Consider the following 52,155-nt stretch of genomic DNA (forward strand, 5'->3'; position numbering starts at 1 on the left):
CGGTGAGTTCCTAGACAGCTCCCACCACACCGGAGGTCTTCGCCATGTTCAAGACCAGACCAGTGTCAACAACGCTCGTGATCAATACACCTAGGACCTGTCCGGTCGGTGCGCGACCTCCCGTCGGGCCGGACGCGCGGTCGCGTGTCCCAGCCGGCCCGCCGCGCTGTCGAGGAGCATGTCCAGGGCCGCCGGATACGCGCTGTGGTTCATCCGCGCGGCCAGCAGGCCGGCCGTGGCCGCGATGTTCGGGTGCGAGGCGGCCGACAGCCCGGCGTACGTCGACTCCCACATGTGCTCGTCGGCCTCGCGGGCGGCCGAGGGCAGGGCGAGCGAGGCCGCGTCCAGGGCGGCGAAGGCGAGGCTCTGGTCGATGAAGACGTGGTAGATCCGCACCGCGTCCGGATCGGGGAAACCCGCGCTCCGCAGCACCGCCAGGATCGCCTCGTCCACGGCCGTCTCCTGCTCCCGCCCGGTGACGCGGCTCGCGGTGAGCACCGCCGCCTGCGGGTGGGCGAGGTAGGCGCCGTAGATGCGCAGGCCCAGCCGGCGCAGGTCGGCGCGCCAGTCGCCGGTGGGCCGCCAGCCGTCCAGCGCCCGCCCGACGAGCTCCGCACCGATCGCCCGCGTCAGCTCGTCCATACCGGAGAAGTAGCGGTAGAGCGTGCTGGGATCGGCACCCAGCGCCAGTCCGAGACGCCGGGCCGTGAGGCCCTGGCCGCCGTGCTCGGCCAGCATCCGCAGCGCCGTCTCCACGATCAGCCGCTCCGAGAGGACCGCGCCGTTCTTCGTCGGACGCCGCCGTCTGCGCGCCGACTCCGGCACGACCTGCTTGCCCATGACGAGGCTCCTTCCCGCCGACCCGGGCACCTTATGCCAACGCCATAGACGTTATCGAGGCCAGGAGGGTTTCATCGCCTGCACCAGAGGTCACAGCCTCAGGGGAAGCCTCAGGCGCACCTCAGGTGGAGCCTCGGACGTGCCGGGAAACACCCCAGGCACACCTCGGGCCCACCTCGGACACACCTCGGGCAACCGTCTCGGAGAGGGAGATTCCTGTCATGCGTGTACTGCTCGTCGGCGCCGGTGGCGTGGGCACCGCGATCACCCGGATCGCCGCCCGCCGTTCGTTCTTCGACCACGTCGTCGTCGCCGACCACGACCTCGCCCGCGCCGAGGCGGCCGTCGCCGCGCTGGACGACGACAGCAGGTTCAGCGCCTGTCGCGCGGACGCCTCCGACGAGGAGGCCGTCGCGGCGCTCCTCCGGGAGCAGCGCTGCGACGTCCTCCTCAACGCCACCGACCCGCGCTTCGTCCTGCCGCTGTTCGAGGCCGCCGCGGCGGCCGGCGCGCACTACCTGGACATGGCGATGTCGCTGTCGCGCCCGCACCCCGAGCACCCGTACGAGCAGTGCGGGGTCAAGCTGGGCGACGCCCAGTTCGCGCGGGCCGAGGAGTGGGAGAAGGCCGGGCGGCTCGCCCTCGTCGGCATGGGCGTCGAGCCCGGCCTCTCCGACGTCTTCGCCCGGTACGCCGCGGACGAGCTCTTCGACGAGATCGAGGAGATCGGCATCCGCGACGGGGCGAACCTCACGGTCGAGGGCTACGACTTCGCCCCCTCGTTCAACATCTGGACGACCATCGAGGAGTGCCTCAACCCTCCGGTGGTCTACGAGGCCGGCCGTGGCTGGTTCACCACCGAGCCGTTCAGCGAGCCCGAGGTCTTCGACTTCCCGGAGGGCATCGGCCCGGTCGAGTGCGTGAACGTCGAGCACGAGGAGGTCCTGCTCGTACCGCGCTGGGTCGACGCGAAGCGCGTCACGTTCAAGTACGGCCTCGGCGAGGACTTCATCGGCAAGCTGAGGACCCTGCACGCCCTCGGCCTCGACAGCACCGCGCCCGTCACCGTGGCGACGAGCCGCGGCCCGGCCGAGGTCTCGCCCCGCGACATCGTGGCGGCCGTCCTCCCGGACCCGGCGACCCTGGGCGACCGGATGACCGGCAAGACCTGCGCCGGCACGTGGGTCAAGGGCGTCAAGGACGGGGCGCCGCGCGAGGTGTACCTCTACCACGTGGTCGACAACGAGTGGTCGATGCGGGAGTACGGCAGCCAGGCCGTCGTCTGGCAGACCGCGATCAACCCGGTCGTCGCCCTGGAGCTGCTCGCCGACGGCACCTGGTCCGGCTCGGGCGTCCTCGGCCCCGAGGCCTTCGCCCCGCGGCCCTTCCTCGACCTGCTCAGCGCCTACGGTTCCCCCTGGGGCCTGCGCGAGCAGTGAGCCGGCCGCCGCGTCAGCGGGTGCGGCCGGAGCTCTCGCCGGCCGTGTCCGTGATGCCGCGGGAGTGGACGGCGGTGGTGGCGGTGACCTGGCCGACCTTGCCCCACGGCGTGTCCTCGACCATGACGCCCCGCTCGCCGAGGAACTCCAGGCTCTTCCTGTCGAAGATCCATTCGGTACGGATGCCGGCGTGGACCCGGGCGACGGCGACCCCGTGCCGCCCGGCCGCGTCCACGGTGTCCTCCACGACCGTGACGCCCGGGATGCGGGCCGCCGCCTTGTACAGGGCGGCACTGACCTTCGGCGGAGCGATCTGCTCGCGCAGCAGGTCGCCGATCGTCACGAACGCCTCCTGGTCCGGCCCCGGCCCCTGCCCCTCCGTCTCGTCGTAGATCTTCTTCAGGAGAACGGCGGGGTCGGTGGGCAGCGACTCCAGATAGCGGTACGTCGGACTGTTCAGCGTGGGGTCGGGGACGCCGACCGGGTCGACGGGCTTCCCGTCCTTGTCCAGCGCGCCCGCCAGCGGGATCTCCTCGCCGCGCTCGCGGAGCAGTCCGGGCTTGCTCCCGTCGACCGAGAGCCAGACCTCGCGGCTGTGCGGGGTGTCCAGGCGCATGACGGGGTCGGCGTCGCTCTGGCTGGACCAGGCGACCGTGCTGGAGATGTGGATGTACTGGTCGTCGCGGACGGTACGGGCCGGCTTGGCGGCGGCGACGGTCGCGATCCGGTCCAGCAGTACCGTCGCCGACGTCGCCGCCGGGGCCTCGGTGCCCTGGGCCGGGGCCACGGCGGCGTTCCGCTCGGCGCCGGGCGTGGGCTCGACCTGGCCGTTCGTCGCCAGCGTGACGGCCAGCGCGCCCGCCGTCAGGGGGACGGCGACGTACGCCAGCCGGCGCACTCCGGACCGCGGCCTGGCGGCGGGAGCCGTGTCCTGCCGGAACTCGCGCAGCAGCTGGTCCTTGAGGGCCTGGTGGTGGCGGCCGGGCCGGTCACGATCGGCCGGGACGGGCAACAACCGGGCGATCTCCTCGCGTTCGGCCGGGGTGGGCCGGGACGGGGTGGTGCTCATCGGGCTTCCTCCTGGATGGGCCGGACCGCGGAAGCGCGGTCACCATCTATCTGTCCGCGGCCCGGCTCCGAGTTCCCGTTCCGCGGCGGGAGGTCGGTTCCGGCGTACTTGTGGAGCTTCTTGCGGGCGCGCGACAGGCGGGAGCGGACCGTTCCCACCGGGACGCCCAGCGCCTGGGCGGCGGCCGCGTAGTCCAGACCCGACCAGACGCAGAGGGCTACCACCTCGCGCTCGGGGCGCCGCAGGCGGGAGAGCGCCGCCTGGAGCGCCGCGACACGCTCCGCGTCGTCGATCCGGCCGATCAGTTCGTCGGCGAAGTCGGGGAACACCTCCTCGCGCGGCAGCCGGTTCAGGGCCGCCTCGTGACGCCGGGCCGCCCTGCGGGTGTTCCGTACGACGTTGGTCGCGATCCCGAGCAGCCAGGGCCGCAGGGAACCGCCGTCCGCATCCACCGACGCCCGCAGCCGCCAGGCCTCCAGGAACGTCAGCGACAACACGTCCTCGGCCGCGGACCAGTCCCCGGTCAGCCGGAAGGCGTGGTTGTGCACCGCCCTGGCGTAGTCGTCGAAGAGGGACCCGAACGCATCGGAGTCCCCCGCTCGTATTCGGGCACGCACACTCGTCTCCATATCAGCGAACTGTCCGGCCGGCCCGAACGGGTTCCCGGAACGTGACGCACGCCACACGGGCCCCGAGGGGTGCGCGGCCGGCCGGACGCGCCGAGCCCGGGTCGGGTCCCCGAGGCTGTCGGCGAGGCTCCCGGTCAGGTCCCGAGTCCGCCCGACGGGCCTCCGGGTCAGGTCCGGCCCTCACCTGAATCCGCTCGCCACGGGCGGTCGCGGGCTGGCACGCTACCGGCCATGGAACAACCGGAAGTACTCGTCATCGGAGGGCGCGCCGGCGTCGGCAAGACGACCGTGGGGTGGGAGGTCTCGGCCACGCTGCGGGCCGCGTCGATCGGGCACGCGGTCCTTGAGGGCGACTACCTGGGGCAGATCCACCCCGCCCCGGAGGGCGACCCGAACCGCTGGGACATCGCCGAGAGCAATCTGACGGCCGTCTGGGACAACTACGCCCGGGTGGGCTGCCGTCGGCTGGTCTACACGCACACCGTGAGCGTGCTGCCGGAGGTGGGGGACATGTTCGCGCGGGTGATGGGGGAGGGCGTACGGATCGTCCGCGTGCTGCTCACGGCCTCCGACACCGTCACGGGCGAGCGTCTGACCGGCCGGGAGCTCGGCTCCGAACTGGAGCAGGAGATCGCGGGCAGCGCCCGCAAGGCGCGGCTCCTGGACGAGCGGGCCCCCGCCGACACGGTGCGGGTGACGACCGACGGACGGACGGTCCCGGACATCGCGCGCGAGGTGGTCGCGGCCACCGGCTGGACCGGACCGTGACGCCCGGCGGAACGGGACCGACCGGCTGACCCGATCCCCTCGCGTGTTACTTGCCGGTAAGCAATGATGGTGTCCATCCACGGGGCAGCCCGTGGGACATCCATCCACAGGGCCGGGGGCTGAGGTAACGGTGACGACTTTCGACGGACGGACCACGGTGCACGCCTTCCGGGACGACGCGCTGGGGGAACACGACGCCGTCGGGCTCGCCGACGCGATCCGGAAGGGCGAGGTCGGCGCCGCGGAGGTCGCCCGGGACGCCGTCGAGCGGGTCCGGGAGGTCGACGCACGGCTCCACGCGGTCCAGGCGCACGTCTCCACACCGGATCCCGCGGTCTGGGCGAGCGGCGCCTTCGCCGGGGTGCCGACCTTCGTCAAGGACAACACCGACTACGTGGGACTGCCCACCGGTCACGGCAGCGCGGCCTTCACCCCGCGGGCGGCACGGCGGCACTCGCCGTTCACCCGGCAGTTCCTGAGCAGCGGCGTCACCGTGCTGGGCAAGACCCGGCTGCCCGAGTTCGGCTTCAGTCCGACCACCGAGTTCGAGGACGCCGAACCGGTCCGCAACCCGTGGAACACCGGCTACTCCGCGGGCGGTTCGTCGGGCGGCAGCGCGGCGCTCGTCGCCGCCGGAGCCGTACCGATCGCGCACGCCAACGACGGCGGCGGTTCGATCCGCATACCCGCCGCCTGCTGCGGCCTCGTCGGCCTCAAGCCGACGCGCGGCCGGGTCGTCGCGCACGACATGAGCCGTCAACTCCCCCTGGACATCGTCGCCGACGGCATCGTGAGCCGCTCCGTGCGGGACACCGCCGCGTTCCTCGCCGACGCCGAGCTGTCCTGGCGCAACCCCAAGCTGCCGCCCGTCGGTCTGGTCGAGGGCCCCTCGGGGCGGCGGCTGCGCATCGGGTACCTGAAGGACTCGCCGAGCGGGGTCCACTCCGACGCCGCCACCCGGCAGGCCGTCACGGAGACCGCGGCGAGGCTCGAACGGCTCGGACACACCGTCCAGCCGGTCGAGTTGGACATCGACCCGCGCTTCACCGACGACTTCCTCACCTACTGGGGCATGCTGTCGTTCCTCATCGGCGCCACCGGCCGCACCTTCGGCCGGGACTTCGACCGGAACCGTATGGACGGCCTCAGCCGCGGGCTGCGCGAGCAGTACCTGAAGAGCTGGCGGGGCACACCGGGCGTGGTGCGGCGGCTGAAGCGGACGAAGGAGGCGTACGCGGCGGGATTCCGCGGACTCGACCTCGTCCTCTCCCCGGTGCTCGCCCACACGACGCCCCCGATCGGCCACCTCGGCCCGGCCGTTCCCTACGCGACCCTGATCGAACGGATCCTCGCGTACGTCGCCTTCACCCCCGTCGACAACGTCGTCGGTACGCCGTCGATCTCGCTGCCGTCCGCCGGCGCGACGGAGGACGGCCTGCCCATCGGTGTCATGTTCGCCGGCCGCCCCGGAAGCGAACGGACGTTGCTGGAGGTCGCGTTCGCCCTGGAGGCGGACCGCCCCTTCCGGCGCATCCAGGACGCCTGACACCCGCGGCGGAGTCCGCGCGCCACCCGTGGACCCGTCGCCCACGGCCCGGACGGACCCGGACCGGCGACCGTGCGTTCTCCTGCCGGAACCGCCGATTCACGCAATCTCTTCCCCGCCGGAGGCTGTTACCTGAGATTTCTTCCTGCGGTCTTCGACGGGGTGTCGCGCCTCAGAGGCTGGCCTTGATCGGTGCGAGCAGTCAGGATTGGCTCGATCGCGTCGAGACACGGAGGACCGAACGCGTCCCACGGGCCTCGCGGATCCGAACCGACCGCACCGTCCCCGTACATAAGGACCCGTCCTCATGGCCCACCCCGTCACTGCTTCCTCCTCCGCGCTGCTCGTCAGCCATGTGGAGCTGTTCGTCACCGACGCCCGTGCCGCAGCCGAGGCGTTCACCGGCGGTTACGGCTTCCAGGTGTTCGCCACCGCCGAGCGCACCGGCGCCGCGGGCGCGAGCCGGTCGCTCGCCCTGCGGCAGGGCGGCATCGTCCTCGTGGTCACCCAGGCCCTCGACGCCACCCACCCGGCTGCCGCCTACACGGCCGTCCACGGCGACGGCATAGCCGACATCGCCCTGACCACCACCGACGCGCGCGCCGCCCTCGCCGAGCTCACCGCCCGCGGAGCGGCCTCCGGGGCCGGGCCCGTCGAGCACCCCGGCGGCTGGGTCACCGCACGCGTGGCCGCCGGATTCGACGACGTCCACCACACCCTCGTCCAGCGTCCGGCCACCGGAGCCGAGGCGCACGGCACGCCGCTGCCGCTCCCCGGATTCGCACCGGTCGCCGAACTCGCCCCGCAGGAAGCCGAGTCGCCCGCGCTGACCGTCCTCGACCACGTCGCCGTCACCGTGAGGACCGGCGAACTCGCCTCCTCCACCGGCTACTACGAGCGGGTCTTCGGCTACGAGGCCGTCTACGAGGAGCTGATGGTGCAGGGCCGGGAGGCCATGGACTCCAAGGCCGTCCGCAGCCCCGCGGGCGACCTGACCTTCACCGTCCTCGCCCCGAGCCCCGACCACCAGGCGGGCCACATAGGCGACTTCCTCGCCCGGCACGGCAGCGGAGGCGTCCATCACCTCGCCTTCGCCACGGAGAACATCGTCGAGACCGTCGCCCGCCTCGACAAGCGCGGCATCGTCTTCCTCTCCACCCCCGACGCCTACTACGAGGCACTCGCCGCCCGCCTCGACCTCAGCCGCCACTCCGTCGAGGAGCTGCGCGAGCCCGGCATCCTCGCCGACGAGGACCACGCGGGCCAGCTCTTCCAGATCTTCACCCGCACCGTCCACCCCCAGCGCACCCTCTTCTACGAGATCATCGAACGCATCGGCGCCGACACCTTCGGCGGCGGCAACGTCCGCGCGCTCTACGAGGCCGTGCAGGCCGAGAAGGCCGAACACGAGGGCGGCACCGGCGCGGAGAACGCCCGGTGACCGCCGACGCACTCGACGGCATGGTCACCCCCGCCGACGCGGAGGCCCTCGTCGCGGGCGTCCTGCCCACCGGCGTGGAGCGCTTCGTCAACGGCGGCGCCGGCGACGAACTCACCCTCGCCGCCAACCGAGCCGCCTTCGACCGGCTCCACCTCGTCCCGCGCGTCCTCGCCGACGTCTCCGCGACCGGCACCGCCACCACCCTCCTCGGCGACCCCGCCGCCCTGCCGCTGGCCGTCGCCCCCATGGCCTACCAGCGCGCCGTCCACCCCGAGGGCGAACTCGCCGCGGCCCAGGCGGCCTTCGCCGCAGGCATCCCCTTCACCGCCTGCACGTTCAGCAGCACACCGGTCGAGGACATCGCCGCGACCGGCGCCACCGTCTGGTTCCAGCTGTACTGGCTCCGCGACCGGGGCCTCACCAAGGAGCTGCTCGCCCGCGCCGAGGCCGCCGGCGCCCGCGCCCTGATGCTGACCGTCGACACCCCCTACATGGGCCGCCGACAGGCCGACATGCGAGGCGCGTTCACCCTCCCCGAGGGCGTCTCGGCCGTCCACTTCGAGCGCGGCAGCGACGGAGTCCCGCGCGGCGCCCGCGACGGCGTCAGCGCCATCGCCGCCCAGACCGCCGGCCTGGTCGACCCCTCCCTGTCCTGGAACGACCTCGACTGGCTGCGCGAGCACACCCGGCTCCCGCTCGTCCTCAAGGGCATCCTCGACCCCGCCGACGCCGAGCGCGCCGCCGCCCACGGCGCCGACGGCATCGTCGTCTCCAACCACGGAGGCCGCCAGCTCGACGGCGCCCAGCCGGCCCTCGAAGCGCTCCCCGCCGTCGTCGACGCCGTCGCCGGCCGCAGCGGGATCCTCCTCGACAGCGGCGTCCGCAGCGGCACCGACGTCCTCAAGGCCCTCGCCCTGGGCGCCTCCGGCGTCCTCGTCGGCCGGCCCGTGCTGTGGGGGCTCGCCGCCGGGGGAGAGGCGGGCGTCACCAAGGTCCTCACCCTGCTCCGCGAGGAACTGCACAACGCCCTCGCCCTGGCCGGCTGCCCCGACCCCGCTACCGCCGCACGGCTCCGCGCCGTACGCGCCGCGGGCGGTGACCTCCGATGATCACCTCCGAGGCGCTCCACCCCGCCGTCGGCGACCCGCTGCTCTCCTCGATGAACTTCCTCAACGAGGTCGCAGGCCGCCACCCCGACGCCCTCTCCCTCGCGGTCGGCATCCCGCACGAGGGCTTCTACGACGTCGAGGACATCCACCGCGCCCTGCGCGTCTACAGCGACCACCTGCGCACCGCGACCGGACGCACCGAGGAGCAGGTCCGCCGCACCCTCCTCCCGTACGGCCGGACGAAAGGCATCATCCACGAACTGATCGCCCGTCAACTCGCACGCCCTAGACCGGGCGGTCCATGGCCGGACGGCCCGTGGCCGAGGCGAAGCCGAGCCAGGTGTGGCGGTTGCCCCACCAGCACCAGCCGACCTTGGGGGCGTCGCGTCGCTCGCGGCCGTCCCGCCCCGTGCCGTTGCTGATCCAGATCGCCGGGGTACGGGCGTCCAGGGTGCCGTTCGCCTTGCGCAGCCGGGAGCCGATGGTCATGAAGCAGAGGTTGCGTTCGAGGGCGGCGGGCTGCTGGAGCACCCAGTGGATGCCCTCGGTGAGCACGAGAGGGGTGCGCTCGTCCTCCGTCAGGGCCGGCAGCGCCTCCTCCGGGCTCCAGTTGGACATGCGGTCCCCGCGGTCGACGCCGGTGACCAGGTAGAACGGCGCGTCGGGGAGCTCGATCCCGGACGGGGCGAAGTCGTCGACGTCGGGCATGTCGACCACGACGAAGCCGGGCTTGTCGGCGCGCCGGAGGAGCGGGGCGAGCGCCGAGGCGGGGGCGCGGTCCGGATGGACGGCGAGCAGCGCGCCGGCCTCGGCCCCGTCGGTCGTTTCGGCGGCGAAGCTCCGCAGCGCGTCGGCGGAGACCCCGGCGAGTTCGTGCACCCCGAGTTCGATCAGGCGCTCGGCCTGCGCGGCGAGCGAGGGGAGCGGGGGCAGGGCGGCGGTGGGCGCGGTGACGGGCAAGGGACTCCTTGATACGGGTGGGCTGGGGCTGGGGCTGGGGCTGGGGCTGGGGCTGGGGCTGGGGGTTCGGGGGTTCGGGGCGGGTCCTGGTGCGGGCCGCCGGGCTCGGGCTCAACGGGCCGGCCTGCGGGAAGGTTCCCGACCGTGCCACCGGCGCCGTCCGCGCTCACTCGATCGGTTCGACCGCCTCGCCGCGCCGCCGCCGCTCCGGCAGGGTGGAGCCCGTGGTGACGACGGATCCGGGACGAGCCCCGGCGGACCGGGGACCGGCCCCGGCCGGCCCGGGATGAGCCCCGCGCCGCCCCTGGACCCGGCGGTCTTCGACGGTGCCGTCGCCGCCGTCGCGCTGCTCGCGGGCCCCGAGGGCCGACTCCTCTACACCAATGCCGCCTTCACGAGGATGTTCGGCGCCCGGCAGGTCGGCCTGCCCGCCCGCAAGGCCTTCCCGGACCCCGACGGCTGGCGCTTCCTGTCGGTCCTCGACGAGGTGCGGGCCACGGGGCGGGCCCGCCAGGTCACCGGCGCGCGGGAGCCCGACCCGGACGCACCCGGGCAGTCGCGCTACTTCGTGTACTCGTGCAGCCCCGTGACCACCACGGAGGGCGAGGGGATCCTCGTGGTGGCGATGGACACCACCACCGAGACCTTCGCCCTCCAGCGGTACCGGGCCCTGGTCTCCGCCGTGTCGGTGATGGTCTGGGTCAGGCACGCCGACGGGGCCATGGAGGAGATCGTCCCCGGCTGGGAGCGGCTCACCGGCGTCCCCTGGCACCCGCGCGCCGACGCGGGCTGGTACGAGCACGTCCACCCCCGCGACCGCGACAAACTCGGCGCGGACTGGCACGACGCCGCGACACGCGGGGCCGGCGGCACCTTCCAGTGCACCTTCCGGGTGCGCGCCGCCGACGGCTCGTACCGTCATCTGTCCACGCGCGGCGTCCCCGTCCTGCGCGAGGGCCGGGTCGCCGAATGGATCGCCGCCACCGTCGACATCGAGGACACCTGGCGCGCCCAGCTGCGGGAACGGCTCCTCGCCCGGGTCGCGACCGCCACCGGGCAGAGCCTGGGGGAGGCCTTCGGCGAGGTGGTGAACGTCGTCGTGCCCGAACTGACCGACGCCTGCCTCATCCTGCTGCTCTCCCACGAGGAGTGGCCGCTGCCCGCACATGCCCCGATCACGGCCCGCAGGGTGGCCTCCGCCGCCCGGTCCGGACTGCCGGCACCGCCGGCCCTGCTCGGACAGAGCGTCACCGTCACCCGTACGGTCCGCGAGGTCCTGGAGTCCCGCGTCCCCCGCACCTTCGGCATCCCCTCCGGAGGCCCCGTGCCGGCCGAGCTCCTGCCGGCCGTCACGGAACGGTGGCTCACCGCCTCGGGGGCCACGAGCGTCACCCTCGTCCCGCTGGTCGTCGACGACACCGTCCTCGGCTACGCGGCCACCAGCACCAACGGCGACAGCCCGGCCCTCGGCCCGAGCGAGACCGAACTGCTGCGGGAAGTCCTCCATCACGCCCAGCAGCCGATCCGCAAGGCCCTCGCCCTCCAGCGCGCCCGCCGCACCGCCCTCGCCCTCCAGCGCGCCCAGCTCACCCGGCCGCCCGCCGTCCTCGGGGCGAGCCTGGCGGCCTCCTACCAGCCGGCCAGCTCCGCCAACGAGATCGGCGGCGACTGGTACGACGCCTTCGTGCTGCCCGACGGCACACTCGTCCTCGACGTGGGAGACGTCGTGGGCCATGACCTCGCCGCCGCCACCGCGATGACCCAGATGCGCAACATGCTCCGCGCCCTGGCCTACAGCCGGGCGCCCATCGACACCCCCGCGGATGTGCTCGGCCGCTTCGACGAGGCGGCCGAGGGGCTGGGCGCGGCGTCCTTCGCGACGGCCGTCCTCACCCAGCTGCGGCGACTGCCCGACCGCCGGTGGCGCCTGAGCTGGTCCAACGCCGGTCACCCGCCGCCCCTGCTGATCCCGGAACACGGCGACCCGCTCTTCCTCGACGGTACGCAGGAGGACCTGCCGCTCTGTGTCGACCTCAGCGTCCCCCGCAGCACCCACACCCGCGTCCTCGGCGCGGGGGACACCCTCCTGCTGTACACGGACGGGCTCGTCGAGACCCCCGCGGTCACGCTCGCCGACGGCCAGCGGCGACTCGCCCGCGCGGCGGCCCGCCACCGACGGGCGCCGCTGGCCGAGCTGCTGCACTGCCTCCAGGACCTCTCCGACCACCGCGACGACACCGCGATGATCGCCTTCCGCGCGGACCCGGCCGAGTCGCCGTGAGACCGCAAACCGCAGATACTGCCCGAAACGGTCAAGATCGACCCTTCGGGGCGAGGGTCGAGGCCGAGGCGGAGACCGAGACGGAAACCGACGCGGAGACGGAGACGGTGATGGTGACGGCGACGGACGACTACCCCCTGCTCGACCTCTTCTGGACCATGCTCTGGTTCTTCCTGTGGATCATGTGGCTGTTCCTGCTGTTCAAGATCATCACGGACATCTTCCGGGACGACGAGCTCAGCGGCTGGGGCAAGGCGGGCTGGCTCATCCTCTGCCTCCTGCTCCCCTTCCTCGGAGTCCTCGTCTACGTCATCGTGCGCGGCACCGGGATGACACAGCGGGAGATGGCCCGGGCCAGGGAGTCGGAAGCGGCCTTCCAGGACTACATCCGCACCTCCGCGTCGACCTCCCCGGGCGGCGGCAGCGCAGCCGAACTCTCACGGCTCGCCGAGCTGAAGAAGAGGGGGGCGCTCACCGAGGAGGAGTTCCAGCAGGCGAAGGCGAAGCTCCTGGCCTGAAAGCGACCGACCCGTACGAGCGGGGTGAGCGGACAGGCAGGGGCAGGAGACGGCATGGAGTGGAAGCTGCGGTTCGAGCGGCTGCGCGCGGGCGCCGAGCGACGCTTCCCCGTCCTCACCGAACTCACGAGCCGGCTGCTGTCCGGCAACCTCCTGGACGCGGGGACCAGGCTCGCCGCGCAGGCCTTCCTGGCCGCCGTCCCCCTCCTCTTCGCCTTCGCGGCCTTCGCCCCGCTCGGCGTCCGCGACCAGCTGAGCGACTCACTCGGCGCCATGTTCGGCCTGAGCGGGGATTCCGAGAAGCAGCTCCAGCAGGTCCTGTACCCCACGTCCGACGAGGAGGTCCGTGAGACGACCGGCGCGGTCGGCGTGATGGTCGCCCTGGTGTCGGCGACGAGCTTCAGCCGGGCCATGTCCCGGGTGTGCGAGCGGGCGTGGCGGCTGCCCAGGGCCAAGACCCGGATCGCGGCCTGGCGCTGGGTGGTGTGGCTCCTGGTCCTGGTGCTCGTGGTCGTGTTCCAGGCTCCGATCAGGAACGGCTTCGGCCTCGGCGCCGTCGTGGGCGTCGTCCTCACCTTCCTGCTGGCCACCGGCGTCTGGCTGTGGACCCAGCACCTGCTCCTGGCCAAGCGCGTCGCGTGGCGGGCCCTGCTGCCCGGTGCGCTGCTCGCCGGCACCGCCACCACCGCGCTCGGTCTGACCGCCCGGATCTACGTGCCCGGCGCGGTCGACAGGGCCGTGGCCGCCTACGGTGCCTTCGGTCTCGTCCTGGTCATGCTGTCGTGGCTGATCGTGGTGTGCGGCGCGGTCACCTTCGCGGTCACCATCGGAGCCGTACTCGCGGAGGAACCTCCCCTGAACCGCTATGTGATGCGGGACGGCAAAGACAAGGAGCCTCCGGAGGACGAAGAGGAAGGGGAAGGCGAAGAGGGGGAGGAGGACAAGGCCGGGTGACGCCGGTGCGCGCCGCCCGCCGCGACCACGCCGTCCGTTCCGTTCCTCCGGCCGCGACCGACGTCACCCCACAGGCGCGATGTCCGCCCACAGTGCGCTCGCGTCGGGGGAGAGGGGTACGACCGCTCCGGCCGGCGCGGGCGCGTCCTCGTCCCACCACACGCCCTGGCCGGGCGTCAGGACGCGGCCGTCCGGCCCCGCCTGCCACTGTCCCGCGAGGACGTGGAGGACCCCGGCGTGACCGGCGGGCGGCGCGACCGGGCCGGTGACCCGGTCCACCCGGGCCGTCGCGCGGCCGCGTCGCACCATGATGTTCAGGACCCGGCAGCCGCCGCCAGGCAGTTCGGCGGCGAGGGTGAGGTCGCCGGAGAAGGCGAACGGCTCGCCCGCGCGCTGCAGGAGGCGGTCGAACACCCCCGGGCAGCTGAGCCGCACACCGTCGCCGGCCAGCAGGGTGAGCGTCCGGTCGATGCCGGGGAACGCCGAGAACGGCCCGTCCCGGTCGATGTCGGCGACGCTCGCGCGCCACGCGAACTCCTCCTCGCCCGCGGGCCGCGAGGCGATCTGCCGGGTCGTGCCCCCGCCGTTGCGCCACCGGCCCGCCGTCAGCGTCTCGACGTCGAAGTGGTGCATGGGAGGGCTCCTGACCTGCGTCCTGTGCGAGGTGTGGATCATACGGCGCGGCCGGCGGAAGGGCCGGGGCGGTGAGGACGGTTGACGAAAGGTCTGGACCAACCTACGGTCTGCTGGAGCGCGCGCCATGCCCAGGACCATCCCCCCACGTCCCCAGGAGCACGCATGCCAGGCCCTCGGATCCCCCGTGTCCTCGGAGCGGGTCTCGTCACCCTCCTCGCAGCCGCCGCCCTCGCCGCCCCCGGCGCCACCGCCAGCGCCGACGACGCGCGGCCCGCACGAACCACCCTCGCCGCACCCGCGGCCGTGCCCGCAACGGCGGACGCCGCCGCGGACACCTGTGCCCTCAAGCCGAAACCCGCCGGGAAGGTGCTCCAGGGGTACTGGGAGAACTGGGACGGCGCGGCCAACGGCGTCCACCCGCCCTTCGGCTGGGCGCCCATCGACGACCCGCGCTTCGCCGCCCACGGCTACAACGTCATCAACGCTGCCTTCCCCGTGATCCGTTCGGACGGCACCGTGCTGTGGGAGGACGGCATGGACAGCACCGTCCGCGTGGCCACCCCGGCGGAGATGTGCCGCGCCAAGGCGGCGGGCGCGACCATCCTCATGTCGATCGGCGGAGCCGCGGCCGGTATCGACCTCAGCTCGCGCGCCGTCGCCGACCGCTTCATCGCCACGATCGTGCCCATCCTGCAGAAGTACAACTTCGACGGGATCGACATCGACATCGAGACCGGCCTGGTCGGCAGCGGCTCCATCGGCACCCTCTCCGCCTCGCAGGCCAACCTCGTGCACATCATCGACGGCGTCCTCGCCCGCATGCCCGCCGGCTTCGGCCTGACCATGGCCCCGGAGACCGCGTACGTCACCGGAGGCAGCGTCGCCTACGGCTCGATCTGGGGCGCGTACCTGCCCATCGTCAAGAAGTACGCCGACAACGGGCGCCTGTGGTGGCTCAACATGCAGTACTACAACGGCAGCATGTACGGCTGCTCGGGCGACTCCTACTCCGCCGGAACTGTCGCCGGGTTCGTCGCCCAGACCGACTGCCTGAACCGGGGCCTCGTCATCCAGGGCACCACCATCCGCGTGCCGTACGACAAGCAGGTCCCCGGCCTCCCCGCCCAGCCCGGCGCGGGCGGCGGCCACATGGCCCCGTCGACCGTGGCCCAGGCGTGGAACCACTACCGAGGGGCGCTCAAGGGCCTGATGACCTGGTCGGCGAACTGGGACGGGTCGAGAAACTGGACCTTCGGCGACAACGTGAAGGCCCTCCAAGGCCGCTAGGGCATGTATCGGAAGTGGATCTCATCAGGTGTCGAGCGGAAGTTCCAGCAGTTCCTCTGGAGGCTGGAAACAGGAGCGTCGATACAGAGGGGTGCTGCGCTCTGACGGCCATACGATCAAGCCCTCAAGGCCGGCGCTGCGTGAGTGCTGCTTCAGCGCCTCCAGGAGTGCCGAGCCGGCTCCTTTGTTCCGTTGTGACGGCATGACGAAGAAGTTCGTGACATAGCCGAACGGGTTGTTGTCGCCATAGGGCTCCGGCATCCTCTCCACCAGACAGAGGAAGACGTGTCCGCAGATTTCACCCTCGGTCTCCGCGACCCAGGCCAACCAGTGGCCTTCGCTGAGCCGGGTGCGGATCCACTGCTCGGCCTCTTCCAGGAGCCGAGCAGGAGCCGGCGGTTGCCCTTCGTGGTCCTCCTGCTTGAACGTCCAACGTAGTTCGGCCAAGGTCCGCGAATCGGCGGGCCGGGCCGGACGCACGATGAGGTCTGCCGTCATGGGACGAGCTTCAGTCCTGCAGCACGGTGAGGCAACCGATTTCCGCGCCGGTCACAGCCACTCGTTGATGGCCGCAACGAGGACGGTCGCCTCATAGGGGACCGCGAGTTTGTCGTATCTCGTGGCCACCGCCCGGTTCCTCTTGAGGCGGTTGATGCCGCACTCGACTGCGTGGCGCTCCTTGTAGTCCTCCGAGTCGAACTTCGGCGGTCGGCCGCCGTGTGAGCCGCGCTTCTTGCGGTTGCGGGCCTGGTCAGCCTTGTCCGGGATCGTGCAGCGGATGCCACGTCGCCGCAGATAGGCGCGGTTCTTGCGGGAAGCGTAGGCCTTGTCGGCCCGTACCCGGCGGGGACGAACGCGCGGTCTGCCCGGCCCCAGCCGCGCGACCCGGATGCGTCCCAGAACGACCTCGAACTGCGGGGAATCGCCGCACTGCCCAGCCGTGATCACGATCGACATGGGCTTCTGGCCCTGCTCGACAGCGAGGTGCAGCTTGGTGGTCAGGCCGCCGCGCGAGCGTCCGAGCCCGTGGTCAGCCGGTTCGCTGGCAACACCGCCGGGCGGCTCCTTCTGTAGATCCCCCTTTTCCGTGCCCCGGCGGCGTGCCGGTGGGCCCGGCACACCGTGGAGTCGACGTTGATGTCCCAGGTGATCAGGTCCTTCGCGTCCGCGCGGGCCTGAAGTGCGGCGAAGATCCACTGCCACGTGCCATCGCGCTGCCAACGCCGGAACAAGTCGTACACCCTGCCCCACGGCCCGTACTCGGCAGGTACATCCCGCCAGGGGATGCCGGTGCGGACCCGAAACCGTATGCCGTCGATCAGCTGCCGCCGGGTCCATAGCGGCGGTCGGCCGGGCTTGGCACCCTTCGGCAGCAACGCCTCCAGCACCGTCCACTGCTCGTCCGTCAGGTCTCCACGCGCCACAAACCAAGATCATCCCATGCTCGAGATCCACTTCCGATACACGCCCTAGGGCCTGTCCGGCGGATCACGGCCGGGGTCGCGACGCCTGGCACGGCACCTCGCCGCGTTGCCGAAACGCCCGAATAGCTCCGCTATTAGGGCGCTCCGGCGCCTTGCGATGCACCGCACCAGACGCCGCGACCTGTCCGACCTTGATCCGCCGGACAGGCCCTAGTCGCAAACAGCCGTCGGGCCGGACCGTCCTCAGGACGGTCCGGCCCGACGGGTCAGGCGGCTCTACGAGATGACGGTCGGGTTCTCCCCCGGAAAGTCCGGCGGAAGGCCGTCAGGCTCCACCGTGCCTGTCACCAGCCCGGTGAGGTACTCGGTGAGCGTGCCGTCGTACGTCCCCCAGTACCCGTTCCGCGTCTCCACGACGACGGTCCAGGAGTCGGGGCCGTCAGGCCCGGTGCGCCAGTAGAAGTTGTCGCCCTCGGCCGAGTCTCCCCAGGGGATCAGCCCCCCGGGCTCCGGGTACGGGACGTACCCCTCGGTCATCTCCTCCTCATGCAGTTCGGCGAGCGACCGCAATGTCTCCTTCATCCCTCGCACGAAACCGACTTCCTCCCCGGGGTCGGGGAGATGGACGCTCAGAAAGTCGGCCATGATGAACGCCGGGTACCGCTCGGAAAGCTCCACGAAGTCCTGGGGAAGACCGGTTCCGAGTTCAGCCGAAACAACACCCCAGTTCAACGTCCTCGGCTGCGCGGCCTTGATGGGACCGAGCGCCGGAACGACTTCTTCGAGTCTGTGGATCTTCAACACGTCACCTGCGGGGTCGGGATGTTCTTGATATTCACTGAGAACAGTCTCGAATTCTTCTGCGTGAAGGCGTCCATCTGTATCGCTGTGGGGATGTTTTCGCGGCCGTTCCCATACTCCAGCTTACCGAAATAGAGGACCGGTTCAGACGTGAGGGCCTTCGCCATCCGATTCTCGCATCTCCTCATGTCGGGGGTGTTCATCTGCTGGAAGCCCGTGAAGATGTTCTCCTTGATCCAGTCCCCGTGGAACCTGTCACCGAGTATGTGACTGCGATTGAAAGCGTACTTCTTGCCCCCCCGTTCCTGTTCGGAGACGAACCCCGGGGGCTCCCAGGTCCCCTTGCGGGGGCCGCGTGAGTTCTTGGGCTTCAGGTCACCGGGGCAGATGAGTGCGGCCACACCCGTCGGCGTCTCCCGGTCCGCCCCCTCGATGGTCCTCGCCGTGACCGTGGGCATGTAACGGAAGCGCTCGGACCTGTCCCGGTCGCACGGGTTCTGGCCGCCGTTGGGCGCGCTGACCCCCGCGTCCGGGTTGTTGTACATCTCGGCGGCCTGTTCGGGGGTGAATCCGAACGTCAGCATCATCTCCTGGAAGTCCTCCTGGGAGAACTGCTTCATGTACCCCGCGTCGAGCGTCCAGCGGGAGTCGCCGGTGCCCCAGTCGAACTCGGGTTGCCGTGCCGGAGCCGGGTTGTTCGGGTTCTGAGCGATGATCTTGACGATGTTGACCACGGTCTTGCCGAGGGCACCACCACCAGGCCCACGGCCCTTGCCGGGTCCACGACCAGGACCAGGACCGGGACCCGGGCCGGGGCCACGGCCACCACCGCAGTTCCGGGTGCACGCTCCCGAGGCCGCGTTGCTGCTGTACGCCCAACTGCCCACACTGCTCTGGGTGCCGATGTAGGGGCCTTGGTAGACGCCTGTCAACGCCCAGCTGCCGGCCGAGGTGGCCGCCGCGTTCATCGCCTGGTTTCGCCGGTACTGGTCCACGACCAGCCCGGTGCCCGTGACGGCCGTGGCCCCGGCGACCCACCAGAGCGCGGTTTCCGCGCTGATGCCACCCGCGAACGCCAGGACGGCGAGACAGGGCGGGCAGTGACCGGTCGGGTCGGTCTCGTTGAGGGGGTCGGCGTTGCCGTACGTGTAGCGGTTGGCCTGGACGGACGGACTGGGGTCGATCTGCCAGGTGTCGCGGCTGGTGAAGCTTCCGATGCCGGGCTGGTACCAGCGGGAGGCCATGTTGACCTCGCCCGTGGAGGCGTCGGTCCAGCCGGACTGGTACCCCACGGCCGGGTTCGCGCCACTGGTGGCGGTCACCTTGCCGAAGGGGTCGTAGGCCCGGGAGGACGAGACCTGGGTGCCGTCCGCCGTGAGGCCGGCGACGAGGTCGGTGTGCTGGTCCGTGACCGCCAGGCGGGCCGAACCGGCTGTTCCCGTCGTCGCGCTGGCGAGCAGCGTGCCGCCGGGGGTGCGGTTGTAGCTGGTCGTACCGTCCATGACGAGGTCGTTGGTGGCGCCGTCGTAGGCGAAGGTCGCGCCTCCGTGGCTCAGGACCCGGTCGAGGGAGTCGTAGGTGAAGGTGCTGGTGCCGTTGGTGATCGTGCGCTCGAAGGCGTCCGTGGCGATCTGGCGGCTGCTGCCGCCCTCGGTCACGGTCTTCTCGGTGCCGCGGGCGCTGTAGCTGATGCTCTGGCCGCCCCACGTCTCCAGCCGGTTGCGGGAGTCGTAGGTGGCGGTGATGTCACCTCTCCTGGTCAGGTTGCCGGCCTTGTCCCACTCGAAGGCCGTCGTCGTGCCACCGACCGTCTCGGAGGTCATGCGACCCGCGAGGTCGTAGCCGTAGGTCTCGACGGCCGCCCCTGCCGTGCCGGTGGCGCTCCTCTTGACCAGCCGGTCGTCGAGGTCGTACTCGTATGCCTGACCGAGGACCTTTCCGCCCGTACCCAGCTTCGCGACACTGTCGTCCACGAGTCGGCCCAGGGCGTCGTACGTGTACGAGCGCTTCGCGCCGATGGTCCACGTGCCGCCGCCGGCGGGGCGTGCGTACTCCTCCGCGGTCGGTCGCCCGGCCGCGTCGTAGCCGCTGCGCAGCTGCGTGCCGGTGAGCGGATCGGTCGTGGTGCTGAGGCGTCCGGCCTGGTCGTAGGTGAAGCCCGTCGTGCCCGCGGCGTCGGTACGGGAGGTCAGCAGGCCGTCCGCGTCGTACCCGTAGGACGACGTGCCGGAGGGGCCGTCGGTGTTCAGGAGCTGACCGCGGTCGTTGTAGGTGTAGGTGTTGCCCGCGAGGACTCCGTCGCCGCCGAGGCCCGTGACACGGTCGGCGAGGTCGTACGACAGGCTGCGCGGCCGGGTGGCCACGGCGGTTCCGGAGCCGGTCTCACCGGTGAGGCGGCCCAGGGCGTCGTACGTCTTCTGGCGCTTGACGTTGCCCGGCAGCAGCTCGGTGAGGAGCTGTCCCGCCGCGTCGTAGACGTTCGTCCAGGTGCGGACGTCCGGGTTCCAGTGCTGCGAGGTGGCCGGTTCGATCGTGGACTCGGGCAGGCCCCACGTGTTGAACGTGTAGTACGTGGCCTTGCCGCGGCCGTCGGTCAGGCGCGTGCGGTTGCCCGCCGCGTCGTAGCCGAAGGTCGTGGTGATGGAGTCGGTGCCGGTGACCGGTTCGACCTGCTTGGTCATCCGGCCGAGGGCGTCGTAGGTGTAGGTCCGCCGGGCGCCGCCGGCGGAGACCGACGCGGTGACGTTTCCTTCGGCGTCGTACTCGGAGGACACCGAGCGCAGGACCGTCGTTCCGGTGCCGAAGTCCGACACCGTCAACGGGCTGCCGAGGACGTCGTACGCCGTGACGGTCCTGCGACCGGTGGCGTCCGTGGACTCGGTCTTGCGGCCGAGGCCGTCGTAGGCGGACCGGGTGATGCCGCCGAGCGGGTCGGTGACGGTCAGCGCCTCACCCGCGGTGTTGTACGTCGTCGCCGTCCGGCGGCCGCCCGGGGTCGTCCACTCGGCCAGGTTGCCCGCGTCGTCGAGGACATAGCGGGTGACCAGGTGTTGCAGCGTCGGCTTGCGTTCGATCGTGGTGGCGGTGAGCTTGCGGCCCAGTTCGTCGTAGGTGGACTCGGTACGCGCTCCCGTCGGGTCGGTCTCGGAGAGCCGCAGACCGGTCGGGGTCGAGGTGTAGGTGGTGACGCCTCCGCCGGACAGCGCCGTGGCGGTACCGCCGAAGGTGGTGGCGCCGGGAGCCTGGAGCCCCTGGGCACCGGCGGTCGCCGGGTCCGTCCTGCTGACGAGGTTGCCCAACTGGTCGTAGGCGTACGACGTCGTACGTCCGAGCGGGTCGGTGGTGGAAGCAGGCTTCCCGAGCCTGTCGTACGTCGTGCGCCGGACAGCGGTGATCGGCGTGGCCGCGCCCGGCGCGGTGTAGTCGGGCAGCGTGACGGCGACGGGGCGGCCGAGCCTGTCGGTCTCCGTGCGGGTCACCAGGCCGCGTGCGTCACGGGTCTCGGTGACCTCGCCGAAGGTGTTGTAGCCGGACAAGGTGGTGGGCGAAGCCGCGGTGGCGGCAGCGCCGTTCTCCTCGACCTGCACCTGCGGCGCCGTCGCCTCGACCAGGCGGCCGAGCGCGTCGTAGCGGCTGGTGGCCGTGTTGCCGCGGGGGCTGACCTGCGTGACAGCCAGTCCCCTCTGGTCGAACGTGCCCGAGGTGACCCGGGTCCGGGTGCCGTCGGTGACGGTCGCCTTCCTGGTGTTGCCCGCCTCGTCGTACTCGGTCGTGGAGGTGAGCTTCCTGCCGGAGCCGTCGATCGACTGCGTCTGCTCCGTGACCCTGTTGTCACCGTCGTAGGCGAACGTCGTCACGCGGTTGAGGCCGTTCGGGTCGAAGACGCTCCGCGTCGTCCGTCCGGTGGCGTCGACCGTGTCGACCGTCGTACGGCCGCCGCTCTCGGTCCGGGAGACCGCGTTGCCCGCGCCGTCGTACACCGTCGACTCCAGGACGATGTCCTTCGTGGAGCCGTTCGCCTGGGTGACCCGCCTCGCCGTCCTTGAGGCCTGTAGACCGTCGTCGTAATAGGTGAAGGCGGTCGTGGCACCCATCGCGTCGGTCGTCGAGGCCAGCCGGCCCGCCGGGTCGTACGCGTGGGAGACCAGGACCAGGTCACGGGACTGGCCGGACGGATCGCCCGTCCAGTCCTTCAGGACCGACTCGGCCGGCAGCCCGCGCTGGGTGAACGCGTGCGTGATCACGTTGCCCGCGGGATCCGTCTCACGGATCACCCGGCCCAGCGCGTCATGGACGAAGACCGACTCGTTGCCCGCCGCGTCCGTGACGCTCTCGTTCAGGCCGAGGGCGTTGTAGCGGTACGTGGTGGTGCGGGTGGCGTCGCCGCCGGTGGTGTCCTCCGTCGACTCGGTGAGCAGCTGCCCGTCGGCGTCGTACGTGCGGGAGACCTTCGCGGTGTGCGTGACACCCGTGATCTCGTTCTTGACCCCGGGGCCCGTCTCCGAGGAGACACGCGACATGGCGTCATGGGTGAAGGTACGGGTGACACCCGCCGGGTGGGCGTCGGAGACCTCGGTCTCTGTCAGCTTCCGGCCGATGGCGTCGTACGTGTACGACGTGACCAGCCCGCCGGGCGCCGTCGACTTCGCCACGTCACCGCTCGCGAAGTACGCGTAGGAGGTGGTGGCCCCGCCAGGGGTCTTCTGGGTGGCGACCAGCCCTCGCGGGGTGGTGCCGCCGCCCACGGCCGGCTCGCTGCCGGTCGTGTAGGTGGTGACGACCGCGCGGCCGTCCGCCAGCGTCACCGCGTCGGTCAGACCGAGCGTGGTGTACGAGGTGGTGGTCCGGTAGCGGTTGTCGCCCGGGCCGGTGGACCGACCGTCACGGACGGCCACCTGCTTGCCGTTGCGCGGGTCCAGCGGGTCGGAGGCGTTGTGGTAGTACTCCGCGAACGAGGTCCAGCAGGAGTTCGCGTCCCGGCAGGTCGTGGTCGAGACGGTGTTTCCGCGCTCGTCGTGACCGGTGACGGTCGCGTGACCGTTGGGGTCGGTGACCGTGTGGAGGAAGCCGCCGACGTCGTACGAGAAGGTCGTGACCCCGCCGTCCGCGTCCGTGGACGCCGTCGGGCGCTGGCCGCGGACCGCGTCGAAGGTGCTGCTGGTCTTCGCGCCCGTCGGGTCGGTGACCGTGACGGTCGAGGTCAGCGAGGAACCCGAGGCGTGGGTACGCGCGCTGTGGTGCCGGGCGACCTGGTCACCGCTGAGGGTGCGCGGGTAGACGGCGACCTCGTCGATGCGACCGGTGAAGTACTGCACTCCGTCGCCCGGGGACGCGGGCCACCACTTGGTGTGGCCGGCGCCGATGTACGTGCGCTGGTTGGTCTCGTGGGTGACCGGAACGGTGGTGGTCTGGGCGACCTGCGCACCGTCGAGGTACAGCGTGTGGGTGGGCCCTTGCGCCGTCACGACGGCGTGGTGCCACTCGTTGTCCGTGACGGTGTTCGGCGACGTGTTGGTCGCGCCCACACCTCGGGTGAAGTACTGGCCGTGGAGTTTGTTGTCCGAGCCGACGTAGAGTACCGGCGCGTAGGAGAGGGCATCCGGGAGCGGCTTCTCCTGGTCGCTGAAGAGCACACCCGGCTTGGTGGTCCTGAACCACAGCTCGACCGACAGGTCGGTGTTCGGCAGGTGGCCGCCCACGAGTTCGGCGTACCCGTCGCCCGAGAACTCCGCCGCGGAACCGTCGCCGGGCCCGAAGGCCCCGGTGGCCCCGGGAGTCGCCTTGGTGTAGGTGCCGTGGGCACCGGCCGCGGCGACCTTGTTCAGGACGGTCGTGCCGCCGGGCTCGTTCAGCTGCCAGTAGCCGGAGGGGGCGTCCGCCATGACGGCACCCTGGTACTGGTCCCCGCTGCCGGTGACGAGACGGTTGCGCGCCTTGTAGTGGTCCGCGACGGTCTGGGCGTCCAGTTCCTTCGTGTAGAAGGCGGCTTCGTCGAGCCGGCCGTTGAAGTAGCGGGTGGCACGGGCCTGCCCGTCCCACTCCTCACTGGAGTAGCCGCCGCCGAGGTAGGCGTGCGCGAGGGTCTCCGGCTTGACGACACCGGCCTTGGAACCGATCTTGGCGCCGTCGAGGTACAGCGACTGACCGGTCGGCCCGCCGGTGATGACCACGTGGTGCCACGCGTTGTCGGCGACCTTCACACCACCCATGACCGGCCAGCCCGCGGACGGGCCGTCCCACAGGTGGCCGCGGAGCTTGCCCTCCCCGTCGACGAGGAGACTCGCGTTCCACATCGTCGGGGTGGTCCCGAGTTCGGCGTTCTGCAGGCCGAGCAGGACACCGTTGGGCTTGTCCGTCTTGAACCACAGTTCGACGGAGAGCGAGGAGGCACCACCGATCGACTCGGCCGGTACGGAGATCGCGCCCTTGGACCCGTCGAGGGTCACCGCGCCGTCGTCGCCGTCGAGGAAGGCGCCGACCCCACCGAGGGTGACCCCGTCCCGATAGGAGCCGTTGCCTCCGGCTGATATCTCGTCGACCGCCGCGGCGCCGCTGCTGTCACCCAGGCGCCAGTAGTTGACGGGGTTCGCGCTCCGGACGGCGTCCGAGTAGGCCTGGGAGCCCGACGCGTAGCGGGGCGCCGAGATCTGCCACACGCCGCCGCGCTCGTCGGTGACCTTGGTGGCACGCTCGGTGTCGCCGTCGTACTCGACGCGTCCGCCGACGCGGCCTGAGGGCAGGGTGACCTTGGAGAGCTTCGAGGACCCTGCACGGGCCGCGTGGTGCGCGCGCACGGAGCCCGCGTCGAGGGCGCGGTGGTAGACCGCGACCTCGTCCATCAGCCCCTTGTAGTACCGGGTGCCGTAGGTGCCGGCGCCGTCCCACGTGTGGTCGGTGAAGCCGCCGCCGAGGTAGGTGTACGTCTTGACGGAGTGGCTGACGGGACCGGTGAGGGTGCCGACGGCCTGGCCGTCCAGGTAGAGCGTCTGACCGGTGCCGGTGCTGGTGAGCACGGCGTGGTGCCAGGCGTTGTCGGTGACGGTGGCCGCGGAGGTCATCGGGGTGAGGCCGCCGTCGGCCTTCTCGAACGCTCCGCGCAGCTTGCCGGCCGAGTCGACGGCCAGCACCGGGTTGTAGACGTTGGGGTGCGTCGTGCCCAGCGGGTCGTCCTGGAAGCCGACGAGAACTCCGTTCGGAGTGTCCGTCTTGAACCACAGTTCCACCGACAGCACGGTCGAGGAGGCCAGGGTCGACTCCGGCAGCTCCACCGAGGAGTTGACGCCGTTGAAGGAGGCGGCCTTGTTGCCCGTGCCGTTCAGGGCCCCGGCGCCGCCGAGCGTGACATCACGGAAGTGCCCGGCGTTCATGCCGGTGCGGGAGACAGCCTCGCTCTGCGCGGCCTCGCCCTCGCTCTCGCCCAGCCGCCAGTAGGCCACCGGGTCGGCGTCCTGCACCATGCCCCGGTAGTGGGAGCCGCCGGTGTACTCGTACACCGTGCACGCGGTGGTGGACGAAGGCGGGCAGACCTTGCTCAGCAGGTCGCCTTGGTAGGTGTACGACCAGACGAGAGCCGGTGCGGACGGACCGACGGCGTCGGTGGAGACGGAGGCGACGTGCGCACCGCTCCAGGTGAACCTCAGCGCCCGCTGCGACAGCGCGTCGGTGGCCTTGGTCAGCTTGCCGCCGGTGTAGGTGAGCAGCTGCTCACGGTCGTGACCGTCCTTGATCCTGGTCAGCAGACCGGTCGCGTCGAAGGAGTACAGCGTCGCGGACGCGTCGCGCAGCGTCCAGCCGCCGCCGTCCACGGACGTCAGCACGCCCATCGAACCGGAGGGTGCGCTGTACGTGCCGTCGCTGTTCCTGCCGAAGCGGACCTGAGCACCGTTCGCAAGGGTGATCACGACGCTGCCGTCGGGTTCGGCGGCGGCCCGCATGTCCCAGCGGGTCGCCCAGCCGGCGCCGAAGGCACCGGTCTTGCGCGGGTCCTGCGAGTTGTACGTGCGGACGACCGCCAACTCGGGGCCGATCGTGGGCACGGAGGCGTCGGTGGCGGCGGTCACGTAGTTGCCGGACCGCTCGCCGAACGTCCGGCCGTTGTCGGCGCCGCCCAGGTGGGAGGTGATGACCGGCTGCGGGACCTGCGTGGTGAGGATCGAGGGCGCGGTCCGGGCCGACTGGTCCTTGCCGTCGTTGGCGTACGCGTACCAGGCGTAGGTCTTCGCCCAGCTCAGCCAGCCCGCCGGTACGGTCCAGCTCGGCGAGGCCGCGTGGGTGTTGCCCCTGCAGTTCTTCCGCGTGTCCTTCCCTTCGACCTCGCACACCTCGAACTGGTACGTCAGCCCGCTGGGGTACTTGTCATGGTCGTTGGCCGAGGCCCACAGCGTCGGATTGAGGGTGTCGACGAGCGTGCCGCTCGGCGGACTCGCCCCGGTGACGTACGGCACCGCGTTGGTGGCCTCCACGCGCATCGCGGCGGCGGGAACGCCCTGTGAGGCGAAGGAGTTGACCTGGTACTCGTCCATCGTCCAGGCGATCGCGTACGTACCCGGTGCGAGTGGCGCGATGTGGGCGTCCAGCGTGACCGAGGCGCCAGGGGCCACGTCGTAGGGCATGTCGGTCCAGCGGATCTTGGACCAGTAGTCGCCTCCGACCTGATTCCCGTGGCCGTCGTACAGGTCGTAGCGCAGCTTGAAGTTGCTGTTCTTGGGCCAGGTCTGCTGGCCCTGGTTGGTGACGGTGACCTTGAAGACGCCCTCGGAGGTGGCGGTGATGGGCGCGACGAAGTGGCCGAGCTGGTAGCTCGCGCCGTACTTGGTCCACGAGACATCGAGGCTGGGCACGCCGCTGCCGTCGTCCGAGTGGAACTGCTTCCAGCTCTTGGAGTCGTCCGTGGCCGCCTTGACCGCCAGGCCGTAGTTCGCCTTCCGGCCGTGCGTCCAGTCGTCGACGAGCTGACGTCCCTCACTGCCGAGGGGGATGCTCTCCCAGGCCGGGGCGCAGGACCACGTCTCGGTGCCGGTGGGACGCCAGCCGTGGGCGAAGCTCTTCGAGCCGAGTGCCGGACCCGTGGCGGGACCGGGGAAGACGGAGGTACTGCCTTCGGACCAGTTCGACGTGATCGGGTGGACGGTCACGGGGCGCGCGGTGCACGACTGGGACCAGGAGTTGTACAGCGCCAGATTGGCGCTGATCACCCAGGCGTTCTTCAGGCTTCCGGTGTTCAGCCCGTCGAAGCGAAGGAAGCTCGCGGCCTTGTGGCCACCGCCGTCGTACGTGCCGACCTTGAGCACGTCGGCACTGGAGAAGTTGGTGTTGTAGGGCGATTCGACGTACGTGCCCGAGGTCGCCTTGACCCCGGTCACCGATGGGTCGACCTTGACGGGGTAGACCCGCTGGGGGTCCGCGAGCCACTCACGGTCAAGGGAGACGACCAGCGTCTGACGGCCCCCGCGGCTCTCCAGGCGGTAGGTGACCCCGGAGGAGATGGCGCCTTCGGCGGCGTTCTCCGTGTGCCGTGAGTCCTCCATCCAACCTGCCGGCATGGTGGCCTGCTGCCGCCCGGAGGCATCGGTGAAGACGACACCGCCGTGGCCGTCCAGCTTGGCGGTGAGGCCGTTCAGGACGAGAGGGAAGCGCCACTCGGTCGGAGCGGACCGGTCCTTGAGGACCAGCGTCTCCTTGACCGAGTCACTGCCCGCGACGAGCTGCACGTCCGCGGCGGGACGGACCTCCGGGTAGGTGATCGTGCTGCCTGTGGCCTCACCGATGGAGTGGGAGGCGCCCTCGACGGAGTACCCGAGCGAGGCGGTGTCGTTCACGCCGATACGTACCAGGGGCGCGGCGTCGGCGTACGCACCCAGGGCGATCCTGTTCTCGGAGGACGTGGGCTGCCAGGCGGGAGTCGCGGCCGCTCCGCCGGGCGGCGTCACCGCGGTCCGGCTCTGGGTGAGCCGGGAGTCGATGCCCTTCCACTTGCCGTCCCGGCCAAGGAAGTTGACCGGCTCGTTGTAGAACCGGGTGGTGTACGTCCCGTCCTTGTTCAGGAACGTGCGAGCCTGCCTGGTGCGCTCGCCCGGCAGCTCGGCGCTGGTCTTCGGGTCGAAGCTCTTGCGCTGCGGCGTTGCGGGCGCGGCCACCTTGACGAACGGCGTCCTGGACGACGGCTTGGGCGCACCGCCCAGCCGCTGGTGCGGGGTGCCGCCGTCCGGCGGGAGTTCGCCCGGCGCCTTGAGCGCTCCGCTGCGCCCCCCTCCCGCCGTGGCGTCGGTCGCATCGCCGGAGGCGCTGTGGCCCCGGTCGCGGGCCGTTCCCCAGCCCTGCTCGGGCAGTTCGCCGGCTCCACGGCCGGATTTTGCGGTGACCCAGTTGTCCACCGCGAGTGCGGCCTGTTCTGTACCTGCCAGAACGGCCATGATGAATGCCACTAGGAGTACCAGTGGTCGCGCTGTGCGCACGGACTTCCCCCACATAGATGATCAGTGGGAATGTCCTACCGGCACACACAGCATACTCACAAAATTCGGCTTGATCTCTCGCACTCCGTCCGCAGCCCGAGGAGGGTCTTCGGCGGCTCGAAGCAGTGACAAATCGTCACATACGCGCGTCGGTACCCCTATTGATACGTGAGAAAGGTCATGAAGTTTCCAGGAACTGTCAATCCTTGTCGGCGTGCGACACCGTGCAGGGCGTCACATTCGGCCACCTCACGCGCAGTCAACGCGGAACGCGGCCCTGGACTCCTCGTGCTCTGCCTCGACGACCCGGGTGACGCCCCCACGGTCTCCGCAGGTCGTGCGCCTGTCGCGACGGGCTGTGGGGATACGGTCGGCGCCATGGAAGGTGAACGCCAGTCCTGGCTCCGGTGTCTGCTCGCCGGAGCCGTGTTCGTCGTGTGCATGGCCGGCACCACGCTGCCGACGCCGCTCTACCCCCTCTACCAGGAGAAGTTCGGCTTCTCCGAGCTGACGGTGACCGTCGTCTACGCCGTGTACGCCTTCGGGGTGATCGGCGTCCTGCTGCTCGCGGGCAACGCCTCGGACACCATCGGCAGGCGCCCGACGCTGTTCTGGGGACTCGGCTTCTCGGGGGCGAGCGCGGTCTGCTTCCTCGTCGCGGACGCCGTCGGCTGGCTGTACGCGGGCCGGCTGCTGTCCGGACTGTCCGCGGGCCTGTTCACCGGCGCCGCCACCGCCTACGTCATGGAGCTGGCCCCGCCCGGCGGCCGCTCCCGGGCGACGTTCGTGGCGACCGCCGCCAACATGGGCGGACTGGGCTGCGGCCCCCTCCTCGCCGGACTGCTCGCGGAGTACGCCCCCGAGCCCCTGCTCCTGCCGTTCGCCGTCCACCTCGGCCTCGTGGTCCTCAGCGCCGGCGTCCTGCTGCGGCTTCCCGAGACCGTACGGGAACGCCGGCCCCTGAGCGCCGTGCGGCCCCAGCGGCCCGCCCTCCCCGCCCAGGTGCGCGCGGTGTTCGTACCGGCGGCGATCGCCTCCTTCGTGGGCTTCGCCCTCTTCGGCGTGTTCACCTCCGTCAGCCCCGCCTTCCTCGCCCGCTACCTCGACGTCGACAACCACGCCGTGAGCGGCCTCGTCGTGGCCCTCGCCTTCTTCGCCTCCACCGCCGGACAGCTCGCCGTCGACCGCGTCGGCGTGGCGCGCTCCCTGCCCCTGGGATGCGCCGTGCTCTTCGCCGGACTCGCCCTCCTCGCGGTCGCGCTCTGGACGGACCTCCTCGTCTTCGTGGTCCTGGCGGCCGTCGTCGGCGGCGCGGGGCAGGGCCTCGCCTTCCGCGCCGCGCTGTCCTCCGTCGCCGCCGCGGCGCCGCCGGACCGGCGCGCGGCGGTGATCTCGACCCTCTTCGTCGTCGCGTACACCGGCATCTCGATCCCGGTCATCGGCGTGGGACTCCTCGCCGACCCGCTCGGACTCGACCGGGCGGGACTGGTCTTCATCGCCTGCATGCTGCTGCTCGTCGCCTCCGCCGCCGCCTACCTGATCCGCCGGCCGGTACGGGTGGAGCACACCTGACCGCGCGTACCGGTCACCGCGCTGCCCCCGCCAGGCCCCGGCCCGCGCCCGCACCCAGGCCCAGGCCGTCCGCCAGGCGGGCCCGGTGCCAGGACGGCGGGCCGAAGAGCTGGGACGAGCCGTGCGCGCGCTTGAAGTAGCGGTGGGCGTCGTGCTCCCAGGTGATGCCGATGCCGCCGTGCAGCTGGATCATCTCGCCCGCCACCGCCGAGAACGCCTCCGAGCAGGCGGACTTGGCGGCGGCCGCGCAGCGGACCGACTCAGCCGACCCGGCCCCCTCGGCCGCCGCGAACGAGGCCCCCAGAGCGACCGAACGCGCCGACTCCACCAGGACGTACGCGTCCGCGAGCCGGTGCTTGACGGCCTGGAACGAACCGATGGGCCGGCCGAACTGGACGCGCTCCCCGGCGTAGGCGACGGTGAGTTCGAGGCAGCGCGCGGCGGCGCCGACCTGCTCGGCGGCGAGCGCCGCACAGGCCAGGTCGAGGACGTGCCGCAGCACCCGCTCGCCGTCGCCGTCCGCACCGACCAGCCGGCCCTCCGCCCCGGCGAGAGTCACCCGCGCCTGACCTCGGGACTCGTCCATCGTCACCACCGGCACCCGGTCCACCCCCGTACCGCCCACCGGCACCTCGAAGAGCGAGACCCCCGTTCCCGTCCGGGCGGCCACGAGCAGCACGTCCGCCGCGGCGCCGTCGAGGACGTGGTCCTTGACGCCGGTGAGCCGCCAGCCGCCGCCGGGCCCGGGGACGGCCTCGGCCCGGACCGCCACCGGGTCCCAGGAACCACCCTCCGCCCAGGCCAGGGCCCCCACCACCGCGCCCGAGGCCAGACCCGGCAGCAGCTCCGAGCAGACCGCGGTGTCGCCCGAGGCGAGCAGCGCCCGCACCATCAGTACCGCGGAGCCGAGGTACGGCACGGGGCTCAGCTCCCGCCCCAGCTCCTCCATCACCACATGGACCTCCAGGGCCCCACAGCCGGCGCCGCCGTACTCCTCCGGCACGGCCAGCCCCGCGACCCCGATCTGCTCGGTCAGCGGACGCCAGGCCGCGCCTTCCGCATGGCGCCCCAGCAGCGACCGTACGGCGGACCGCAGCTCCTCGTGCTCCTCCGTCAGCCTCATACGCTCTGTTCCTTTCCCACGGGTTCGACATGACCGGGCCTCGCCGCCGCCGGGTCCTCCTCCGGTCGGTGCGGAGGACACGGGGCGGGTGGTGTCAGCGGGCGAGGACACGGGCGCGGCAGGCGGCCGGCGTGCCCCAGGCCTCGCGCAGGGGGCGGGCCTTGCGGATCCACAGGGACAGGTCCAGCTCGTCCGTGTAGCCGACGGCGCCGTGCAGCTGCAGCGCCGCACGGGCGGCGGCGTGGGCGGCGCCGCCCGCCGCGAGCTTCGCCGCGGCGATCTCGCGCCCGGCCGAGGTGCCGTCCGGCCCGGCCAGGGCGAGCGCCGCCGAGTGGAGCAGCGGCTGGGCGAACTCCAGGGCGATGAGCGTGTCCGCCAGGCGGTGCTTCACCGCCTGGAACGAGCCGATGGCGACGCCGAACTGGGTGCGCTGCTTGACGTACGCCACGGTCCGGTCGAGCAGCGCGCGGCCGAGCCCCAGGGCCTGGGCGGCGGTGACCAGCGTGGCCACGTCGGCGGCGTGTGCGGCGGCGGAAGCCACCTCGGGCCCCCGGGCCAGGACCGTGCCGCCGAGGGGCCGGGCCAGCCGGCGCGCGGGGTCGGCGGACGGCTGGACGGGCCCGGACTCCTCCGTCAGGAGCAGGGTGTCGTCCGCCACGACCAGCACGGCGTCGGTCGCGTCCGGGTCCAGGGCGTACGGGCTCCCGAGGGCCGGCACGCACAGCGAGATCAGGGCCTTGCCGGCGGCGATCCGCGGCAGCCACGCCGCCGCGGCCCCTTCGTCGCCGAGCCGGTCGAGCAGCGCGGCGCCGGCGACCGTCTCCACCAGCGGCCCGGGGACGGCGTGGCGGCCCAGCTCGGTGAAGGCCACGGCCAGTTCGACCGGCAGGGGCCCCAGACCCTCGTACGGCTCCGGCACGGCGAGGGCGAAGACCCCCGCCTCCGCGAGCCGTGACCAGAGGGCGCGGCCCGGCGCGGTGTCGCCCGCGGCCCAGGCCCGGACGGTCCCGGGGGTGTCGGACGCGGTGAGCATCGCGTCCAGGGAGCGGGCGAACTCCCGCTGCTCGACGTCGAGGAGGAACCGCATCACCGGCGTCCCTTCGGCAGGCCGAGCAGCCGCTCGGCGATGATGTCGCGCTGGATCTCGTTGGTGCCCGCGTAGATCGGTCCCGCGAGGGAGAAGGTGTGGCCCTCGGCCCAACTGCCTTGGGCGGGAGCGTCCGTGGCCTCGTCCGACAGCTCGCCGTACGGGCCGAGGAGGTCGAGCGCGGTCTCGTGGAGCGCGATGTCGAGCTCCGACCAGAAGACCTTGTTGAGGCTGGACTCGGCGCCGATCTGCTCCCCGGCGGCGATGCGGGAGGCGTTGGCGTAGGTGAACAGCTGGTAGGCGCGGGCCGCGACGACCGCGTCGGCGACCCGGTCGCGCAGGGCGGTGTCGGTCGGGTCGGCGCCGTCCCGCCACAGCCCGGTAAGGCGTGAGGCGGCGGCCGTGAACCGTCCGGGGCTGCGCAGCGTGAGCCCGCGCTCGTTGCCCGCCGTGCTCATGGCGACCCGCCAGCCCTGCCCGGGGGCGCCGATCACGTCCTCGTCGGGTACGAAGACCTCGTCGAGGAAGAGCTCGGCGAAGGCGGGCTTGCCGTCGAGCCGCCCGATGGGCCGTACGGTCACGCCGTCCGCGTCCAGGGGGAACATCAGGTAGGTCAGGCCCTGGTGCGGCCGGCCGGCCTGCGGGTCGCTGCGGAAGAGGCCGAAGGCCCGGTCCGCGAAGGCGGCTCGTGACGACCACGTCTTCTGGCCGCTGAGGAGCCAGCCGCCGTCCGTGCGGACGGCGGTCGAGCGCAGGCTCGCGAGGTCCGAGCCGGACTCCGGTTCGGACCAGGCCTGGGCCCAGACGACCTCGCCGGAGGCCATGGAGGGGAGGACGCGGGCGCGCTGCTCGTCGGTGCCGTGCTCGAAGAGGGTGGGGGCGAGGAGGTTGATGCCGTTCTGGCTGACCCGGCCGGGCGCGCCCGCTGCGTAGTACTCCTCCTCGAAGACCAGCCACCGGAGGACCGAGGCTCCTCTGCCGCCGTACTCCTCGGGCCAGGAGACCACCGACCAGCGGTCCGCGAAGAGGGTCCGCTCCCACTCCCGGTGGGCCGCGAAGCCCTCCTCCGTCTCCAGGGAGGGCAGCGGGACGGCGGGGACGTGGGCGGTGAGCCAGGCGCGGGCCTCGGCCCGGAAGGCGTCCTCCGCCGCGGTGAAGTCGAGGTCCATCAGGCTCCGGCCTCTCGGGGGAAGGGGGGTTGTCCCGCGGAATGTCGCCGCATGGCCCGGATGTCCATGCCGCCCAGGGCGTCGGGGGCGGTCTCGGCGTTGTGGGCGTGTGCCAGGTGGTGCAGCCCGAAGACCGAGTCCATGCCGGTGTGCAGGCCCTGGAGGTCCTCGGCCTGGTTGACGGCGCGCTTGGTGAGGGCGAGGCCCATGCGCGGCATCTCGGCGATCCGGGCGGCCAGTTCCATGGTCCGGTCGGTCAGTTCCTCGCGCGGGACGACGCGGTTGACCATGCCGACCTCGTAGGCGCGGCGGGCGCTCATGCGGTCGCCGGTGTACAGGAACTCCTTCGCGATCCGCGGGGGCATCACCCACGGGTGGGCGAAGTACTCGACGCCGGGGATGCCCATGCGGACCACCGGGTCGGCGAAGAAGGCGTCCTCGGAGGCGACGATCAGGTCGCACACCCAGGCCAGCATCAGGCCGCCGGCGACGCAGGCGCCCTGCACGGACGCGACCATGGGCTTGGGCAGTTCGCGCCAGCGCCGGCACATGCCCAGGTAGACCTCGGACTCCCGGGCGAAGCGGCTCTCGGCGCCCTCCTTGTCCGAGTGGTCCCACCAGAGCCCCGCCCTGCGCTCGAACGGCAGGTGCGCGTCGCGCTCGGGGGTGCCGATGTCGTGGCCCGCGGAGAAGTGCTTCCCCGCCCCGGCGAGCACGACGACCTTGACCTCGCTGTCGTCGGCGGCGCGGTAGAAGGCCCGGTCGAGGGCGTACGTCATCGCGGAGTTCTGGGCGTTGCGGTAGTCGGGCCGGTCCATCGTGACGACGGCGACGGGGCCGAGGCGTTCGTACCGGACGGGCTCCGTGGATACGGATGTGGTGCGGGCAGCGGACATCCGCCCTCCTTCCCTAACAAGTGTTTGGTAGGTTAACGTACGGCCATGAGCAACGTCGAGGAGTTCCGCGCAGAGTTCCGCAGCTGGCTGCGCTCCCACCTCACCGGCGAGTTCGCCGCCCTGCGCGGCCGCGGAGGACCCGGCCGGGAGCACGAGGCCCATGCCGAACGCCTCGCCTGGGAACGCCACATGGCCGCCGAGGGATGGACCTGCGTCGGCTGGCCGAAGGAGTACGGCGGACGGGGAGCGACCCTGGAGCAGCAGGTCGCCTTCCACGAGGAGTACGCCCTCGCCGACGCCCCCGCCCGCGTCGGCCACATCGGCGAGCAGCTCCTCGGCCCCACGCTCATCGCCTTCGGCACGCCCGAGCAGCGCGAGCGCTTCCTCCCGCCGATCGTCGCCGTCGAGGAACTGTGGTGCCAGGGCTACAGCGAGCCGGACGCCGGTTCGGACCTGGCCAACGTCCGGACCCGCGCCGAGCTCGACGGCGGGGAATGGGTGGTCACCGGCCAGAAGATCTGGACCTCACAGGCGCACGAGTCCGACTGGTGCTTCGTCGTCGCCCGCACGGAGCCAGGATCGATACGTCATCAGGGCCTGTCCTACCTGCTCGTCCCGCTGCGCCGGCCCGGCGTCGACATCCGGCCGATCGTCCAGCTCACCGGCACCTCGGAGTTCAACGAGGTGTTCTTCGACGGGGCCAGGACGGACGCGGCGCACGTCGTCGGCGCCCCCGGCGAGGGCTGGAAGGTCGCCATGGCCACCCTCGGCTTCGAACGGGGCGTCTCCACCCTGGGCCAGCAGGTCGGCTTCCGCCGCGAACTGGAGGCCGTCATCGCCCTGGCCCGGCGCACCGGCGCCGCCGCGGACCCGCTGATCCGCGACCGGATCGCCCGGGCCTGGATCGGCCTGGAGACCATCCGCTTCAACGCCCTGCGCATGCTCGGCGGCGTCGCGGCCGGAGCCCCCGGCCCCGAGGCCTCCATCGGCAAGATCTTCTGGGCCACCTGGCACCGCGAACTGGGCGAACTCGCCATGGACGTCTGCGGAGCCGACGGCATGCTCGCGGCCGGCGAACCCTACGACCTCACCGACTGGCAGCGGCTCTACCTCTTCTCCCGCTCCGACACCATCTACGCCGGCTCCAACGAGATCCAGCGGAACATCATCGCCGAGCGCGTCCTCGGCCTGCCCAGGGAGGTCCGCCCGTGACCCGCACACCACCCCCCTACATCCCGGGGCACGGACTGCTCGCCGGCCGGAGCGCCGTGGTCACCGCCGCGGCCGGCGCCGGCATCGGCGGCGCCACCGCCCGGCGGCTCCTGGAGGAGGGCGCCCGGGTCGTCCTCTCCGACGCCCACGCCCGCAGACTGAAGGAGTCCGAGGCCGAACTCGCCGCCGAGTTCGGCGCCGACCGCGTCGGCGCCCTGCCCTGCGACGTCACCGACGAGGCCCAGGTCGCCGCCCTCCTCGACCTCGCCGAGGAGCGCCACGGACGCCTCGACATCCTCGTCAACAACGCCGGCCTCGGCGGCACCGCCGACCTCGTCGACATGACCGACGAACAGTGGGACAAGGTCCTCGACGTCACCCTCAACGGCACCTTCCGCTGCACCCGCGCCGCACTCCGCCGGCTCAAGGCGGCGGGCACCGGCGGCGTCGTCGTCAACAACGCCTCGGTGGTCGGCTGGCGCGCCCAGAAGGGCCAGGCCCACTACGCCGCCGCCAAGGCCGGCGTCATGGCGCTCACCCGCTGCGCCGCCCTGGAGGCCGCCGAGTACGGCGTACGGGTCAACGCCGTCTCCCCGAGCCTGGCCATGCACCCCCACCTCGTGAAGGTGACCACGCCCGAACTCCTGGAGGAGCTGACCGCCCGCGAGGCGTTCGGCCGGTACGCCGAGCCGTGGGAGGTCGCCAACGTCATCGTGTTCCTCGCCAGCGGCTACTCCTCCTACCTGACCGGCGAGGTCGTCTCGGTCAGCAGTCAGCATCCGTGAGACGGGCATGACCGGCTGCCGGAGAGCGGGGAGCGGACCGTGGTGAGCGCGGCGCCCGAGCGGCGCCACGAACTCCTCGCCACCGCCGCCGAGGTGTTCGCCGCCCAGGGGTACGACGCCACCACCGTCCGCAAGATCGCCGACGCGGCGGGCATCCTCGCGGGCAGCCTCTACTACCACTTCGACTCCAAGGAGTCGATGCTCGACGAGATCCTGTCCGGCTTCCTGAACGAGCTGTGGAGCCGGTACGACGCGGTGCTCGCCGCCGGGCACGGCCCCAGGGAGACCATCGAGGCCCTCGTCACCGAGTCCTTCCGTGAGATCGACCGGCACCGCGCCGCCGTCGCCATCTACCAGAAGGAGTCCCGGCAGCTGCGCGAGCAGCCGCGCTTCGGCTATCTCGACGACTCGCAGCAGAGATTCGAGAGGGCCTGGCTCCGCACCCTCGAACGGGGCGTGGCCGCCGGGGTGTTCCGTGCCGACCTCGACGTCCGGCTGACCTACCGCTTCGTACGCGACACGGTCTGGGTCGCCGCGTCCTGGTACCGGCCCGGCGGACAGCACAGCCCCGAGGAGATCGCCCGCCAGTACCTGTCCATGGTGCTGGAGGGCGTCGCCCTCCGCACATGACATGAACCCATGAGACAAGGAAAGAGGAGCGGCCATGGCCGAGGCATACATCATCGAAGCGGTGCGCACCCCCGTCGGCAGGCGCAACGGCGGGCTCGCCGCCGTCCACCCCGCCGACCTGGGCGCCCATGTGCTGAAGGCACTGATGGAGCGCGCCGGCACCGATCCCGCAGCCGTCGAGGACGTCGTCTTCGGCTGCCTCGACACCGTCGGCCCGCAGGCCGGTGACATCGCGCGCACCGCCTGGCTGGCCGCCGGCCTGCCCGAGGAGGTGCCCGGCGTGACCGTCGACCGGCAGTGCGGATCCTCCCAGCAGGCCCTGCACTTCGCCGCCCAGGGCGTCCTGTCCGGCACCCAGGACCTGGTCGTCGCGGGCGGTGTGCAGAACATGTCGATGGTCCCCATCGCCTTCGCCAGCCGTCAGGCCGCCGCGCCGCTCGGACTCACCGAGGGCCCGTACGCCGGCTCCGAGGGCTGGCGCGCCCGCTACGGCGACCAGCCCGTCAACCAGTTCCACGGGGCCGAGCTCATCGCCACCAAGTGGGACATCTCCCGCCGGGACATGGAGGAGTTCGCCCTCCGTTCGCACCAGCGGGCCGCCCGCGCCATCGACGAGGGCCGCTTCGACCGCGAGATCGTGGCCTACGGCGACGTGACCACCGACGAGGGCCCGCGCCGCGACACCACCCTGGAGAAGATGGCGGGCCTCAGCCCGGTGGTCGAGGGCGGCCGGCTGACCGCCGCGGTCTCCTCACAGGTCTCGGACGGCGCCTCGGCGCTGCTCATCGCCTCGGAGCGGGCCGTGCGCGAGCACGGCCTGACGCCGCGCGCCCGCATCCACCACCTGTCCGTACGGGGCGAGGACCCGATCCGCATGCTGTCCGCCCCGATCCCGGCGACGGCGTACGCGCTGAAGAAGGCCGGGATGACGCTCGACGACATCGACCTCGTGGAGATCAACGAGGCCTTCGCCCCCGTCGTCCTCGCCTGGCTGAAGGAGACCGGCGCCGACCCGGAGAAGGTCAACGTCAACGGCGGAGCCATCGCCCTCGGCCACCCGCTCGGGGCGACCGGCACCAAGCTGACCACCACCCTGCTGCACGAGCTGGAGCGCACCGGCGGCCGCTACGGCCTGCAGACGATGTGCGAGGGTGGCGGCCAGGCCAACGTCACCATCGTCGAACGCCTCTGAGAGGGAGCGGCAATCGGCGAAGGCCCGCCGGGGATCTCACACCCCCGGTGGGCCTCCTCGTGCGTGCGGGTCCCGCAGCTCAGACCGCGCGGGGCAGCGCCCGCAGCGTCGCCCGCGCCTCGGCCATCACGCGGTCGACCAGCTCGGCACAGGACGGCAGATCGTCGATGAGCCCCGCGACCTGCCCGGAGGCCATCACGCCGAGGTCGGTCCGGCCCTCCACCATGGACGCCTTCAGCAGCATCGGGGTGTTGGCCGCCAGCAGGATCTGGCTCCACGTCATGTCCTTGCCGTGCTTCATCGCCAGGCCGTCCCGGACCATCCGGGCCCAGCTCATGTCCGTCTCGCGGCGGAAGGCCGCCGCGTGCCGGACCGCACGCAGCAGCGAGGCGGCCCGCCCCGAGCGCTCCAGCGCGTCGACGAGCTCGGTGCGCAGCATGCGGTGCGGCAGGCCGTCGACGGCGGTGGTGACGGTGACGTCCTGGACCGTGGCCGCCAGATAGCGGGCCTTCACCGCGTCCGGCACGGTCGAGTCCGAGGTGAGCAGGAAGCGGGTGCCCATGGCCACCCCGGCCGCGCCGTGTGCGAGGGCGGCGACCAGGCCGCGCCCGTCACGGAAGCCGCCGGCCGCGACGACGGGGATGTCCACGGCGTCCACGATCTGCGGGAGCAGGACGGTGGTGGCGACGCTCCCGGTGTGGCCGCCGCCCTCGCCGCCCTGCACGAGCACCGCGTCGGCGCCCCACGCGGCGACCTTCTCGGCGTGCCGCTTCGCCCCGATGGACGGGATCACGACGACACCGGCGTCCTTGAGCCGCGCGATGAGCTCACGCGAGGGCGCGAGGGCGAACGAGGCGACCCGTACCCCCTCGTCGACGATGATCTTCACGCGCTCGGCCGCGTCCCCGGCGTCCGCGCGCAGGTTCACGCCGAAGGGCGCGTCCGTACGGGACTTGACCTCGCGCACCGCCGAGCGGAGCTGCTCGACGGTCATCGTCGCCGACGCGAGGATGCCGAGCGCGCCCGCCGCGGCGGTGGCCGAGACGAGGCGCGGACCCGCCACCCACCCCATGCCGGTCTGCACGAGGGGGTGGCGCACCCCGACCAGTTCGGTCAGGGCGGTGGGGATCGTGACGTCGCTCATGCGGGGACCTCGCGGTTCCGCAGCCCCTTCGGGTCGATCTCCTCGCGGATCAGCCGCAGTTCCTCGGCCGTGGGCTCCCGTGTGAACGGCACGTCCTCGGGGACGACGAGCGCGAAGCCGGTGGCCGCCACGACCTGTTCGACGGTGACGCCGGGGTGCAGCGAGCGCAGCCGCATGCGCCGGTCCGGGGTGTCGAAGTCGAAGACCCCCAGGTCGCTGACGACCTCGGGGACGCGGTGGTAGCGGGTCGCGGAGGGGCCGGCCTCGGCGGCGCGGTCGTAGCCGACCCCGGAGACCATGTCGACCCGCTCGACGAAGACCCGGGCGGAGTGCTTGGGGACCCAGTAACTCACCGGGTTGTTGAGGGTGTTGACGGGTGCGCCGCGGACGCCGAGGAGCTGCCGCTTCGGCCGCTCCCAGTCGCCGATGCAGCTGATGTTCTGGTTGCCGTACCGGTCGATCTGACTCGCGCCCATCATCACGTGCCGTCGGCCGGTGGCGACGAGGGCCAGGTGCTGGCGGTACGGCAGCCAGCCCTCCACCACCCGGGGCGGGGCGCCGACCGCGGGCACGTCGCCGATGAGCAGCGCCTCGCCGTCGGTCAGGAGCAGGTCGGGGGAGAAGGTGAGCCGGGCGAGGCGGGCGCCGATCATCGGGACGGTGCCCATCGGGCTGGCCAGGATCTCGCCCGCGTCCCGCCAGGCCTCGGCGCACGCCACCACGCAGTACTCGGCCCGCGTGACCGCCGTCGCCTCCGTCGTACCGCCGCCGCTCATGCTTCCTCCTCGTGGAAGGCCGCCACCGCGGCCTGGTACGCGTCCTCGTCGCCGGACAGGAACCGCTCGCCGAAGGCCCGCCAGGCCTCCGGATCGCGCGCGGCGGTGACGTAGGCGCGTTGGAACGACTCGTCGCGGCCGTAGTCGGGGGAGCAGGACGTGAAGTGCGCGCCGTTGGGGGTCTCGACGACCCCGTCGACGAACGCGCGCTTGACGAGCAGCGACTGCGGACCGGAGTCCTTGAGCAGCTCGCTCGTCTCCACGATCCGCTCGCACGAGAGGTACGCGGCGTCCGCGGCCTCGCAGAAGAGGTCGTCGAAGTACGGGTCGGGCCCCAGGTACTGGCCGTTGCCGTGGATGTCGGCGCGGTTCAGGTGCACCAGCGCGGCGTCCAGGCGCAGGGCCGGGACCGCCACGAACTGCTCGCGGTCCTCGTACGGGGAAGTGACCGTCCGCAGCTCGGGGTTGACGCTCATCACGTCCGAGCCGAGGCCCGCCCGGACCGGCATGAACGGCAGCCGCTGCGCGGCGGCCGTCAGCCCCCACATCACCATGGCCTCGTCCAGCTCCACCAGCTCGACGGCGCCGCTCTGCCGGGCCGCACCGAAGTGCGGCTCCAGGGGCACGGAGTCGAGGGTGACGAAGGCCGCGACGAGCTTGCGGACCTTCCCGGCCGCGGCGAGCAGACCCACGTCCGGTCCGCCGTACGAGACGACGGTCAGATCCGTGAGGTCCGACCGCAGCAGCGCCCGGACCAGCGCCATCGGCTTGCGCCGGGAGCCCCAGCCGCCGATGCCGATCGTCATCCCGCTCTCCAGACGGCCGACGACCTCCTCGGCGGTCATCGTCTTGTCCCTGCTCACGACTGCTCCTCCTCGTCCGTCCTGCTCTGCCTGCCCGTCTCGTTCCCCGAGCCCGCCGTCGTCGTGCCGAAGGTGTCGCGCACCCGGTCGGCGACACCGCTGAGGTTGGCCTCGAAGGTGAAGCCCTGCTCGAAGCGGTAGCTGCGGTGGACGTCCACCGGGTCGATGCCGTTGATCGCCGCCTTGGCGAGCCGGATCAGCTGCCCGTCCTTCGCCGCGATCTCCCGGGCCAGTTCGAGGGCCGCCTCGCGCAGGCCCTCGCGCGGGACGACCCGCCACACCGACCCGTGCCCGTGCAGCTCCTGCGCCGTGACCGTGCGCGAGGTGTAGTACAGGGCCCGCATCAGGTGCTGGGGGACCAGCCGCGAGAGGTGGGTGGCCGCGCCCAGCGCGCCCCGGTCCAGCTCGGGCAGGCCGAAGGTGGCGTCGTCGGAGGCGACGACGACGTCGGCGTTGCCGACGAGGCCGATCCCGCCGCCCAGGCAGAAGCCGTGCACGGCGGCGACCACCGGCACCTCGCAGTCGTAGACCGCGGCGAACGCCTCGTAACAGCCGCGGTTGGCGCCGAGCAGGGCGTCGTGCCCGGTCGTGCGCTGGATTTCCTTGATGTCGACGCCCGCGTTGAACCCGCGGCCCCCGGCGGCCAGCACCACGCAGCGCACCTTGGGATCGGCCCCGGCCGCGCGGACCGCGCCGGCCAGGTCGTACCAGCCCTTCACGGGAAGGGCGTTGACCGGGGGGAAGTCCACGGTGACGACGGCGATGCCCTCTTCCGGGGCGGAGGTGGAGACACCCATGAGCAGATCAGCTACCTTTCCACCTAACGTTTGTTAGGTGGAAGATAGCAGCGGTTCGCGCGCTGCGGGAGGTGCCCATTGGCAGCGATCATCGATCTGACGGGATCCGTCGCCGTCGTCACCGGCGGCACACGGGGTGTCGGAGCGGGAATCACCCGCGCCCTGCTGGCAGCCGGCGCGGAGGTCGTGACCTGCGCGCGACGGCCCCCCGACGCGCCCGTCGAGGCGGCGGGACGCACCGCCCGCTTCCTCCCCGTCGACCTCCGCGACCCCGAAGCGGTCGCCGGGTTCTTCGACCGGGTGCGCGCCGACCACGGACGGCTCGACACCCTCGTCAACAACGCCGGGGGGACGCCCTTCCGGATGCTCGACGAGGGCGGCGCCGCACGACAGGCCCGGGTCGTCGAACTGAACCTCGTCGCCCCGCTGACCGCCTCCCTCGCCGCGTACGAGGTGATGCGCCGGCAGACCGGGGGAGGGACGATCATCATGATCGGCAGCGTCAGCGGCACCCGCCCGTCACCGGGCAGCGCGGCCTACGGAGCCGCCAAGGCGGGCCTGGACAACCTCGCCCGCTCCATGGCGGTCGAATGGGCCCCCAGGGTCCGGGTCAACACGGTCGTCCTCGGCATGGTGCGCACCGAACTGTCCCACCTGCACTACGGGGACGAGGACGGCGTCGCCGCCGTCGGCCGCACCGTACCCCTCGGCAGGCTCGCCGAGCCCGCCGACATCGGCGACGCCTGCGTCTTCCTCGCCTCCGACAGCGCCGCGTACATCAGCGGCGCCAGCCTGCACGTCCACGGCGGCGGGGAGCGTCCCGGCTTCCTCGACGCCGCCACCGTCAACCACTGACGGCCCCGCCCCCGCGCGGAGCACGACCACCGAACGCCGAGTGAGAGGACACACCATGACAGGACTGTGCGACGGACGGGTCGTCATCGTCACCGGAGCGGGCCGCGGCCTCGGCCGCGCGCACGCGCTCGCCTTCGCCGCCGAGGGGGCCAGGGTCGTCGTCAACGACCTCGGGGTCGACGCCGACGGTACGGGCGGGGGCGCCGGACCCGCCCAGCGGGTCGTCGACGAGATCACGGCGGCGGGCGGCGAGGCCGTCGCCCACGGCGGCGACATCGCCACCGCCGACGGCGCGGCCTCACTGGTCACCACCGCCCTGGACGCCTTCGGCCGCCTCGACACCCTCGTCAACAACGCCGGGTTCCTGCGCGACCGCATGCTCGTCAACCTCGACGAGGACGAGTGGGACGCCGTCATGCGCGTCCACCTCAAGGGCCACTTCCTGCCGCTCAAGCACGCCGCCGCGCACTGGCGCGCCGAGGTCAAGGCCGGCCGGACGCCCGAGGCGCGGATCGTCAACACCAGCTCGGGGGCCGGTCTCCTCGGCAGCGTCGGCCAGGGCAACTACGCCGCCGCCAAGGCCGGTATCATCGGCCTCACCCTCGTCGCCGCCGCCGAGACCGGGCGCTACGGCGTCCAGGTCAACGCCATCGCCCCCGCCGCCCGCACCCGGATGACCGAGCGGACCTTCGCCGAGACGATGGCCGCCCCCGAGGGCGACGCCTTCGACGCGATGGCCCCGGAGAACGTCTCCCCGCTCGTCGTCTGGCTGGGCTCCGCCGCGTCGGCCGGGGTGACGGGACGGGTCTTCGAGGCCGAGGCGGGGCGGATCACCGTCATGGAGGGCTGGCGGCCGGGCCCGACCGCCGACAAGGGCGCCCGCTGGACGCCGGCGGAGGCGGGCGACACCGCCCTGAAGCTCCTCGCGGAGTCGGAACCCCCGCAGCCCGTGTACGGGGCGCGCTGACCGTCCGACCCGCCACCCCTTCGGGGCGGGCCCCCGGCCGAACGCCGGGAGCCCGCCCCGACGCACGTCCCCCGACGTACGCACGGGCCCGACCCGCCCCGAAGGGCGTCACCCCGAGGCGCACCCTCCCGGCCCTGAGGTGCGTGCGCCCGCCCCGACGTACGCACGCGCCCGCCCACGCACGCGCACGCCTGCCCCACACCCGCCCCGAGGCGCACCCGCCCCACACCCGCCCTGGCGTACGCACGCGCGCGGCGGCCCCGCCCTGAGGCGCACCCGCCCCACACCCGCCCGGCGTACGCACGCGCGCGCCCATTCCGCCGCGCACCCGCCCCCTCCGGGACCCTTTCCCGCTCACCGGGAAACGGCGCTCCCCGCGGTCGACGCCACCGGCCTAGCCTCGCCGGACAGCCCCAACCGCCCGCAGGAGGGACCCGCCATGCTCACGGACCGCCAGAGACACGAGGCGGCCGAGCTGCTGCGCTCCGCCGAACACGGCGTCACGCCGATCGCCCCGCTGACCTCGGCCTTCCCCGGCATCGACACCGAGGACGCGTACGAGATCCAGCTCCTCAACATCCGGCACCGCCTCGCGGCGGGGGCGGGGGTCCGCGGCCACAAGGTCGGCCTGTCGTCCCCCGTCATGCAGCGGATGATGGGCGTCGACGAACCCGACTACGGCCATCTGCTCCACGACATGGAGCTGCGGTCCGACACCCCCGTCCCCGTCTCCCGCTACTGCGCGCCGCGCGTCGAGGTCGAGATCGGCTTCGTCCTCGGCGACGACCTCCCGGGCGAGACCTGCACCGCCGCCGACGTGCTCGCCGCCACCGAACGCGTCGTTCCCGCTCTGGAGTTGATCGACAGCAGGATCCGTGACTGGCGGATCACGATCGCCGACACCATCGCGGACAACGCCTCCTCCGCCGGATACGTCATCGGCGAGGGCCGCGACCCCCGCGAGCTCGACCTGAAGGCGATCGAGGCGCGGCTCAGCACCGGCGGCGAACTCCTCGCCGAGGGGCGCGGCGACGCCGTGCTCGGCGACCCGGCGCTGTCCGTCGCCTGGCTCGCCCGCACGGTGGCCCGCTTCGGGGTCTCCCTGAAGAAGGGGCACGTGGTGCTGCCCGGCTCGTGCACCAGGGCCGTCGACGTGACGCCCGGCGCGACCTTCACCGCCGAGTTCACCGGGCTCGGCCCGGTCTCCCTGTCCTTCATCTGAGGTGATCATGACCACCACGACCCCCGCGGCCTCGACCCGGGCGACCGCCACGCGCAAGGCGACCGCCGCGATCGTCGGATCCGGCAACATCGGCACCGACCTGCTCCACAAGCTCCTCCGCTCCGAGCACGTCGAACCCCGCTGGATGATCGGCGTCGACCCCGACAGCGAGGGCCTCGCCCGCGCCCGCCGCCTCGGCCTGGAGGCCAGCCACGCCGGCGTCGACTGGCTCCTGGCCCAGGACGAGAAGCCCGACATCGTCTTCGAGGCCACCAGCGCCTATGTCCACCGGACCAACGCCCCCCGCTACGCCGAGCTCGGCATCAGGGCCGTCGACCTGACCCCGGCGGCCCTCGGCCCCGCCGTCGTCCCGCCCGCCAACCTGCGCGAGCACCTCGACAAGCCCAACGTGAACATGATCACCTGCGGCGGCCAGGCCACCATCCCCATGGTGTACGCCGTCTCCCGCGTCGTCCCCGTCGCGTACGCGGAGATCGTCGCCTCCGTGGCCTCCGTCTCGGCCGGGCCCGGAACCCGCGCGAACATCGACGAGTTCACCCGTACCACCGCACGCGGCATCGAGACGATCGGCGGCGCCGAACGCGGCAAGGCCATCATCATCCTCAACCCCGCCGATCCGCCCGTCATCATGCGGGACACCGTCTTCTGCGCGATCCCCGAGGACGCCGACCGGGCCGCCGTCGCCGCCTCGGTCAAGGAGATCGCCGAACAGGTCGCCTCCTACGTCCCCGGCTACCGGCTGCGCGCCGAGCCGCAGTTCGACGACCCGAGCCCCGAGAACGGCGGAGCGGCGCGCGTCGCGATCTTCCTGGAGGTCGAGGGCGCGGGCGACTACCTGCCGCCGTACGCCGGAAACCTCGACATCATGACCGCCGCCGCCACCCGGGTCGGCGAGGAGTTCGCCAAGGCGCTCCTCGCGTCCTAGGGCGTGTTGCGAAAGTCCCGCCTGCCCGACGGCGCCTGGCACGCACGCTCGCCGCGTTGTCGGGATCACCCCGATACATCCAGTATCGGGGCGACCCTCCGCCTTGCGATCGCACGCACCAGACGCCGTCGGGCCCGCCCTTCGGGCGGCCGGCGCTACTTTCGCAACACGCCCTAGGGGGCGTCTTGCCGATCATGCCGGGCTCGCGGCTGCTGGCACGCACGCTCGCCGCGTTGTCGTCACTCGTCAACGTCCCCCGCAGCCCTTCGGGCACGGGGGCGCCCCCACCACGTCGACTCCCTCCTCCGCCCTGCGATCCACGGCACCAGACGCCGCTCCCTGATCCGGCCCGATCGACAAGACGCCCCCTCGCATAAGGAGCCCGCCCCCATGCCCTACTCGGACAGCCTCGACATCAGGATCACCGACTCCTCCCTCCGCGACGGCTCGCACGCCAAGCGGCACCAGTTCACGGGCGAGGACGTCCGGTCCGTCGTCGCGGCCCTCGACGAGGCCGGAGTCCCGGTGATCGAGGTGACGCACGGCGACGGACTCGGCGGGTCCTCCTTCAACTACGGCTTCTCCAGGACCCCCGAACAGGAGCTCATCACCATCGCGGTGAACACCGCGCGCCGGGCCAGGATCGCCTTCCTCATGCTCCCCGGACTGGGCGTCAAGGACGACATCCGGGCCGCCCACGACAACGGCGCGGGCATCTGCCGCATCGCCACCCACTGCACCGAGGCCGACATCGCGGTCCAGCACTTCGGACTCGCCCGCGAACGCGGCCTGGAGACCGTCGGCTTCCTGATGATGGCCCACTCGACGACGCCCGAGAACCTCGCGCGGCAGGCCCGGATCATGGCCGACGCGGGCTGCCAGTGCGTGTACGTCGTCGACTCGGCCGGCGCCATGGTCATGGACGACGTCACCGACCGGGTCCAGGCCCTCGTCGCCGAGCTCGGCGACGACGCCCAGGTCGGCTTCCACGGACACGAGAACCTGGCGCTCGGCACCGGGAACTCCATCGCCGCGATCCGGGCCGGCGCGCTGCAGATCGACGGCTCCACCCGCCGGCTCGGCGCGGGCGCCGGCAACACCGCGGTCGAGGCGCTCGTCGCCGTCTGCGCCAAGATGGGCATCCGCACCGGCATCGACGTCCTGAAGATCATCGACGTGGCGGAGGACGTCGTCCGCCCGGTCATGGACGAGGAGTGCCGGCTCGACCGGCTCGCCCTGCTCATGGGCCACGCCGGCGTCTACTCCAGCTTCCTCAAGCACGCCTACCGGCAGGCGGAGCGCTACGGCGTCTCCGGAGCCGAGATCCTCCTGCGCGCGGGCGAACGCCGCCTCGTGGGCGGCCAGGAGGACCAGCTCATCGACATCGCCGTCGAACTCGCCGCACAGAACTGAACCGATCCGAACCGACAGAAGGAACGAGGGACGAGATGACTGCGCTCAACGACGAGGTCCGTGTCATCGAGGCGGGCAACGTGCCCGCCCGCTTCGCCCGGGGCTGGCACTGCCTCGGCCTCGCCGACGGCTTCAAGGACGGAAAGCCGCACGAGATCGAGGCCTTCGGCACCAAGCTCGTGGTGTTCCAGGGCGAGGACGACGGGCAGCTGCACGTGCTGAACGCCTACTGCCCGCACATGGGCGGCAACCTCGCCCACGGCACGGTCAAGGGCGACGCCGTCGCCTGTCCGTTCCACGACTGGCGCTGGTCCGGCGACGGCCGCTGCGCCGGCATCCCGTACGCCCGCCGCGTCCCGCCCCGCGCCCGCACCCGCGCCTGGACCACCCTGGAGCGCAACCGGCAGCTCTTCGTCTGGCACGACCCCGAGGGAAACCCGCCGCCGGCCGAGGTCACCGTTCCCGAGATCGACGGCGTCCACGGCCCGGACGCGGCCGAGTGGAGCGACTGGACCTGGAAGACCGCGCGGGTGGACGGCTCGAACTGCCGCGAGATCGTGGACAACGTCGTGGACATGGCGCACTTCTTCTACGTCCACTACGCGTTCCCCACGTACTTCAAGAACGTCTTCGACGGGCACGTCGCCACCCAGTACATGGAAAGCACCCCGCGCGGTGACATGGACCTGGGCGACCTCAGCTCTCCGCTGCGCTCCGACGCCTCGTACTACGGCCCGTCCTACATGATCGACTACGTGTGGACAGAGGTGGCCCCCGGCGTCGAGATGGAGATGGTGCTGATCAACAGTCACTACCCGATCAGCGCCGACAGCTTCATGCTCCAGTACGGGGCGATCGTCAAGAAGCTGCCCGGCATGACCGACGAGGCTGCCGCCGAGGCCGCCCGGAGCCTGACAGGAGGACTGGAGACCGGCTTCGAGCAGGACATCGAGATCTGGCGGAGCAAGACCCGGATCGACAACCCCCTGCTCACCGAGGAGGACGGACCCGTCTACCAACTGCGCCGCTGGTACCAGCAGTTCTACGTCGACGTCGCCGACGTCAAGGACGAGATGACCCGCCGCTTCGAGTTCGAGATCGACACCCGGCGCGCCAACAAGGCCTGGCACGCGGAGGTCGAGGAGAACCTCGCCCGCCGCGCGGCGGCGCCGGGGACCGGAGCCTGACATGCGACCGGTGGAGTGTGCGACCTGCGGCAACCAGGTCCTGTGCGAGAAGTTCAGCAGGGCCCACACCTCCGTGCAGTGGACCGCCGACGCGGCCGTCGTCTGCGCGGAGTTCCGCGACCGCGTCGGCGAGGGGACGGGCACCGCCCGGATCCGGACCTGCCGGGCCCTGCGGGCGAGCATCGAGCGCGCGGTGGACGAGGGCACCCTGGAGGTCGCCGATGTCTGAACGGCCGACCGGCACGCGCACCCACCGGCTGCGCGTCGTCCAGGTGATCACCGAGACGGCCGACGCGCACTCCCTGGTGCTCCGGCCCTCACCGGAGAGCGCGGACCGCTTCACGTACCGCCCCGGGCAGTTCCTCACCCTCAAACTGCCCGGCGCGGACGGGAAGCCGGCCGCCCGCTGCTACTCCCTCGCCAGCTCGCCCCACACCGGCGAACCTCTGAAGATCACGGTCAAGCGGGTGGCCGGCGGGCACGGCTCCAACTGGGTGTGCGACCGCCTGGCCGCGGGCGACGAGGTGGAGGCGCTGCCCCCGGCGGGCACCTTCACGCCCGGCTCCCTCGACCGCGACCTGCTCCTCGCCGCCGGCGGGAGCGGCATCACCCCGGTCCTGTCGATCGCCAAGTCCGCCCTCGCCGGGGGAGGGGGCCGGGTCGTGCTCCTGTACGCCAACCGCGACGAGTCCTCGGTCATCTTCCGCGACGAACTGCGCGAGCTCGCGGCGAAGCACCCGGACCGGCTCCTCGTCGTCCACTGGCTGGAGTCGCTCCAGGGCCTGCCCCGCGCCGACCGGCTCGCCGCCGCGCTCGCTCCGTACGCCGACCGCGAGGCCTTCGTCTGCGGCCCGGAACCCCTCATGGACGCCGTCGAACAGGCACTCCGCGCGGTCGGCGCGCCGGGCCACCGCATCCACCGGGAGCGGTTCTTCTCCCTGAGCGGGGACGTCTTCGACGTCCCGGCCCAGGCGCCCGCCACCGAGAACGCCACCGAGGAGGGCACCCAGAATGCCCTTGAGGCCGGCGGTACACCGGCCGACGGCGTCGGCACGGCGGAGGTGGAGCTCGACGGGGAGACCCACACCCTCGCCTGGCCACGGGCCACCCCGCTGCTCGACGCGCTCCTGACGGCCGGGGTGGACGCCCCGTACTCGTGCCGGGAGGGCGCGTGCAGCGCCTGCACCTGCCGGGTCGTGGCGGGCGACGTGAAGATGCTCCGCAACGAGGTCCTCGACGACGAGGACCTGGCCGAGGGATACGTCCTGGCCTGCCAGGCCCTGCCCCTCACCGACCGGGTCGCGATCACCTACTCCTGACGACCTCTCCCGACTCTCCCGACCTCCCAGTCTCCTGATCTCCCGATCTCCCGATCTCCCGAGAAGGAACCCCGCATGCCCCGTACCTGCCTGGTCACCGGAGCGGCCTCCGGCATCGGCAAGGCCACCGCGGCCCTCCTCCGGGCCCAGGGTCGTACCGTCATCGGCGCCGACCTCGCGGACGCCGACATCACGGCGGACCTGGCCACACCCGAGGGCCGGGCCGAACTCGTCGGCCGCGCCCGCGAACTCACCGGAGGCCGCCTCGACGTCGTCGTCTCCTGCGCGGGCGTGGCCCACTTCGACCCGCTCACGGTCCGGCTCAACCACTTCGGCGCCGTCGCCACGCTGGACGGGCTGCGCCCCCTCCTCGCGGCCGGCACCGACCCACGGGCCGTGGTCGTCGGATCCGTCGACTCCGTGCACCCGACCGACCCCGCGATCGTCGAGGCCGCGCTCGCCGGGGACGAGCCCGCGGCGGTGGCCGCCTCCCAGGAGGCCGTCGACCGGGGCGAGGGACACCTCGTCTACTCCTCCTCCAAGGCGGCGATCTCCCGCTGGGTACGCCGCTCCGCGATCACCGACGACTGGGCCGGGGCGGGCGTCCCGCTCAACGCCGTGGCCCCCGGCGTGGTCGTCACACCGCTCACCCGGCCCCTTCTGGACGACCCGGAGATGCGCGGACTCGTCGAGCGGAGCGTGCCGATGCCCCTGCACGGCCACGCCCGCCCCGAGGAGCTCGCCCCGCTGATCGCCTGGCTCGTCTCGCCCGAGAACACCCTCGTCACCGGACAGGTCGTCTTCGCCGACGGAGGCGCGGACGCCGTCCTGCGCGGCGACCGCACCTGGTGACCCGGAACCACCCGGGCGCGCCCGCCGTCGGGCCCGCCCGGTGACGACCGGAACCGAGAGACCGGAGGCCCCGCCCGTGCACCCCCGAACCATCGAGCGCTCCGCCGTGTTCGCCGCCGCCCCCGACGACGTGTGGTCGGTCATCGGCGACTTCGGCGGGCTCGCCGCCTGGCACCCGCACGTACCGCCCGCCACCCTGGAGCACGACGCCGACCCGGAGACCCCGGGGACCGTACGGGTCTTCGCCCTCGACGGCAGGGTCGTCGCCCGCGAGCGCCTCCTTGCGCACGACCCCGGCACCCGCTCGTACCGCTACGCCCTCCTCGACCCGGTGGTGCTGCCCGTCACCGGATACGAGGCGACGCTCGCCGTGCACCCGCACCCCGACGGCGCCGAGGTCCGGTGGACGGCCGCATACCGGGCACCGGACGAGCTGGTGCCGAGGGTGGAGGCGGTCTTCGGGGACGGCACGTACGCCTCCGGACTCGACGCCCTCCGCGCCCGCTTCCCCGGCGAACCGGGCCGCACGGCCCGCTGAAACGACGCCGTTCCCGGTGGACACCCCGCGGTGCCCACCGAGAACGGCGTCGTCGTGTCCAGGCGTCGCCAGGAGCTACATCCACTCGCTGAAGCGCAGCCACGCCATCATGTTGTCCATCGAAGGCTGGGAGAACCCGGGAGCAGCCACCGCCCCCGCCGGCGGCGCCTGCTTCTCGGAGAGCCGGCCCGGGCCGAACATGGCCTGCCAGACGGACCGCGCGCAGCCGCGCACGGCGGGCGCGATCCGCTCCAGCTCGCGGTGGACGCCGTTGCCGGACACCGAGATCGCGGCGACGGCCCGGCCCGCGCCGCGCAGCGGTGCGGCCACGCAGAAGACGCCCCGGAACCCCTCCTCGTGGTCGAAGGCCACCCCGCGCTCCCGCGCCATCGCCAGCTCGCCCCGGAAGGACTCGGGCCGGGTGATCGTGCGCGGCGTCCGCGGCCGCAGGCCGTGCCGGATCACCTGCTCCGTCACCGAGGGGTCGCTGAAGGCCAGGATCGCCTTGCCCGAGGCCGTGCAGTACGCCGGCTGGCGCCCGCCCGTCCGCGAGGGCACGCCGGAGTCGTCCGAGCCGCCGATCCGCTCCAGGTAGACCACCTCGGTGCCGTCGAGCACGGTGAGGTGGACCAGGTGGCCCGTGGCCTCGTGCAGGGCGTGCAGATGGGGCAGCGCGGCCCGGCGCAGCCGGTTGTGGTGCGAGGCCATCGCCCCGAGCTCCAGCATCCCCATGCCGAGCCGGTAGTCCCGTCCCTCGCGCTCCAGCCAGCGCAGCTGCACCAGCTGGTCGAGGATGCGGTGCGCGGAGGACCGGCTGATGCCGGAGCGCTGCACGACCTCGGTCAGGGTGAGTCGGGGCCCCGTGCTCTGGAAGGCGCTCAGCACCTTCGCAGCCTTCTCCAGCAGGGACAGGGGCGGACATCCGGCCTCGACAGCTGACGTCGTCATCGGCACCTCCCACACGGACGGCGGACAGGCCTGACCGCGTCCGTAATCTCCGGTATTGCGTGGAGATTGCCAGAGGGTTCCGGCGACTGTGAAGAGGGTGTTTCGTTTCGGAACAGTAACGCGTAGTTTCCCTGGCGTCAGCACACCGCAGCCGAACGCGGCACACCACAGCACGACGGGCCCGGCGGGCGGGCCCGGGACCCGAGGGGGAGACACATGCGCGACGACCACGTGCTCGCGGCCGTCCGCGCCCTCGCCCCCGCCCTGCGCGAGCGCGCGGCCGACACCGAAGCGCGGCGCCGCGTGCCCGGATCCACCGTCGAGGAGCTGGAGCGGGCCGGCTTCTTCCGGCTCCTCCGGCCCAGGGCGTACGGCGGACTCGCCGCCCGCCCCGACGTCTTCTACGCCGCGCTAGATGAATGAGTCCGATGTCTTCAGTGGTCATAGGCGATCAGTGAGCGTTTGACTGCGGCGCCGGTGGTCCAGTTGTGCCAGATGCCGGCGGC

The 52,155-nt window shown here is 72.2% G+C and carries 43 protein-coding genes; 25 read left to right on the plus strand and 18 right to left on the minus strand.

Going from position 1 to position 52,155, the window contains the following annotated elements:
- Positions 1-90 precede the first annotated feature (90 nt).
- On the minus strand, positions 91-840 hold the full coding sequence (locus ACF08F_RS36825) for a TetR/AcrR family transcriptional regulator (RefSeq protein ID WP_392302914.1): 750 nt from the start codon (positions 838-840) through the stop codon (positions 91-93).
- Positions 841-1,061: 221 nt separating this feature from the next.
- Between ACF08F_RS36825 and ACF08F_RS36830 the strand changes: the two genes are divergently transcribed.
- Positions 1,062-2,279 (plus strand): saccharopine dehydrogenase family protein, encoded by a 1,218-nt coding sequence (locus tag ACF08F_RS36830; protein ID WP_392302915.1) that lies wholly within the window; start codon positions 1,062-1,064, stop codon positions 2,277-2,279.
- 13 nt (positions 2,280-2,292) lie between these two features.
- Here the strand turns inward: ACF08F_RS36830 and ACF08F_RS36835 are convergent, their stop codons facing one another.
- Positions 2,293-3,348, minus strand: a complete 1,056-nt coding sequence (locus tag ACF08F_RS36835; protein ID WP_392302916.1) for a CU044_5270 family protein — start codon at positions 3,346-3,348, stop codon at positions 2,293-2,295.
- Positions 3,345-3,977, minus strand: a complete 633-nt coding sequence (locus tag ACF08F_RS36840; RefSeq protein ID WP_392302917.1) for an RNA polymerase sigma factor — start codon at positions 3,975-3,977, stop codon at positions 3,345-3,347. Before ACF08F_RS36840 ends, ACF08F_RS36835 begins: the two co-directional genes overlap by 4 nt.
- Before the next feature lie 231 nt (positions 3,978-4,208).
- On the opposite strand from ACF08F_RS36840, the gene ACF08F_RS36845 reads away from it, so the two are divergent.
- The 4 genes from ACF08F_RS36845 (at position 4,209) to ACF08F_RS36860 (ending at position 8,841) form a co-directional block, all read left to right on the plus strand.
- Positions 4,209-4,745, plus strand: a complete 537-nt coding sequence (locus tag ACF08F_RS36845; RefSeq protein WP_392302918.1) for a hypothetical protein — start codon at positions 4,209-4,211, stop codon at positions 4,743-4,745.
- Between the two features lie 130 nt (positions 4,746-4,875).
- A complete protein-coding gene (locus tag ACF08F_RS36850; RefSeq protein ID WP_392302919.1) occupies positions 4,876-6,291 on the plus strand; it encodes an amidase in 1,416 nt (471 codons plus the stop codon).
- A 307-nt stretch (positions 6,292-6,598) separates the two neighbouring features.
- Positions 6,599-7,732 (plus strand): 4-hydroxyphenylpyruvate dioxygenase, encoded by a 1,134-nt coding sequence (gene hppD / locus ACF08F_RS36855; RefSeq protein ID WP_392302920.1) that lies wholly within the window; start codon positions 6,599-6,601, stop codon positions 7,730-7,732.
- Positions 7,729-8,841 (plus strand): alpha-hydroxy acid oxidase, encoded by a 1,113-nt coding sequence (locus ACF08F_RS36860; RefSeq protein ID WP_392302921.1) that lies wholly within the window; start codon positions 7,729-7,731, stop codon positions 8,839-8,841. Before hppD ends, ACF08F_RS36860 begins: the two co-directional genes overlap by 4 nt.
- A 285-nt stretch (positions 8,842-9,126) precedes the next feature.
- On the opposite strand, the gene ACF08F_RS36865 is transcribed toward ACF08F_RS36860, so the two are convergent.
- Positions 9,127-9,801, minus strand: coding sequence for a DUF5701 family protein (locus tag ACF08F_RS36865; RefSeq protein ID WP_392302922.1), 675 nt, complete (start codon positions 9,799-9,801; stop codon positions 9,127-9,129).
- Positions 9,802-10,087: 286 nt separating this feature from the next.
- Here ACF08F_RS36865 and ACF08F_RS36870 point away from each other — a divergent pair, with 286 nt between their 5' ends.
- The 3 genes from ACF08F_RS36870 (at position 10,088) to ACF08F_RS36880 (ending at position 13,554) form a co-directional block, all read left to right on the plus strand.
- On the plus strand, positions 10,088-12,082 hold the full coding sequence (locus ACF08F_RS36870; protein ID WP_392302923.1) for a SpoIIE family protein phosphatase: 1,995 nt from the start codon (positions 10,088-10,090) through the stop codon (positions 12,080-12,082).
- A 110-nt stretch (positions 12,083-12,192) separates the two neighbouring features.
- Entirely contained in the window at positions 12,193-12,600 is a 408-nt protein-coding gene (locus ACF08F_RS36875) for an SHOCT domain-containing protein (RefSeq protein ID WP_392302924.1), read from the plus strand.
- A 54-nt stretch (positions 12,601-12,654) separates the two neighbouring features.
- The gene (locus tag ACF08F_RS36880) at positions 12,655-13,554 is read left to right on the plus strand and encodes a YhjD/YihY/BrkB family envelope integrity protein (protein ID WP_392302925.1); all 900 of its coding nucleotides are present in this window, start codon (positions 12,655-12,657) and stop codon (positions 13,552-13,554) included.
- Between the two features lie 63 nt (positions 13,555-13,617).
- On the opposite strand, the gene ACF08F_RS36885 is transcribed toward ACF08F_RS36880, so the two are convergent.
- A complete protein-coding gene (locus ACF08F_RS36885) occupies positions 13,618-14,187 on the minus strand; it encodes a HutD family protein (RefSeq protein ID WP_392302926.1) in 570 nt (189 codons plus the stop codon).
- A 165-nt stretch (positions 14,188-14,352) separates the two neighbouring features.
- Between ACF08F_RS36885 and ACF08F_RS36890 the strand changes: the two genes are divergently transcribed.
- Positions 14,353-15,477, plus strand: coding sequence for a chitinase (locus ACF08F_RS36890; protein ID WP_392302927.1), 1,125 nt, complete (start codon positions 14,353-14,355; stop codon positions 15,475-15,477).
- 24 nt (positions 15,478-15,501) lie between these two features.
- On the opposite strand, the gene ACF08F_RS36895 is transcribed toward ACF08F_RS36890, so the two are convergent.
- The 4 genes from ACF08F_RS36895 to ACF08F_RS36910 all read right to left on the minus strand — a co-directional run bounded on the left by ACF08F_RS36895 (position 15,502) and on the right by ACF08F_RS36910 (position 28,114).
- Positions 15,502-15,975 (minus strand): GNAT family N-acetyltransferase, encoded by a 474-nt coding sequence (locus tag ACF08F_RS36895; RefSeq protein ID WP_392302928.1) that lies wholly within the window; start codon positions 15,973-15,975, stop codon positions 15,502-15,504.
- A gap of 51 nt (positions 15,976-16,026) precedes the next feature.
- Positions 16,027-16,901 (minus strand): IS5 family transposase gene (locus tag ACF08F_RS36900; RefSeq protein ID WP_392302929.1). Its coding sequence is split into 2 segments (ribosomal slippage): positions 16,027-16,535 and positions 16,535-16,901, totalling 876 coding nucleotides; the frame shifts between segments, so codons are not numbered across the junction.
- 276 nt (positions 16,902-17,177) lie between these two features.
- Positions 17,178-17,705 (minus strand): hypothetical protein, encoded by a 528-nt coding sequence (locus ACF08F_RS36905; RefSeq protein WP_392302930.1) that lies wholly within the window; start codon positions 17,703-17,705, stop codon positions 17,178-17,180.
- On the minus strand, positions 17,699-28,114 hold the full coding sequence (locus tag ACF08F_RS36910; protein WP_392302931.1) for a LamG-like jellyroll fold domain-containing protein: 10,416 nt from the start codon (positions 28,112-28,114) through the stop codon (positions 17,699-17,701). Before ACF08F_RS36910 ends, ACF08F_RS36905 begins: the two co-directional genes overlap by 7 nt.
- 420 nt (positions 28,115-28,534) lie before the next feature.
- On the opposite strand from ACF08F_RS36910, the gene ACF08F_RS36915 reads away from it, so the two are divergent.
- Positions 28,535-29,728, plus strand: coding sequence for an MFS transporter (locus tag ACF08F_RS36915; RefSeq protein WP_392302932.1), 1,194 nt, complete (start codon positions 28,535-28,537; stop codon positions 29,726-29,728).
- A gap of 13 nt (positions 29,729-29,741) precedes the next feature.
- Here ACF08F_RS36915 and ACF08F_RS36920 read toward each other — a convergent pair whose 3' ends face one another.
- From ACF08F_RS36920 to ACF08F_RS36935, 4 genes are all read right to left on the minus strand, one after another.
- Complete coding sequence (locus tag ACF08F_RS36920; protein WP_392302933.1) at positions 29,742-30,851, minus strand: acyl-CoA dehydrogenase family protein; 1,110 nt, start codon at positions 30,849-30,851, stop codon at positions 29,742-29,744.
- Between the two features lie 94 nt (positions 30,852-30,945).
- Entirely contained in the window at positions 30,946-31,938 is a 993-nt protein-coding gene (locus ACF08F_RS36925; protein WP_392302955.1) for an acyl-CoA dehydrogenase family protein, read from the minus strand.
- Positions 31,938-33,107: an acyl-CoA dehydrogenase family protein gene (locus ACF08F_RS36930; RefSeq protein WP_392302934.1), complete on the minus strand. Its 1,170-nt coding sequence runs from the start codon at positions 33,105-33,107 to the stop codon at positions 31,938-31,940. Before ACF08F_RS36930 ends, ACF08F_RS36925 begins: the two co-directional genes overlap by 1 nt.
- The gene (locus ACF08F_RS36935) at positions 33,107-34,003 is read right to left on the minus strand and encodes an enoyl-CoA hydratase (protein ID WP_392302935.1); all 897 of its coding nucleotides are present in this window, start codon (positions 34,001-34,003) and stop codon (positions 33,107-33,109) included. The genes ACF08F_RS36930 and ACF08F_RS36935 overlap by 1 nt, the downstream gene beginning before the upstream one ends.
- A 45-nt stretch (positions 34,004-34,048) precedes the next feature.
- On the opposite strand from ACF08F_RS36935, the gene ACF08F_RS36940 reads away from it, so the two are divergent.
- From ACF08F_RS36940 to ACF08F_RS36955, 4 genes are read left to right on the plus strand one after another with little or no spacing between them, the layout of a single operon-like run.
- Positions 34,049-35,215, plus strand: a complete 1,167-nt coding sequence (locus ACF08F_RS36940; protein WP_392302936.1) for an acyl-CoA dehydrogenase family protein — start codon at positions 34,049-34,051, stop codon at positions 35,213-35,215.
- Positions 35,212-36,000 carry an SDR family oxidoreductase gene (locus ACF08F_RS36945; RefSeq protein ID WP_392302937.1) on the plus strand — a complete coding sequence of 263 codons (789 nt, stop codon included), beginning with the start codon at positions 35,212-35,214 and terminating at the stop codon, positions 35,998-36,000. Before ACF08F_RS36940 ends, ACF08F_RS36945 begins: the two co-directional genes overlap by 4 nt.
- A gap of 42 nt (positions 36,001-36,042) precedes the next feature.
- Complete coding sequence (locus ACF08F_RS36950; RefSeq protein WP_392302938.1) at positions 36,043-36,630, plus strand: TetR/AcrR family transcriptional regulator; 588 nt, start codon at positions 36,043-36,045, stop codon at positions 36,628-36,630.
- Between the two features lie 34 nt (positions 36,631-36,664).
- On the plus strand, positions 36,665-37,822 hold the full coding sequence (locus tag ACF08F_RS36955) for an acetyl-CoA C-acetyltransferase (RefSeq protein ID WP_392302939.1): 1,158 nt from the start codon (positions 36,665-36,667) through the stop codon (positions 37,820-37,822).
- 79 nt (positions 37,823-37,901) lie between these two features.
- On the opposite strand, the gene ACF08F_RS36960 is transcribed toward ACF08F_RS36955, so the two are convergent.
- The 4 genes from ACF08F_RS36960 to ACF08F_RS36975 are packed head-to-tail and all read right to left on the minus strand — an operon-like array spanning position 37,902 to position 41,402.
- A complete protein-coding gene (locus ACF08F_RS36960) occupies positions 37,902-38,966 on the minus strand; it encodes an NAD(P)H-dependent flavin oxidoreductase (RefSeq protein ID WP_392302940.1) in 1,065 nt (354 codons plus the stop codon).
- On the minus strand, positions 38,963-39,742 hold the full coding sequence (locus ACF08F_RS36965; protein WP_392302941.1) for a CoA-transferase subunit beta: 780 nt from the start codon (positions 39,740-39,742) through the stop codon (positions 38,963-38,965). The genes ACF08F_RS36960 and ACF08F_RS36965 overlap by 4 nt, the downstream gene beginning before the upstream one ends.
- Positions 39,739-40,587, minus strand: coding sequence for a CoA transferase subunit A (locus tag ACF08F_RS36970; protein WP_392302956.1), 849 nt, complete (start codon positions 40,585-40,587; stop codon positions 39,739-39,741). The genes ACF08F_RS36965 and ACF08F_RS36970 overlap by 4 nt, the downstream gene beginning before the upstream one ends.
- Positions 40,588-40,601: 14 nt before the next feature.
- Positions 40,602-41,402 (minus strand): enoyl-CoA hydratase family protein, encoded by an 801-nt coding sequence (locus ACF08F_RS36975; RefSeq protein ID WP_392302942.1) that lies wholly within the window; start codon positions 41,400-41,402, stop codon positions 40,602-40,604.
- Between the two features lie 78 nt (positions 41,403-41,480).
- Here ACF08F_RS36975 and ACF08F_RS36980 point away from each other — a divergent pair, with 78 nt between their 5' ends.
- The 10 genes from ACF08F_RS36980 to ACF08F_RS37025 all read left to right on the plus strand — a co-directional run bounded on the left by ACF08F_RS36980 (position 41,481) and on the right by ACF08F_RS37025 (position 50,701).
- Complete coding sequence (locus ACF08F_RS36980; protein WP_392302943.1) at positions 41,481-42,257, plus strand: SDR family oxidoreductase; 777 nt, start codon at positions 41,481-41,483, stop codon at positions 42,255-42,257.
- Positions 42,258-42,312: 55 nt separating this feature from the next.
- Entirely contained in the window at positions 42,313-43,224 is a 912-nt protein-coding gene (locus ACF08F_RS36985; protein WP_392302944.1) for an SDR family oxidoreductase, read from the plus strand.
- Positions 43,225-43,663: 439 nt separating this feature from the next.
- The gene (locus ACF08F_RS36990) at positions 43,664-44,446 is read left to right on the plus strand and encodes a 2-keto-4-pentenoate hydratase (RefSeq protein ID WP_392302945.1); all 783 of its coding nucleotides are present in this window, start codon (positions 43,664-43,666) and stop codon (positions 44,444-44,446) included.
- 7 nt (positions 44,447-44,453) lie between these two features.
- Entirely contained in the window at positions 44,454-45,392 is a 939-nt protein-coding gene (locus ACF08F_RS36995) for an acetaldehyde dehydrogenase (acetylating) (RefSeq protein ID WP_392302946.1), read from the plus strand.
- A 390-nt stretch (positions 45,393-45,782) separates the two neighbouring features.
- Positions 45,783-46,805, plus strand: a complete 1,023-nt coding sequence (dmpG, locus tag ACF08F_RS37000; protein WP_392302947.1) for a 4-hydroxy-2-oxovalerate aldolase — start codon at positions 45,783-45,785, stop codon at positions 46,803-46,805.
- Positions 46,806-46,840: 35 nt separating this feature from the next.
- Positions 46,841-47,992, plus strand: a complete 1,152-nt coding sequence (locus ACF08F_RS37005) for a Rieske 2Fe-2S domain-containing protein (protein ID WP_392302948.1) — start codon at positions 46,841-46,843, stop codon at positions 47,990-47,992.
- Between the two features lies 1 nt (position 47,993).
- Entirely contained in the window at positions 47,994-48,221 is a 228-nt protein-coding gene (locus ACF08F_RS37010) for a hypothetical protein (protein WP_392302949.1), read from the plus strand.
- Positions 48,214-49,311: a 2Fe-2S iron-sulfur cluster-binding protein gene (locus tag ACF08F_RS37015; protein ID WP_392302950.1), complete on the plus strand. Its 1,098-nt coding sequence runs from the start codon at positions 48,214-48,216 to the stop codon at positions 49,309-49,311. Before ACF08F_RS37010 ends, ACF08F_RS37015 begins: the two co-directional genes overlap by 8 nt.
- 75 nt (positions 49,312-49,386) lie before the next feature.
- On the plus strand, positions 49,387-50,163 hold the full coding sequence (locus ACF08F_RS37020; RefSeq protein ID WP_392302951.1) for an SDR family oxidoreductase: 777 nt from the start codon (positions 49,387-49,389) through the stop codon (positions 50,161-50,163).
- 76 nt (positions 50,164-50,239) lie between these two features.
- Positions 50,240-50,701 carry an SRPBCC family protein gene (locus ACF08F_RS37025; RefSeq protein ID WP_392302952.1) on the plus strand — a complete coding sequence of 154 codons (462 nt, stop codon included), beginning with the start codon at positions 50,240-50,242 and terminating at the stop codon, positions 50,699-50,701.
- A 75-nt stretch (positions 50,702-50,776) separates the two neighbouring features.
- On the opposite strand, the gene ACF08F_RS37030 is transcribed toward ACF08F_RS37025, so the two are convergent.
- Entirely contained in the window at positions 50,777-51,649 is an 873-nt protein-coding gene (locus ACF08F_RS37030) for an IclR family transcriptional regulator (RefSeq protein WP_392302953.1), read from the minus strand.
- 216 nt (positions 51,650-51,865) lie between these two features.
- On the opposite strand from ACF08F_RS37030, the gene ACF08F_RS37035 reads away from it, so the two are divergent.
- Positions 51,866-52,072: a hypothetical protein gene (locus tag ACF08F_RS37035; RefSeq protein ID WP_392302954.1), complete on the plus strand. Its 207-nt coding sequence runs from the start codon at positions 51,866-51,868 to the stop codon at positions 52,070-52,072.
- Positions 52,073-52,155 lie beyond the last annotated feature (83 nt).

Origin of the sequence: Streptomyces sp. NPDC015130, from assembly GCF_043080005.1 — a bacterium.
Taxonomy (GTDB): domain Bacteria; phylum Actinomycetota; class Actinomycetes; order Streptomycetales; family Streptomycetaceae; genus Streptomyces.

What these genes read in the sequence shown, in the direction of transcription:
- hppD (WP_392302920.1), top strand. Translation starts at nt 6,599, where the DNA reads ATGGCCCACCCCGTCACTGCTTCCTCCTCCGCGCTGCTCGTCAGCCAT.
- ACF08F_RS36985 (WP_392302944.1), top strand. Translation starts at nt 42,313, where the DNA reads ATGACAGGACTGTGCGACGGACGGGTCGTCATCGTCACCGGAGCGGGC.
- ACF08F_RS37010 (WP_392302949.1), top strand. Translation starts at nt 47,994, where the DNA reads ATGCGACCGGTGGAGTGTGCGACCTGCGGCAACCAGGTCCTGTGCGAG.
- ACF08F_RS36890 (WP_392302927.1), top strand. Translation starts at nt 14,353, where the DNA reads ATGCCAGGCCCTCGGATCCCCCGTGTCCTCGGAGCGGGTCTCGTCACC.
- ACF08F_RS36935 (WP_392302935.1), bottom strand. Translation starts at nt 34,003, where the DNA reads ATGTCCGCTGCCCGCACCACATCCGTATCCACGGAGCCCGTCCGGTAC.
- ACF08F_RS36885 (WP_392302926.1), bottom strand. Translation starts at nt 14,187, where the DNA reads ATGCACCACTTCGACGTCGAGACGCTGACGGCGGGCCGGTGGCGCAAC.
- ACF08F_RS36910 (WP_392302931.1), bottom strand. Translation starts at nt 28,114, where the DNA reads ATGGCCGTTCTGGCAGGTACAGAACAGGCCGCACTCGCGGTGGACAAC.
- dmpG (WP_392302947.1), top strand. Translation starts at nt 45,783, where the DNA reads ATGCCCTACTCGGACAGCCTCGACATCAGGATCACCGACTCCTCCCTC.
- ACF08F_RS36875 (WP_392302924.1), top strand. Translation starts at nt 12,193, where the DNA reads ATGGTGACGGCGACGGACGACTACCCCCTGCTCGACCTCTTCTGGACC.
- ACF08F_RS36975 (WP_392302942.1), bottom strand. Translation starts at nt 41,402, where the DNA reads ATGGGTGTCTCCACCTCCGCCCCGGAAGAGGGCATCGCCGTCGTCACC.
- ACF08F_RS37015 (WP_392302950.1), top strand. Translation starts at nt 48,214, where the DNA reads ATGTCTGAACGGCCGACCGGCACGCGCACCCACCGGCTGCGCGTCGTC.
- ACF08F_RS36965 (WP_392302941.1), bottom strand. Translation starts at nt 39,742, where the DNA reads ATGAGCGGCGGCGGTACGACGGAGGCGACGGCGGTCACGCGGGCCGAG.
- ACF08F_RS36990 (WP_392302945.1), top strand. Translation starts at nt 43,664, where the DNA reads ATGCTCACGGACCGCCAGAGACACGAGGCGGCCGAGCTGCTGCGCTCC.
- ACF08F_RS37030 (WP_392302953.1), bottom strand. Translation starts at nt 51,649, where the DNA reads ATGACGACGTCAGCTGTCGAGGCCGGATGTCCGCCCCTGTCCCTGCTG.
- ACF08F_RS36960 (WP_392302940.1), bottom strand. Translation starts at nt 38,966, where the DNA reads ATGAGCGACGTCACGATCCCCACCGCCCTGACCGAACTGGTCGGGGTG.
- ACF08F_RS36920 (WP_392302933.1), bottom strand. Translation starts at nt 30,851, where the DNA reads ATGAGGCTGACGGAGGAGCACGAGGAGCTGCGGTCCGCCGTACGGTCG.
- ACF08F_RS36995 (WP_392302946.1), top strand. Translation starts at nt 44,454, where the DNA reads ATGACCACCACGACCCCCGCGGCCTCGACCCGGGCGACCGCCACGCGC.
- ACF08F_RS36940 (WP_392302936.1), top strand. Translation starts at nt 34,049, where the DNA reads ATGAGCAACGTCGAGGAGTTCCGCGCAGAGTTCCGCAGCTGGCTGCGC.
- ACF08F_RS36930 (WP_392302934.1), bottom strand. Translation starts at nt 33,107, where the DNA reads ATGGACCTCGACTTCACCGCGGCGGAGGACGCCTTCCGGGCCGAGGCC.
- ACF08F_RS36880 (WP_392302925.1), top strand. Translation starts at nt 12,655, where the DNA reads ATGGAGTGGAAGCTGCGGTTCGAGCGGCTGCGCGCGGGCGCCGAGCGA.
- ACF08F_RS36825 (WP_392302914.1), bottom strand. Translation starts at nt 840, where the DNA reads ATGGGCAAGCAGGTCGTGCCGGAGTCGGCGCGCAGACGGCGGCGTCCG.
- ACF08F_RS36830 (WP_392302915.1), top strand. Translation starts at nt 1,062, where the DNA reads ATGCGTGTACTGCTCGTCGGCGCCGGTGGCGTGGGCACCGCGATCACC.
- ACF08F_RS36845 (WP_392302918.1), top strand. Translation starts at nt 4,209, where the DNA reads ATGGAACAACCGGAAGTACTCGTCATCGGAGGGCGCGCCGGCGTCGGC.
- ACF08F_RS36925 (WP_392302955.1), bottom strand. Translation starts at nt 31,938, where the DNA reads ATGCGGTTCCTCCTCGACGTCGAGCAGCGGGAGTTCGCCCGCTCCCTG.
- ACF08F_RS36895 (WP_392302928.1), bottom strand. Translation starts at nt 15,975, where the DNA reads ATGACGGCAGACCTCATCGTGCGTCCGGCCCGGCCCGCCGATTCGCGG.
- ACF08F_RS36915 (WP_392302932.1), top strand. Translation starts at nt 28,535, where the DNA reads ATGGAAGGTGAACGCCAGTCCTGGCTCCGGTGTCTGCTCGCCGGAGCC.
- ACF08F_RS36970 (WP_392302956.1), bottom strand. Translation starts at nt 40,587, where the DNA reads ATGACCGCCGAGGAGGTCGTCGGCCGTCTGGAGAGCGGGATGACGATC.
- ACF08F_RS37005 (WP_392302948.1), top strand. Translation starts at nt 46,841, where the DNA reads ATGACTGCGCTCAACGACGAGGTCCGTGTCATCGAGGCGGGCAACGTG.
- ACF08F_RS36835 (WP_392302916.1), bottom strand. Translation starts at nt 3,348, where the DNA reads ATGAGCACCACCCCGTCCCGGCCCACCCCGGCCGAACGCGAGGAGATC.
- ACF08F_RS37035 (WP_392302954.1), top strand. Translation starts at nt 51,866, where the DNA reads ATGCGCGACGACCACGTGCTCGCGGCCGTCCGCGCCCTCGCCCCCGCC.
- ACF08F_RS36840 (WP_392302917.1), bottom strand. Translation starts at nt 3,977, where the DNA reads ATGGAGACGAGTGTGCGTGCCCGAATACGAGCGGGGGACTCCGATGCG.
- ACF08F_RS37020 (WP_392302951.1), top strand. Translation starts at nt 49,387, where the DNA reads ATGCCCCGTACCTGCCTGGTCACCGGAGCGGCCTCCGGCATCGGCAAG.
- ACF08F_RS36870 (WP_392302923.1), top strand. Translation starts at nt 10,088, where the DNA reads ATGAGCCCCGCGCCGCCCCTGGACCCGGCGGTCTTCGACGGTGCCGTC.
- ACF08F_RS36955 (WP_392302939.1), top strand. Translation starts at nt 36,665, where the DNA reads ATGGCCGAGGCATACATCATCGAAGCGGTGCGCACCCCCGTCGGCAGG.